This is a genomic window from Microbacterium sp. K36 (genome assembly GCF_004794355.1).
Lineage (GTDB): Bacteria > Actinomycetota > Actinomycetes > Actinomycetales > Microbacteriaceae > Microbacterium > Microbacterium paraoxydans_D.
Window position 1 is genome coordinate 1 of the sequence record NZ_SSDN01000098.1, and the last position, 56,161, is coordinate 56,161.

At 71.0% G+C, this 56,161-nt stretch carries 56 protein-coding genes (1 of these 56 cut by a window edge); 33 read left to right on the top strand and 23 right to left on the bottom strand.

Features of this window, described 5'->3' with window-relative positions; all coding sequences use genetic code 11:
- Window positions 1–145: 145 nt before the first annotated feature.
- From DW296_RS13820 to DW296_RS13880, 13 genes are all read right to left on the bottom strand, one after another.
- Complete coding sequence (locus tag DW296_RS13820; protein ID WP_136052683.1) at window positions 146–568, bottom strand: hypothetical protein; 423 nt, start codon at window positions 566–568, stop codon at window positions 146–148.
- Window positions 565–1,857, bottom strand: a complete 1,293-nt coding sequence (locus DW296_RS13825) for a FliI/YscN family ATPase (RefSeq protein WP_136052684.1) — start codon at window positions 1,855–1,857, stop codon at window positions 565–567. Before DW296_RS13825 ends, DW296_RS13820 begins: the two co-directional genes overlap by 4 nt.
- Entirely contained in the window at window positions 1,854–2,462 is a 609-nt protein-coding gene (locus DW296_RS13830; RefSeq protein ID WP_136052685.1) for a FliH/SctL family protein, read from the bottom strand. Before DW296_RS13830 ends, DW296_RS13825 begins: the two co-directional genes overlap by 4 nt.
- Complete coding sequence (gene fliG / locus DW296_RS13835; RefSeq protein WP_060923209.1) at window positions 2,452–3,456, bottom strand: flagellar motor switch protein FliG; 1,005 nt, start codon at window positions 3,454–3,456, stop codon at window positions 2,452–2,454. Before fliG ends, DW296_RS13830 begins: the two co-directional genes overlap by 11 nt.
- Window positions 3,453–5,075, bottom strand: coding sequence for a flagellar basal-body MS-ring/collar protein FliF (gene fliF / locus DW296_RS13840; protein ID WP_136052686.1), 1,623 nt, complete (start codon window positions 5,073–5,075; stop codon window positions 3,453–3,455). The genes fliG and fliF overlap by 4 nt, the downstream gene beginning before the upstream one ends.
- Entirely contained in the window at window positions 5,075–5,335 is a 261-nt protein-coding gene (gene fliE / locus DW296_RS13845; RefSeq protein ID WP_051582258.1) for a flagellar hook-basal body complex protein FliE, read from the bottom strand. The genes fliF and fliE overlap by 1 nt, the downstream gene beginning before the upstream one ends.
- 41 nt (window positions 5,336–5,376) lie before the next feature.
- Window positions 5,377–5,772 (bottom strand): flagellar basal body rod protein FlgC, encoded by a 396-nt coding sequence (locus DW296_RS13850; RefSeq protein ID WP_025104348.1) that lies wholly within the window; start codon window positions 5,770–5,772, stop codon window positions 5,377–5,379.
- The gene (gene flgB, locus DW296_RS13855) at window positions 5,769–6,110 is read right to left on the bottom strand and encodes a flagellar basal body rod protein FlgB (protein WP_025104347.1); all 342 of its coding nucleotides are present in this window, start codon (window positions 6,108–6,110) and stop codon (window positions 5,769–5,771) included. The genes DW296_RS13850 and flgB overlap by 4 nt, the downstream gene beginning before the upstream one ends.
- A 112-nt stretch (window positions 6,111–6,222) precedes the next feature.
- A complete protein-coding gene (locus tag DW296_RS13860) occupies window positions 6,223–6,519 on the bottom strand; it encodes a hypothetical protein (RefSeq protein WP_062635827.1) in 297 nt (98 codons plus the stop codon).
- The gene (gene fliS, locus DW296_RS13865; RefSeq protein ID WP_136052687.1) at window positions 6,516–6,902 is read right to left on the bottom strand and encodes a flagellar export chaperone FliS; all 387 of its coding nucleotides are present in this window, start codon (window positions 6,900–6,902) and stop codon (window positions 6,516–6,518) included. Before fliS ends, DW296_RS13860 begins: the two co-directional genes overlap by 4 nt.
- A gap of 2 nt (window positions 6,903–6,904) precedes the next feature.
- A complete protein-coding gene (gene fliD / locus DW296_RS13870) occupies window positions 6,905–8,293 on the bottom strand; it encodes a flagellar filament capping protein FliD (protein WP_136052688.1) in 1,389 nt (462 codons plus the stop codon).
- 88 nt (window positions 8,294–8,381) lie between these two features.
- Window positions 8,382–9,212: a flagellin N-terminal helical domain-containing protein gene (locus DW296_RS13875; RefSeq protein ID WP_025104343.1), complete on the bottom strand. Its 831-nt coding sequence runs from the start codon at window positions 9,210–9,212 to the stop codon at window positions 8,382–8,384.
- Between the two features lie 81 nt (window positions 9,213–9,293).
- Window positions 9,294–10,097: a sigma-70 family RNA polymerase sigma factor gene (locus DW296_RS13880; RefSeq protein ID WP_136052689.1), complete on the bottom strand. Its 804-nt coding sequence runs from the start codon at window positions 10,095–10,097 to the stop codon at window positions 9,294–9,296.
- A 216-nt stretch (window positions 10,098–10,313) separates the two neighbouring features.
- On the opposite strand from DW296_RS13880, the gene flgN reads away from it, so the two are divergent.
- The 10 genes from flgN to DW296_RS13930 are packed head-to-tail and all read left to right on the top strand — an operon-like array spanning window position 10,314 to window position 18,510.
- Window positions 10,314–10,796 carry a flagellar export chaperone FlgN gene (gene flgN / locus DW296_RS13885; RefSeq protein WP_025104341.1) on the top strand — a complete coding sequence of 161 codons (483 nt, stop codon included), beginning with the start codon at window positions 10,314–10,316 and terminating at the stop codon, window positions 10,794–10,796.
- Window positions 10,797–10,809: 13 nt separating this feature from the next.
- On the top strand, window positions 10,810–12,219 hold the full coding sequence (gene flgK / locus DW296_RS13890; protein WP_136052690.1) for a flagellar hook-associated protein FlgK: 1,410 nt from the start codon (window positions 10,810–10,812) through the stop codon (window positions 12,217–12,219).
- Between the two features lie 25 nt (window positions 12,220–12,244).
- The gene (flgL, locus tag DW296_RS13895) at window positions 12,245–13,114 is read left to right on the top strand and encodes a flagellar hook-associated protein FlgL (protein ID WP_306304914.1); all 870 of its coding nucleotides are present in this window, start codon (window positions 12,245–12,247) and stop codon (window positions 13,112–13,114) included.
- Entirely contained in the window at window positions 13,111–13,482 is a 372-nt protein-coding gene (locus tag DW296_RS13900) for a flagellar assembly protein FliW (protein WP_136052691.1), read from the top strand. The genes flgL and DW296_RS13900 overlap by 4 nt, the downstream gene beginning before the upstream one ends.
- 57 nt (window positions 13,483–13,539) lie before the next feature.
- Window positions 13,540–14,157: a tRNA (adenosine(37)-N6)-threonylcarbamoyltransferase complex dimerization subunit type 1 TsaB gene (gene tsaB / locus DW296_RS13905; RefSeq protein WP_136052692.1), complete on the top strand. Its 618-nt coding sequence runs from the start codon at window positions 13,540–13,542 to the stop codon at window positions 14,155–14,157.
- The gene (rimI, locus tag DW296_RS13910; RefSeq protein ID WP_136052693.1) at window positions 14,154–14,642 is read left to right on the top strand and encodes a ribosomal protein S18-alanine N-acetyltransferase; all 489 of its coding nucleotides are present in this window, start codon (window positions 14,154–14,156) and stop codon (window positions 14,640–14,642) included. Before tsaB ends, rimI begins: the two co-directional genes overlap by 4 nt.
- A complete protein-coding gene (gene tsaD, locus DW296_RS13915) occupies window positions 14,639–15,727 on the top strand; it encodes a tRNA (adenosine(37)-N6)-threonylcarbamoyltransferase complex transferase subunit TsaD (protein WP_136052694.1) in 1,089 nt (362 codons plus the stop codon). The genes rimI and tsaD overlap by 4 nt, the downstream gene beginning before the upstream one ends.
- Window positions 15,724–16,206, top strand: coding sequence for a hypothetical protein (locus DW296_RS13920; protein WP_136052695.1), 483 nt, complete (start codon window positions 15,724–15,726; stop codon window positions 16,204–16,206). The genes tsaD and DW296_RS13920 overlap by 4 nt, the downstream gene beginning before the upstream one ends.
- A gap of 5 nt (window positions 16,207–16,211) precedes the next feature.
- A complete protein-coding gene (locus DW296_RS13925) occupies window positions 16,212–17,342 on the top strand; it encodes a hypothetical protein (protein ID WP_136052696.1) in 1,131 nt (376 codons plus the stop codon).
- The gene (locus DW296_RS13930) at window positions 17,326–18,510 is read left to right on the top strand and encodes a hypothetical protein (RefSeq protein ID WP_136052697.1); all 1,185 of its coding nucleotides are present in this window, start codon (window positions 17,326–17,328) and stop codon (window positions 18,508–18,510) included. The genes DW296_RS13925 and DW296_RS13930 overlap by 17 nt, the downstream gene beginning before the upstream one ends.
- Window positions 18,511–18,517: 7 nt before the next feature.
- On the opposite strand, the gene DW296_RS13935 is transcribed toward DW296_RS13930, so the two are convergent.
- Window positions 18,518–19,723 (bottom strand): class I SAM-dependent methyltransferase, encoded by a 1,206-nt coding sequence (locus DW296_RS13935; protein WP_136052698.1) that lies wholly within the window; start codon window positions 19,721–19,723, stop codon window positions 18,518–18,520.
- Window positions 19,724–19,874: 151 nt separating this feature from the next.
- On the opposite strand from DW296_RS13935, the gene groES reads away from it, so the two are divergent.
- From groES to DW296_RS13950, 3 genes are all read left to right on the top strand, one after another.
- Window positions 19,875–20,171, top strand: coding sequence for a co-chaperone GroES (gene groES / locus DW296_RS13940; RefSeq protein WP_017203655.1), 297 nt, complete (start codon window positions 19,875–19,877; stop codon window positions 20,169–20,171).
- A 131-nt stretch (window positions 20,172–20,302) separates the two neighbouring features.
- Window positions 20,303–21,235, top strand: a complete 933-nt coding sequence (gene rarD, locus DW296_RS13945) for an EamA family transporter RarD (protein ID WP_136052699.1) — start codon at window positions 20,303–20,305, stop codon at window positions 21,233–21,235.
- A gap of 144 nt (window positions 21,236–21,379) precedes the next feature.
- Window positions 21,380–22,636 (top strand): ABC transporter substrate-binding protein, encoded by a 1,257-nt coding sequence (locus DW296_RS13950; protein ID WP_136052700.1) that lies wholly within the window; start codon window positions 21,380–21,382, stop codon window positions 22,634–22,636.
- 64 nt (window positions 22,637–22,700) lie between these two features.
- On the opposite strand, the gene DW296_RS13955 is transcribed toward DW296_RS13950, so the two are convergent.
- From DW296_RS13955 to DW296_RS13970, 4 genes are read right to left on the bottom strand one after another with little or no spacing between them, the layout of a single operon-like run.
- Window positions 22,701–23,468, bottom strand: coding sequence for an ABC transporter ATP-binding protein (locus tag DW296_RS13955; RefSeq protein ID WP_136052701.1), 768 nt, complete (start codon window positions 23,466–23,468; stop codon window positions 22,701–22,703).
- On the bottom strand, window positions 23,465–24,463 hold the full coding sequence (locus DW296_RS13960) for an ABC transporter ATP-binding protein (protein ID WP_060923109.1): 999 nt from the start codon (window positions 24,461–24,463) through the stop codon (window positions 23,465–23,467). Before DW296_RS13960 ends, DW296_RS13955 begins: the two co-directional genes overlap by 4 nt.
- Window positions 24,453–25,430 carry a branched-chain amino acid ABC transporter permease gene (locus DW296_RS13965; protein WP_025103732.1) on the bottom strand — a complete coding sequence of 326 codons (978 nt, stop codon included), beginning with the start codon at window positions 25,428–25,430 and terminating at the stop codon, window positions 24,453–24,455. The genes DW296_RS13960 and DW296_RS13965 overlap by 11 nt, the downstream gene beginning before the upstream one ends.
- 3 nt (window positions 25,431–25,433) lie before the next feature.
- Window positions 25,434–26,720: a branched-chain amino acid ABC transporter permease gene (locus DW296_RS13970; RefSeq protein WP_136052744.1), complete on the bottom strand. Its 1,287-nt coding sequence runs from the start codon at window positions 26,718–26,720 to the stop codon at window positions 25,434–25,436.
- A 316-nt stretch (window positions 26,721–27,036) separates the two neighbouring features.
- On the opposite strand from DW296_RS13970, the gene guaB reads away from it, so the two are divergent.
- On the top strand, window positions 27,037–28,539 hold the full coding sequence (gene guaB / locus DW296_RS13975; RefSeq protein ID WP_025103734.1) for an IMP dehydrogenase: 1,503 nt from the start codon (window positions 27,037–27,039) through the stop codon (window positions 28,537–28,539).
- A gap of 73 nt (window positions 28,540–28,612) precedes the next feature.
- Here the strand turns inward: guaB and DW296_RS13980 are convergent, their stop codons facing one another.
- Complete coding sequence (locus tag DW296_RS13980; protein WP_136052702.1) at window positions 28,613–29,023, bottom strand: hypothetical protein; 411 nt, start codon at window positions 29,021–29,023, stop codon at window positions 28,613–28,615.
- Between the two features lie 101 nt (window positions 29,024–29,124).
- Between DW296_RS13980 and DW296_RS13985 the strand changes: the two genes are divergently transcribed.
- The 15 genes from DW296_RS13985 (at window position 29,125) to DW296_RS14050 (ending at window position 48,289) form a co-directional block, all read left to right on the top strand.
- Window positions 29,125–29,436, top strand: coding sequence for a DUF2277 domain-containing protein (locus tag DW296_RS13985; protein WP_025103736.1), 312 nt, complete (start codon window positions 29,125–29,127; stop codon window positions 29,434–29,436).
- Window positions 29,437–29,574: 138 nt separating this feature from the next.
- Window positions 29,575–30,621, top strand: coding sequence for a response regulator (locus DW296_RS13990; protein WP_136052703.1), 1,047 nt, complete (start codon window positions 29,575–29,577; stop codon window positions 30,619–30,621).
- Window positions 30,621–31,610, top strand: a complete 990-nt coding sequence (locus tag DW296_RS13995; RefSeq protein WP_136052704.1) for an ATP-grasp domain-containing protein — start codon at window positions 30,621–30,623, stop codon at window positions 31,608–31,610. Before DW296_RS13990 ends, DW296_RS13995 begins: the two co-directional genes overlap by 1 nt.
- Window positions 31,607–32,320, top strand: coding sequence for a PHP domain-containing protein (locus tag DW296_RS14000; protein ID WP_136052705.1), 714 nt, complete (start codon window positions 31,607–31,609; stop codon window positions 32,318–32,320). The genes DW296_RS13995 and DW296_RS14000 overlap by 4 nt, the downstream gene beginning before the upstream one ends.
- Complete coding sequence (locus DW296_RS14005; protein WP_136052706.1) at window positions 32,320–33,807, top strand: glycosyltransferase family 2 protein; 1,488 nt, start codon at window positions 32,320–32,322, stop codon at window positions 33,805–33,807. The genes DW296_RS14000 and DW296_RS14005 overlap by 1 nt, the downstream gene beginning before the upstream one ends.
- Window positions 33,804–33,947 (top strand): hypothetical protein, encoded by a 144-nt coding sequence (locus tag DW296_RS16530; protein WP_157524008.1) that lies wholly within the window; start codon window positions 33,804–33,806, stop codon window positions 33,945–33,947. The genes DW296_RS14005 and DW296_RS16530 overlap by 4 nt, the downstream gene beginning before the upstream one ends.
- Window positions 33,944–34,291: a response regulator gene (locus DW296_RS14010; protein WP_136052707.1), complete on the top strand. Its 348-nt coding sequence runs from the start codon at window positions 33,944–33,946 to the stop codon at window positions 34,289–34,291. Before DW296_RS16530 ends, DW296_RS14010 begins: the two co-directional genes overlap by 4 nt.
- Window positions 34,288–36,099 carry a PAS domain-containing sensor histidine kinase gene (locus tag DW296_RS14015; RefSeq protein WP_136052708.1) on the top strand — a complete coding sequence of 604 codons (1,812 nt, stop codon included), beginning with the start codon at window positions 34,288–34,290 and terminating at the stop codon, window positions 36,097–36,099. The genes DW296_RS14010 and DW296_RS14015 overlap by 4 nt, the downstream gene beginning before the upstream one ends.
- A 46-nt stretch (window positions 36,100–36,145) precedes the next feature.
- Window positions 36,146–37,834, top strand: a complete 1,689-nt coding sequence (locus DW296_RS14020) for an ABC-F family ATP-binding cassette domain-containing protein (protein WP_136052709.1) — start codon at window positions 36,146–36,148, stop codon at window positions 37,832–37,834.
- 45 nt (window positions 37,835–37,879) lie between these two features.
- A complete protein-coding gene (locus DW296_RS14025; RefSeq protein WP_025103746.1) occupies window positions 37,880–38,995 on the top strand; it encodes a GuaB3 family IMP dehydrogenase-related protein in 1,116 nt (371 codons plus the stop codon).
- Window positions 38,996–39,052: 57 nt separating this feature from the next.
- Entirely contained in the window at window positions 39,053–39,811 is a 759-nt protein-coding gene (locus tag DW296_RS14030) for an SURF1 family protein (protein WP_136052745.1), read from the top strand.
- Window positions 39,812–40,118: 307 nt separating this feature from the next.
- A complete protein-coding gene (locus tag DW296_RS14035) occupies window positions 40,119–44,693 on the top strand; it encodes an ExeM/NucH family extracellular endonuclease (protein WP_240743096.1) in 4,575 nt (1,524 codons plus the stop codon).
- 103 nt (window positions 44,694–44,796) lie between these two features.
- A complete protein-coding gene (locus DW296_RS14040) occupies window positions 44,797–45,309 on the top strand; it encodes a DUF3817 domain-containing protein (RefSeq protein WP_060922041.1) in 513 nt (170 codons plus the stop codon).
- Entirely contained in the window at window positions 45,306–46,892 is a 1,587-nt protein-coding gene (gene guaA, locus DW296_RS14045; RefSeq protein ID WP_136052711.1) for a glutamine-hydrolyzing GMP synthase, read from the top strand. The genes DW296_RS14040 and guaA overlap by 4 nt, the downstream gene beginning before the upstream one ends.
- An 8-nt stretch (window positions 46,893–46,900) precedes the next feature.
- Window positions 46,901–48,289: a glycosyltransferase gene (locus DW296_RS14050; protein ID WP_136052712.1), complete on the top strand. Its 1,389-nt coding sequence runs from the start codon at window positions 46,901–46,903 to the stop codon at window positions 48,287–48,289.
- Window positions 48,290–48,347: 58 nt separating this feature from the next.
- Here the strand turns inward: DW296_RS14050 and DW296_RS14055 are convergent, their stop codons facing one another.
- Window positions 48,348–50,444, bottom strand: a complete 2,097-nt coding sequence (locus DW296_RS14055; RefSeq protein WP_136052713.1) for a family 10 glycosylhydrolase — start codon at window positions 50,442–50,444, stop codon at window positions 48,348–48,350.
- 183 nt (window positions 50,445–50,627) lie between these two features.
- Between DW296_RS14055 and DW296_RS14060 the strand changes: the two genes are divergently transcribed.
- Together DW296_RS14060 and DW296_RS14065 are read left to right on the top strand one after the other, a co-directional pair.
- Window positions 50,628–51,056 (top strand): YciI family protein, encoded by a 429-nt coding sequence (locus tag DW296_RS14060; protein ID WP_025103753.1) that lies wholly within the window; start codon window positions 50,628–50,630, stop codon window positions 51,054–51,056.
- 13 nt (window positions 51,057–51,069) lie between these two features.
- Entirely contained in the window at window positions 51,070–52,365 is a 1,296-nt protein-coding gene (locus tag DW296_RS14065) for an RNA polymerase sigma factor (RefSeq protein ID WP_136052714.1), read from the top strand.
- Window positions 52,366–52,461: 96 nt separating this feature from the next.
- Here DW296_RS14065 and DW296_RS14070 read toward each other — a convergent pair whose 3' ends face one another.
- Together DW296_RS14070 and DW296_RS14075 are read right to left on the bottom strand one after the other, a co-directional pair.
- Window positions 52,462–52,734: a GlsB/YeaQ/YmgE family stress response membrane protein gene (locus tag DW296_RS14070; RefSeq protein WP_025103755.1), complete on the bottom strand. Its 273-nt coding sequence runs from the start codon at window positions 52,732–52,734 to the stop codon at window positions 52,462–52,464.
- 159 nt (window positions 52,735–52,893) lie between these two features.
- Complete coding sequence (locus DW296_RS14075; protein WP_136052715.1) at window positions 52,894–53,805, bottom strand: Bax inhibitor-1/YccA family protein; 912 nt, start codon at window positions 53,803–53,805, stop codon at window positions 52,894–52,896.
- Window positions 53,806–53,897: 92 nt separating this feature from the next.
- Here DW296_RS14075 and DW296_RS14080 point away from each other — a divergent pair, with 92 nt between their 5' ends.
- Window positions 53,898–54,884 (top strand): glycerophosphodiester phosphodiesterase family protein, encoded by a 987-nt coding sequence (locus tag DW296_RS14080; RefSeq protein WP_136052716.1) that lies wholly within the window; start codon window positions 53,898–53,900, stop codon window positions 54,882–54,884.
- 10 nt (window positions 54,885–54,894) lie between these two features.
- Here DW296_RS14080 and DW296_RS14085 read toward each other — a convergent pair whose 3' ends face one another.
- Window positions 54,895–55,293, bottom strand: a complete 399-nt coding sequence (locus DW296_RS14085) for a YccF domain-containing protein (protein ID WP_060922036.1) — start codon at window positions 55,291–55,293, stop codon at window positions 54,895–54,897.
- Window positions 55,294–55,382: 89 nt separating this feature from the next.
- Here DW296_RS14085 and DW296_RS14090 point away from each other — a divergent pair, with 89 nt between their 5' ends.
- Window positions 55,383–56,161, top strand: partial view of an ABC transporter ATP-binding protein gene (locus DW296_RS14090; protein WP_136052717.1) — the 5' portion only. It continues 211 nt past the right edge of the window; 779 of the gene's 990 nt are visible here — the first part of the coding sequence; it begins with the start codon at window positions 55,383–55,385; its stop codon lies off the right edge, out of view.

Consider the following 56,161-nt stretch of genomic DNA (forward strand, 5'->3'; position numbering starts at 1 on the left):
GGCGACTCGGGGTCGGCCGGCTCCGTCTCCCGCGCGGCATCGCGCACGGCATCGGCGAAGGCGGCGGCTCCGGGTGCGCTGCGGGGCACCGGGGCTGCGGGGCGCGCGGGGCGCACGTCCAGAGCAGTGAGGAGGTCGAGGGCGGTCATGCCGGGTTCTCCGTCCGCGATCGGGAGGCGATCTCGTCCAGTTCCGCCTGCTCCGCGCGCAGGTCTGCCGTCCGCACTGCTTCCGCGTGGTTGTCGGCGAGCCGTTCGAGGCCGCGGAGAGTGCGCCGCGCGTCGGCGTGCGCGGACCGCGCCTCGACGACCGTCTCCTGCTGGAGGTCGGCCAGCGCGGTGAGGTCGGCGAGCAGCGCCCGGCCGGAGACCCGGGCCGCGGCGAGCGCCGCGAGGGTGCGCACGTCCACGGCCTCCGTATCGGTACCGGCCAGGTGGGCGCGCAGGGCCCGGTCCCTGGCCTCGGTGTGCTGCGCGTCGATGACCGCGCGCGACAGACGCTGCGCGGCCGCGCGCTCCTGGATCTCCCGCACGCGCAGGAGACCGGCGAGTGAGAACCCTCTGCTCATGACACCCCCTCGAAGGCGGAGACCAGGCCCTCCAGCCGCATCCAGGACTCCTCGATCGGACTCGTCTCGTCGAGCGGCTGGGTGAGGAACGCCGAGATGGCGCGCTCGTGCGCGATCGCCGCGTCGATACGGGCGTCGACACCCGCGTGGTAGGCGCCGATGTCGATGAGGTCGTTCGCCCGGCGTCGCGCCGCGAGCACCGCACGGAGGGTGGCGGCGTGGTCGCGGCGCTCCCGGCTCGTGACCTTGCCGGCCACGCGGGAGACGGATCCGAGGACGTCGATCGCGGGGTGATGACCGGCGAGCGCGAGGGCGCGATCCAGCACGACATGGCCGTCGAGGATCGAGCGGACCGTGTCGGCGATGGGCTCGTTGTGGTCGTCGCCGTCGACGAGCACGGTGTAGATGCCGGTGATGGAGCCGGTGCGGTCGGTGCCGGCGCGCTCCAGCAGCCCGGCGAGGAGGGAGAAGGTGGAGGGCGGGTAGCCGCGGGTGGCCGGTGGCTCGCCCGCGGAGAGCCCGATCTCGCGCTGGGCCATCGCGACCCTGGTCAGCGAGTCCATCATGAGGATCGCGTGTGCGCCCTCGTCACGGAAGGCCTCCGCGATCCGGGTGGCGGTGAAGGCGGCGCGGATGCGGGCCATCGCCGGCTGATCCGAGGTGGAGACGACGACGACGGAGCGCGCGAGTCCCTCCGGACCCAGGTCGTCCTCGATGAACTCGCGCACCTCGCGGCCGCGCTCGCCGACGAGGGCGATGACGGTGACCTCGGCTTCGGTGCCGCGGGCGATCATCGACAGCAGCGACGACTTCCCGACCCCGGACCCCGCGAACAGGCCGACGCGCTGTCCGCGGCCGACGCTGACCAGGGTGTCGAGCGCGCGCACGCCGAGGGGGAGCGGGGTGTCGATGCGGTCGCGCTCCATGATCGAGGGCGTGTCGTGATCCAGGCTCACATGCGGCGCTGCGAGGGGGCCCTTGCCGTCGATGGGGCGTCCGAGGCCGTCCAGGACCCGGCCGAGCAACGCGGATCCGGTGGGAACTCGAACCGGGCCGCCGCGCCCTCGTACCGGCGCGCCGACGGTGAGCCCGGCGACCGGGGCGAGGGGCATGCACCGCAGGCCGTCCTCGCCCGTGGCCACGACCTCGGCGTCGATGCCGTCGAGTGTCAGCACGTCCCCGACGGCGCCATCGAGGCCGCGGACCTGCACGCTGAGACCGCGTACCTGCGAGACCTCGCCGATCCGTTCCGGACGCGCCGCCTCGAGCACCGCGGCCCAGGAGCTCACGGCGCGCCTTCCAGGACAGCGCGGCGCGCGCGGGCGAGGGCCGTCCCGACCCTGGCGTCGATCAGGCCATGCTCCAGCTCGGCCACGGCATCGCCGCGGGCGAGGGTGTCGTCGGCCACCAGCGCGATCTCGGAGATGCCCTCTCCTGCCTCCACGGCGAGGATGCGGAGGTCGTCCGGGTGCACGCGGAGACGCCGGACGGCGGCTGCATCGGTCGCGCTCAGGGCGCGGCGAGCCGCGGCGGCCGCGGACGATCCTGCGTCGCCCAGTTCGGCCGCGAGGATGAGCTCCGCGAGGTCGATCGCGTGCGAGAGCACCTGCCCGGTCGCGGCGGACTCCAGCGCGGCCTCTCGGGCGGTCAGGGACCGGGCCGCGGCGTGCAGCGCGGCGACGGCGGCGGAGACGTCCTCGGCCCGGATGCGCTCCCGCTCCGCCTGCGCGGCCTCGGCCTCTCGTCGAGCAGCTTCGGCGTCGGCCACCCCCGCCCGGAAGCCGGCGGCGTGCCCCTCCGCGTACCCGCGGCGGCGCGCACGCTCCTGCTCGGCCCGGTGGTCGGATCCGCCGAGTCGGGGGAACGCGGCGGGCGCGAACGCCTCAGTAGACATATTCGTCCTCGTCGGCCCGCTGCACCGTGATGTCTCCCGCGGCCTCCAGCGCACGGATCGTCCGGACGATCTCGGCCCGCGCCTCCTCGACCTGGGAGACGCGCACCGGGCCCAGCGTCCTGGCCTCCTCGTCGAGGTTCTCGCGGTTGCGCTCGGACACGTTGCGGCGGATGAGGTCGACGATGGGCTGCTGTGCGCCCTTGAGGGCGAGGGCCAGCGAGCGGATGTCCATGCCTCGCAGCACGCGCTGGGTGTCGCGGTCGTCGAGCTTGACGATGTCGGCGAAGGTGAACATGCGCGACCGGATGTCCTCCGCGAGGGCACTGTCGCGGTCCTCGATGCTGGCGAGCAGCGCCTTCTCGATCGTCGCGCCGGAGCGCCCGATGATCTCCACGAGCGGCTCGACTCCGCCGAGCACCTCGGGACTGTCCCGCGAGGCGAGGCTGCCGGTGCGGGCCTTGAGGGCATCGGCGACGATCGTGATGGCCTCCTGCGAGGCGGTGCCCATGGTGGCGATGGCCTGGGCCACGTCGGTCCTGGCCGGATCGGGCAGCGCGGCGAGGACCGCGGCGGCCTGATCGGCGGGGAGATGGGCGAGCACGAGGGCGACGGTCTGCGGCAGTTCGCCGTCGAGGAGCGTGGCGAGGTGCGCGGCGTCGGCGGAGGCGAGGAAGTCGAAGGACGCGCTCATCGACGTCGAGCCGACCCGGCCGAGCACCGCCGCCGCACGCTCGGAGCCGAACGACGCCTCCAACAGGCCCGCGGCGATGTCGCGTCCGCCGCGCGCCGGCGGGAGGTGCCCGGCGGCGATGCGATGGAACTGCCCGAGCGCCTGCACCGTGGTCTCCGCATCGAGATCCTGCAGTCCGATGATCTCGGCGGCGACGGCCTCGGCCTCCGCTTCGGAGAGGTGCTTCATGACCTCGACGGCCTGTGCGCGGTCGAGGTTCATCAGGACGATCGCGGCCGTCTGCCGATCGGTCAGTCCGCTCATACCCGCGACCTGTCGTCGATGAGGGTGCGCAGCAGCTCCGCGGTGCGCTGCGGATCCTGACGCGTGAGCGCGGCGATCTCGGCGCGGCGGCGCTCCAGGCTGATCTGCGCGGGTTCGGGCTCGGGGTCGGGGTCGAGGTCGGGGACCGGCTCGAGGAAGGCGAGTGGCGTGGTCGGCGCCTCCAGCACGGCCGTCGGCGCGTCGGCCGAGAGCGCGGACAGCTCGGCGGGGCGGTCGCCGAAGAGCTGGTCGAACTCCTCCACACCGCGTGCCTTCCGCCGCGAACGGACGATGAGAGCGGCGATCGCGGCGATGAGGGGGATGGCGATGGCGGCCGCGATGATCACGGTGTTCAGGAGGGCGGCCTGACGGGCACCCTCTTCGGCGTCCTTCGCGGCCTGCAGCGCGGCCTGAGCGGCCTCGGCGTCCGTCTGGCTGAAGGCGACGAGTTCGACGGCGAGCTCGTCGCCGCGGGTGCGGTCGATGCCGGCTGCGGTGGCGACGAGGTCGCTGAGCTGCGCGGAGCTGAGGTCTCCGCCCGCACCGGCGTCCACGGCGACCGACACCGACTGCCGCAGCAGGTTTCCGGCGGGGGTGGACGTGCTCTCCGTGGCCTTGTTGACGGCGTTGGTGCGCGTCTCCTCCGTGTTCGTGTAGGTGCCGTCGCCGTTTCCATTCGGAACCGCGATGTTGTCCGGACCGAGCACGCCTGCCTCCGAGGTGGAGCCGTTGCTGTTCTGCTCGCGGACCTCTTCGGTGAGCGGGGGCGTGCCCTCGGCCGGGGTGTAGGTCTCCTCGACGCGTTCGTTCACGGAGCGGTCGATCTCGGCGACCACCGTCACGGTCGCGTTCCCCGGGCCGACCACGGTGTCCAGCATCTGCTGCACGCTCGCGGCCACGCGGGCCTCATAGTCGCTCGCCTGCTGGTCGAGGCCGCCGGTGGCTCCGCCGCCCACGGTCGACAGCGTGCGTCCGGTCTGGTCGACGACGGCCACGTTCTCCGGCTTCATGCCGCTGACGGCAGCCGAGGTGAGGTGCACGATGGCCTCGACCTGCTTCTGGTCGAGCGTCGTGCGCCCGGCGGTCTCCACGAACACGGAGGCCGTCGCGTCAACGGTCTCCGACACGAAGACGCTCTCCTCGGGGATCGCGAGCTGCACGGAGGCCGCGGAGACGCCGTCGATCGCGGAGATCGTGGCGGCGAGCTCGCCCTCGATCGCGCGCTTGTAGGTGACCGACTGCTGGAACTCGCTCGTGGTGACGCCCATGTCGTCGAGCAGCGAGTACCCGGCCGATCCGGCGCTCGGGAGCCCGGCGGAGGCGGCCGCGAGCCGCTGGTCGTAGACGTCCTTCTCGGGGACGAGCACCGTGGCGCCGCCGTCGGCGAGCTCGTAGGGGACGGAGGCGGAGCGCAGCTGCTCCACCACGGCGTTCGCGTCCGAGGCGTTCAGCCCCGAGAACAACGGCGTGTACGTGGGGCGCGTGAGCCAGCTCGACAGGGCGATGATGCCGAGTGCGAGCACGGCGATGCCGATGATGGCGATGGTCCGCTGCGCGAGCGAGAATCCGGCGATCACCCGCCGCATCCGCTGGAACGCCCCTGTCACTGCCGGGGGCATCAGGCCTGCATCCGCATGATCTCGTTGAACGCGTCGACGCCCTTGTTGCGGACGGCGGCGACGAGTTCGAGGGTGACCGCGGCGCGTGACGAGGCGATCATCGCGGCGTGGATGTCGTCGAGGTCGCCGGTCACGGCGGCGACCTTCAGGGTGTCGGACTCGGACTGCAGCGAGCGCAGCTCGTCGATCGCCCCGGTGACGCTGTTCGCGAAGGCCGTGTCGTCGCCGGTCTTCGCACCCGTCACGGGCGAGGTGGTCATGCCGAGGGACGAGGCCACGGCCTCGATGCCGGCGACGGCGCTCACGCGTTCCGCCCGATCTGCAGCGCCGCCTCGTAGGAGGTGCGGGCGCGGTCCACGATCGCCGCGCTCGCCTGGTATCCGCGCTGCGCGAGGATCAGCTGGCTCATCTGGTCTCCCAGGTCGATGTCGGGGTAGCGCACGTAGCCGTCGGCGTCGGCGAGCGGGTGGTCGGGCTGGTGCACGAGCCGGCCCTCGGCGTCGCCCTGGACGGTCCCGGCGACGTAGACCCCGGGGGACTGGTCGCTGGTCTGCGCCAGGATGTAGCGCGCCCGGAACGCCGCGCCGTCGGTCGACGTCGCGGTGTTGATGTTCGCGATGTTGTCGCTGATGGCGTCGAGCCACTTCCGGTGCACGGTCAGTCCCGTGCCGGCGATCCCGATGGCGTCGAAGGTCATGACGTCCTCATCGCGGTGCGCATCGAGGAGAACGATCCGTTCACGGCCTGCGTCGCGAACTGGTAGCGCAGCATCGTGTCGATGCTGGACAGGGTCTCGGTGTCGAGGTTCACGTTGTTGCCGTTCAGGCGCGTCGGCTCGAGCGACGTCCCGACCGTGGCGGACACGTCCCCGTCGCCGGCGGCGATCGAGTCGGCGAGCGCGGCCTCGAACTGCACGCGCTTGGCGTGGTAGTCGGGGGTGTTGATGTTGGCGATGTTGTCGGCGATGGCTCGCTGGCGCAGCGAGAGGCCGTTCAGCGCACTGGTCAGTGCGGTGATGGTCACAGAGTCGAACACGAACCGGCTCCCCGTGTGTGGGCGAAGTGGCCGTTCCCTGGCCGAGTCTTGCGAGCCATCCGTGCTCTCGGGAGACTGTCGGCCGTCCGTGCGGTTTCGTTAGGAGGGTTCCTCACCCGTCCACGTCGAGGTAGGCGGGGGCATCAGGAGAGCGCGGCGCCGGCACCCGCCGCACGGCACCGAGGTGCTGCCGCAGTCCCTCGAGCTCGGAGCGGGCGCGCTCCATGGCGGCGTGCTGCCGGTCGATCACCGCGCGGGCGCGATCGGCCAGGTGCGGGGGGAGCGGGGAGGACGGCGGCGCCCAGGGGATGATGTCGTGCACCTCGACGGCTCCCGCCGGTGCGGCGAGGATCCGGTCGGCGTCCGCTTCGAGCCGGTCGAGCAGCGCGGCCCAGTCCTCGTCCGTCATGCGCGGCCCTCGGCGACGGCCAGGGCGGCCGTGTGCCAGGCGTCGCGCAGCGGCACGACGAGTTCGCGACAGGCGTGCGTGCGCTCCGGATCGCGGCCGATGTTGGCGCCGATCAGCGTCTGCGAGAGGAAGACGTACAGCGAGCGCAGGCCGGCGCTGCCGCTCCAGTCGTCGGTGAGGGACGACGACAGCTCGGCCACGATCGCCTGCGCGTGCTGGAGCTGGGCGTTGGCCTCGGTCCAGTCGGCCGCCCGCTGTGCGGTCTCGGCACGTTCGATGTCGAGCAGGAGCCGGTCGTAGAGCATCGTGACCAGGCGCTCCGGCGGGGCGGACAGGATAGCATCCTCGCGGTACCGCTGCTGGGCACGCAGGGCGGCGTTCATGCTCACGAGTCCGACCCGGAGCGGCTGCTCGGCAGCGCGTTGATCTGGGAGGCGAGGTACGACGACTGCGACTGCATCTGCGACAGCATCACCTCGAGGCGGGCGTACGTGCGCTCCAGCGACGCCTTGCGCTGCGCGAGGCGCACGTCCCAGCGCTCCATCTGCTCGCCGAGGCTCTTGACCTCGCTCTCCTGACCCGTGATCCGCGAGGTGAGCAGCCCATCGTACTTGTCCGAGTAGGACGTCGCCGTCTGCTCCACGCGCGCCGCGACCGCGGAGAAGAGGGCACCGACGGCAGCCGGGTCCTTCGCCAGCGCCTCGGAGAACTTCTCCTCGTCGAACGTGAGCTTGCCGTACATGTCGGTCGAGATGCCGATCGTGGAGGGCGAGACGCCGTCCACGGGGTGCTGCACGGCGTCGGCGAGGGCCGTCCGCAGACCGCGGATGGTGCTGTCGCCGGTGAAGACGCCGAGCGTGGTCTTCTCGCCCTGTCCCGCGGCGACCGTCGCCTTCGAGCCGTTGTCGATGCGGGTGAAGATGTCGGTGAGGAGGGCGATGAACTCGCCGGAGGCCTTGGTCCTGGCCTCGCCGTCGACGGCGACGGTCACCGTGACAGGGGTGGTCGAGACGGTGGAGACCGTGACGTCGACGCCCTCGAAGAGATCGGTGAACGTGTTGCCGGACGAGGTGATGACCTGTTCGGCCGCGGTGCCGGCCCAGAGGCGCAGCTGGGCATCCGTGCCCGTGGCGATGACGGCGGCGCCCGGCTCCGTGGACACGTCCGTGGCGGTGCCGGCGGCCACCGCGGCGAGGTCGCCCGCGTAGACGCGGAAGCGTCCGGCCTCTCCGGACTCCTCGGCCCGGAGCTGCAGGCGGTAGACGGGGGTGCCGTCGGCATCCTTGCCGGCGGGGACGGCCGTGGCGAGGACGCCGGTGTCGGCGTCGTTGATGGCCTGGGCGATGTCCTGCATCGACGTCGAGTCGGCCTGCACCTGGACGCGCTTCCCCGTGGCGTCCTCGAGCGTCAGGACGGGCGGGTCGGCGGGCCAGCGGCTCGCGGACGCGGAGACCACCGTGTGCGCCTGGGCGAGACGGTCGACGACGATGTCGGTCGACACGGGCGCCGCGCCGGTGCGCAGGGCGACCTTCACCGACTCGGACGACGCGCTGCCGGTGAAGCGGTCGAGACCGCCGGGCGCCGCGGCCTTCTCGGCGGCGGCGGCGAGGTTCTGCACGGCCGTGTTGAGGGTGCGCAGCTGCGTCATGATGACGTTCTTGTCGTCGATCTTGGCCTTGAGCAGCGTGCGGGGGATGGCGTGCACGTCCATCAGCGCCTTGATGACCTCGGTGGTCTTGAGCCCCGACACGAGGCCGTCGAGCGAGAGCGACATGCGGCTTCCCTTCTGTGTGCGGCGGGGCCCGGGCGACGGCCGAAGCCGTCACCCGGACCCCCGGAGTGATTCCGTGCGGCGGCGCGGATCAGCGCAGCAGCTGGAGCACGCCCTGGTTGGCCTGGTTGGCCTGGGCCAGCATGGCCGTTCCCGCCTGCGACAGGATGTTCGCCGACGTGAACTTGACCATCTCGGACGCCATGTCGGTGTCGCGGATACGGCTCTCGGCGGCGGCGAGGTTCTCGGCCGACACGTTGAGGCTGTTGATGGTCGACTCGAAGCGGTTCTGCAGCGCACCGTAGCCGGCACGTGCGGTCGAGACCGCCTGGATCTGCGTGTCGATGCCCGCCAGAGCCGCACCGTACGATGCCGCGTCGGTCATGGTGCCGGCGAGCGTCTCGATGGTGGTGCCGAGGTTGGCGAAGTTGGTCAGGCCGACCGAGATCTGGTCCTCGGCGGCGACCGCGCCCGCACCCACCTGGAACGTCAGCGTCGTGCCGCCCGAGAGCAGCTTGATGCCGTTGAAGTTGGTGCTGTCGGCGATCCGGGTGAGCTCGTCGGCGAGGGCGCCGATCTCAGTCTGGATCGCTTCGCGCGACTTCGCGTTGTTCGAGTCGTTCGCACCCTGAGCGGTCAGGTCGCGCACGCGCTGCAGGATGGAGTGCACCTCGGTCAGGGCGCCTTCCGCGGTCTGGATGACCGAGATGCCGTCCTGGGCGTTGCGGGCCGCGACGTTCAGGCCGTTGACCTGCGAACGCAGGCCCTCGGAGATCGCGAGGCCGGCGGCGTCGTCCGCTGCGCGGTTGATGCGCAGACCGCTCGAGAGCTTCTCGAGCGACTTCGACAGGTCGTTCTGCGTGTTGGACAGGTTGCGGTAGGCGTTGAGCGCGCCCACGTTGGTGTTGATCTGCATACCCATGAGGGTTTCCTCCGTGATGTGTTGAACGGGAGACCATCCGTGGTCTCCTGCCCTCACCTATCGGCGGAGGATCCGGTCGCGTTAGGCGGGGGCGGCGGCGCGGAAGACGTCGCCGATCCGGACGCCGGCGGCCTCGGCGATGCGGCCGAAGTACGCATCCCGCGCGGCGGGCGACACCCGGGTGGTGGTCGTGGTCTCCGTGCCGCCCTCGGCGAAGTAGCGGTCCAGGGCGTCGCGGAGCAGCCGCACCGCCTCCGCCCGCTGCTGCGAGACGGCCGAGTGGGTGACGCCGAGCTCCTCGGCAATCTCCTTGACGGGGCGCTCCTCGACGTAGACGGCCACGACGATGCGCCGCATGCGCTCGGGGAGAGCGGTGATGGCGTGCTCGAGCACCTCTCGTCGCTCGCCGACCAGCGCGGACTCCTCGGGGAGAGGGATGTCGGCGACGAGGTCCCTCGTGGCGGGGTCGTCGAGCGGCGCGACGGTGCGCGCGGCGTCGGCGAGGGCCTCCACGACCGTCTCCTTGGGGGAGCCCATGGCGGTGGCGATCTCGGTGGCGGTCGCCGTGCGACCGAGGGCGGCGGTGAGGGTGTCGCGGACGGCGACGGTCTCCTTGATGCGCTTGCGGATGCCGCGGGACGCCCAGTCCATGGCGCGCATCTCGTCGGCGAACGCGCCGAGGATGCGGCGGCGGGCGTACGCGCCGAACGGGACGCCGAGCGCGGGGTCGTAGGCGTCGGCGGCGGTCACGAGGGCGAGCGCGCCGACGGCGGCGAGCTCTTCGCGGGGGATATGGGTAGCCCGAGCATGGGTGTCTGCAGCGAGGTAGCCGACCAGGGGGAGGTTGGCCTCGACGAGGCGGTTGCGCTCAGCGCGCGACGACATGGGGGATGATCCACCTCTCTGGATGCACTCCGGAAGCTCATGGCGAGGGGTAGATGTCCATATCACAAGGTCCGAGATATGTCCATGGGGAGAACTAACCGCCGCCAATCCACATAGTAACCTTAGGGGCGCGATGGCCGATAGAGATTTATGAACCGTTAACAGGCGGGCCGGTCGCACCTGCGTGGGGCGGGGATCGCTGGGGACAAGGGGATCATGGGAGCCAACGAACTATCGATGCAGCTCTGGCGCGAGCGCGAGCTGCTCGAGATGCTGCTTTTCAAGCTGGACGAGCAACAGCTGCTGCTCGCCGCCGGCCGATCGCACTGGATCCAGTTCGCGGCCAGGGAGATCGATCAGGTGCTGGACCGCCTGCGCGCCGCGAGCCTGGCCAGGGCCGTCGAGGTCGCCGGTGTCGCCGAGGAGTGGGGGGCTCCTCAGGACGCGACGATCGGCCAGCTCATCGAGCACGCTCCGGACGGAGCCTGGGGCGACGTCTTCACCGACCACATGCGCGCGCTGGTGAAGCTGACCGCGGAGGTCGAGCAGATGCGCGACGCCGCCGCGGAGCAGCTCAGTGGAGTGCTCCGCGCCACCCAGGAGACCATCGCCGCTCTCGGCCAGGAGAGCGGCGAGTACACCACCCGCGGCGACCGCGCCCGCGAGGACGCCGCCCGCATCATCGACACCGAGATGTGACCGAGAGGGATTCATGTCGACCTTCAGTGGACTGACCACCGCCGCCAGCGGCCTCGCCGCCGCGCGGCGGGGCATGGATGTGGTCGGGCAGAACATCGCCAACCAGAAGACCGAGGGGTACACGCGGCAGCGCGTCGAGACCTCCTCCATCGCCGCCGTCGCGCAGACGGGGCGCTTCAGCATGGGTGCGCTGCCCGGACACGGCGTCTCCATCGACGGGGTGTCCCGCCTTGGCGACGCGCTGCTCGACGCCCGGGTCCGCGACACCCTCGGCGCCTCCGGCTACTGGGCCACCCGTGCGCTCGCGGCGACGACGGCCGAGTCGGCGCTCGCGGAGCCGACCGACAAGGGCCTCGCCAACCGGCTGACGAACTTCTGGGCCGGCTGGCAGGATCTCGCCAACACCCCCGACTCCGGGGCCGCCGCCGCGAGCATCCTGGAGTCGGCGAAGGAGCTCGCCGCCCACATCTCCGGCGGCTATCGCACGGTCGCAGCGCAGTGGACCGCCGCCCGGGGGACCGCCGAGCGCACGGTCAGCCAGGTCAACGCCGCGGCCGACCAGATCGCGGTGCTGAACAGCGAGATCCGCGAGGCTCTGGCCTCGGGGCGTTCGGCCAACGAGCTCACCGACCGCCGCAACGTGCTCGCGGAGGACGTGGCCCGGCTCGCCGGCGGCACCGCCACCGTGGAGGCGGACGGCACGCTCACGGTGCGCCTCGGCGGCAACGCCCTGGTCTCCGGCGGGGACGCCCGTCACCTCGCACTGACCGGCTCGGCGACGATCGACGGCGCTCCGCGCGTCGGAGTCGTCTGGGAGTCGGTGCCGGATCTGCCCCTCGTCGTCGACGGCGGAGAGCTCGGCGGCTCGCTCGCGGTGCTCGCCCCGGCCGCCGACGGCGGGATGCTGGCGCAGCTCGCCGCTACCTACGACCGGGTGGCCACGGCGCTCGCAGACTCGCTCAACGCGCAGCACCGCGCCGGTGTGACGGCATCCGGACAGCCGGGGGGCGACTTCTTCACCCTCCCGGCGACCGGCTCCGCCGCGCTCGGGCTGCAGGTGGCCGTCACCACGGCGGCCGAGCTCGCTCTCGCCGCGCCCGGAGCCGGCTCCAAGGATGCGACCAACGCTGACCTCATCTCCCAGATCGGGCAGCGCGCGACCTCTCCGGATGCGCTGTGGACCGACCAGGTGACCCGCTTCGGCGTGGCCACCGCGGCCGACGTGCAGCGCGCGAAGGTGTCGGATGCGGCGGCGGTCGGCGCCGTCGGTGCGCAGCAGTCCGTCGCGGCGGTGGACGGCGACGAGGAGACGATCAGCCTCCTCACCTACCAGACCGCCTATCAGGCGGCGGCCCGCGTGCTCACCGCCGTCGACGAGGCCCTCGACGTCCTCATCAACCGCACGGGCGTCGTCGGACGCTGATCGGAGAAGCTCCATGATCTCTCGCGTGACCCAGACCACCATGACGCAGACGGCGATGCGCCAGCTGCAGTCCAACCTCTCCGAGCTCGCCCGGCTGCAGGAGCAGGCCACGTCGCAGAAGGCGTTCGCCGCCCCCTCGGACGATCCGGCGGCGGCCGCTGCCGCCCTCGCCCTGCACGCCGAGCAGCGGCGCACCGAGCAGTACGCGCGGAACATCGACGACGGCCTGGCGTGGGTGACCGCCGCCGACACGGCGATCACCTCCAGCACCTCCCTGCTCTCACGGGTACGGGACCTCACCGCGCAGGGAGCGAACGACGGGGCGCTGGACGCCGCGGCGAAGGAGGCCCTCGCGGTGGAGCTGGAGGGCATCCGCGATGAGCTGCTCTCGCAGGCGAACACCCGGCTGCTCGGGCGGTCCGTGTTCGCGGGCACCTCGGATACGGCGGCCTTCGCCGCCGACTACTCGTACAGCGGCGTCGCCGGCTCCGAGGTCACGCGACGTGTCTCCGATGCGGCGGCCGTCCGCGTCGACACCGACGGGGCGGCGGTGTTCGGCACGGGCGACGACTCGGTGTTCGCCCTCGTCGACCGCATCGTCGCCGACCTCCGCTCCGGCACCAACGTGGGACCACGGCTCGCGGAGATCGACGACCGCCGCACGGCGATGCTGGGCGTGCAGGGCGCGGTCGGCACCAGACAGGCCCAGATCGAACGCGCCAAGGAGGCGGCAGTGCAGAATTCCGTGTCCCTCGAGTCCCGCCGCGCCGCGGTCGAGGACGTCGACTCGGTCGAGGTGCTCATCCGCCTGCAGGCGCAGGAGCTCGTGTACCGTTCGGCGCTCGCGGTGAACGCGCGCGTGCTGCAGCCGTCGCTGATGGACTTCCTGCGATGACCGCCGCGCTCACCTTCACGGCCCCGCCGCCCGGACTGGCACCCCATGTGGACTTCGCTCTCGCACCGGTCGAGGGCGCGGACGGGCTCTTCGCGATGCGGGCGGTCGAGGACGAGGCCCTGCGGCTCTACCTGGTCGACCCGAACACCGTCCTCACGGAGTACGCGCCGACCCTCACGGACGCGCAGGTCGCCGACCTCGCGCTCTCCTCGGCGGACGACGCCTTCGTGCTCGTGGTCGCCCACCCCGCCGCCGACGGGGTCAGCGTCAACCTGCTGGCACCGGTCGTCGTGAACCGGGCGACGGGAGCGGCGACCCAGGTCATCCTCGAAGGCCAGGACTACCCGGTGCGGGCGCCGCTGGGCTGACCCGCGCGGGTGCCCGGGACCGGGCGTGGCGGGCGGGGTGACGACTACCCTGGAGAGGTGATCCTCGCCGTCGACACGTCCCTTGGCACCGCCGTCGCCCTCATCGACCCGGACGGGACGCGTCGTGCCGAGGCCGGCACCGCCGATCCGCTGGGCCACGCCGAGGTGATCGGCGACCTGGTGCGCGACGTGCTCCGGGAGGGCGGGTCCGACGGCATCACGCACGTCGTGGCCGGCATGGGGCCAGGCCCGTTCACCGGTTTGCGCATCGGCATCGCGACTGCCCGCGCGTTCGCCCTCGGCCGCGGTGTCCCGGTCGTCGCGGTCCCGAGCCACACCGCGGCAGCGCTCACGATCCAGGCCACCGTGACCGGCCCGTTCGCCGTCGTCACCGACGCCCGCCGCCGCGAGGTCGCTGTCACCGCGTTCGACGGGCTGGACGAGGACGGGATCCCGCGCACGATCGCCGACACCGTGCTCGTGCGCGCCGCGGATGCCGACGAGCATCTCGCGGGCCTCCGCCGGGTGGACGTGGCGACCCTGTCCGCGGTCGACCTCGCCCGGGTGGGGGCGCGGGCGCTCGCCGCCGGCCGGGTCCTCGCCGGCGAGGAGCCGCTCTACTTGCGGCACCCGGACGTCACCCTGCCCGGTGCCCCGAAGAGGGTGGGCGCATGACGCTCCGGGACGCGCGGCCGGACGACCTCGACGCGATCATGGCCATCGAGGAGCGCTCGTTCCCGACCGACGCGTGGAGCCGGGAGACCATGGCGAGCGAGCTGGCGAGCCCGCACGGCCGCTACCTCGTCGACGAGCTTGGCGGGGCCATCGTCGGCTACGGCGGGGTCAGGGCCCTGCAGGGCGGCGCGGACGCCGACATCCAGACCATCGCCCTCCTCGCCGAGGTCAGGGGACAGGGACGCGGACGTGCGCTCCTGCGTGCCCTGCTGCGGACGGCCGCGGCCCGGGGCGCGCACGAGGTGTTCCTCGAGGTGCGCGCCGACAACCCGCCGGCCGAGGGGCTGTACCGCGCGGAGGGCTTCGAGGAGATCGGCAGGCGCCCCCGCTACTATCAGCCGGACGACGTCGACGCGATCGTGATGCGTCTGGACCTGCGCCGCCACCCGGCGCCCGCCGACACGCCGGAGGAGGCGACCGCATGAGTGAGCCCCTGGTGCTCGGCATCGAGACGAGCTGCGACGAGACCGGCATCGGCATCGTTCGAGGCCGCACGCTGCTGTCCAACACGATCGCCTCCAGCATGGACGAGCACGCCCGGTACGGCGGCGTCGTGCCGGAGGTCGCCGCCCGCGCCCACCTCGAAGCGCTGCAGCCGGCCATCGACGCCGCCCTCGCCGAGGCCGACGTCCGCCTCGCCGACCTCGATGCGGTGGCGGTGACGAGCGGCCCTGGCCTCGCGGGAGCGCTCATGGTCGGCGTGGGGGCGGCGAAGGGACTCGCGGTCGCCCTCGACAAGCCGCTGTACGCGGTCAATCACCTCGTCGGCCACATCGCCGCCGACATCCTCACCCCGGATGCGGCGCCGCTGGAGTACCCGACGATCGCGCTGCTGGTCTCCGGCGGCCACACCTCCCTGCTCCACGTGCGCGACCTCACGACCGATGTCGAGCTGCTCGGCGAGACGGTGGACGACGCCGCGGGCGAGGCCTTCGACAAGGTCGCCCGGCTGCTGTCGCTGCCCTACCCCGGCGGCCCCGAGATCGACCGGGCCGCCGTCGGCGGAGACCCGGACGCGATCCGCTTCCCGCGCGGGCTCTCCCGTGCCTCCGACCTCGCGAAGCATCGCTACGACTTCTCCTTCTCCGGCCTGAAGACCGCTGTCGCCCGCTGGATCGAACGCTTCGAGGCGGAGAACGCCGCCGCAGGCGCCGACGCCCGGGACCTCCCGATCGCCGACGTCGCCGCCAGCTTCCGGGAGGCCGTCGTCGACGTGCTCGTCACCAAGGCGCTCAACGCGTGCGCCGACCTCGGCGTGCCGCGGCTGCTCCTGGGCGGCGGTGTGATCGCGAACCGTCGGCTCCGCGAGGTGGCGCTGGCCAGGGCCGCCGAGGCTGGTGTCACCGTGCGCATCCCGCCGCTGTCCCTCTGCACGGACAACGGCGCCATGATCGCCGCGCTGGCCGCGGAGCTCATCGCGTCGGGGCGTCCCGCCTCGACGCTCGGCTTCGGCGCCGACTCGACGCTGCCGGTCACCGAGATCCAGGTCGCGGAGGCGGTGCCGGCGTGAGTGGGCTCGCGCGCGGACCGGAGCCGGACGGGGCCACGCCCCGTGCGCGGGTCGAGCGCGCGAGCGGGCAGGTCGAACGCCCTGCGGGGACGGCGCGCATTCCCGGAGCCCCGCGGGAGGGGTACACGAAGCTCCCGACGGGTCCGGTGGGCATCGAGCCGGTGGTCGTCAGCGGGCCCGACCTCGACCACGGGGAGGAGGACGCCTGGGAACCGGCGTCCGAGCCGGTGCCCGTGGACGACACTCGGCTGGCGCCGTGGGCGCTGCTCGCGGCGATCGTCGCTCTCGGCGCATCGTTCTTCGTGGGGTGGGGGATCCCGGTCGCGGTCGTCGCCGTGATCGCCGCGATCATGTCGCTGCGCCGCCCCGTCGAGAACCGCGCGATCGCGCGCTGGGCGCTCGTGCTGGGTCTGTGCGCGACCGTGTACAGCCTGGGATGGCTGGTCTGGGCGGGCATGCAGTTCGAGAGGCTGGGCTAGGCGCGATGGCCGGAGCGGACGACGACGACGTCGAGGAGCGCAGGGCCCTGCAGCGCAAGGCGTACGGGCCCGGCGGGGTGCTGACCGCCGCGGAGGCCGCCCGTCTGCGCGCGCTCGAGGATTCCTTTCGGACACGCTCGGCGGGGCCGCCCGCGTCCGCGTCGATGACCGATCCCGTCCAGGAGGCCCGGCCACCCGGTGCTCCGCCGTCCTCCGGGTCCTCGTCCGCTCCGCGCGACGACGAACCTCCGGCCCCCGGCGGCGAACCCGCGATGCCGGAGGAGGAATCCGAGGAGGTCGCGACCGCCCGGACCGACTCTCCGACGCTCCCGGCAGGGCGGGGCCGTCTTCTCGGGACGCGCGTGCTCGCCGCGGTGGTGGTGCTGCTGCTCGGCATCGGCATCGGCTGGTTGGCCTTCGGCCGGACCGGCGGAGCAGCCGTCGCCCTGAGCTCCACGCAGCAGCAGTGGCAGTCCGAGCTCGTCGCGTCCGGACGCTACGACGCCGGCTCGGTGCGTGCGCTCGCCACGGAGGACGACGCGGTCGTCTGGACGGCGACGCAGAACGGTGGCGCGAGCATCTGCCTGGTCCTCCGGTCGGCGGAGAGCACGACGCCGAGCTGCAACCGGCGCGAGACCGTGCAGGAGGAAGGCCTGTGGGGCGAGGTGACGACGCAGCGCGACGACGACTACACGCGCCAGATCATGGCTCAGCTGATCCTCACGCCCGACGGCGAACCGGCGGTGAGCGTCGACGTCTCGGAGTACGGTACCGGTGACGGCGGCGGCATCACCTACGCGAACGAGGCGGAGACCCGCGCGGCCGCGCGTCTGGTCGAGGAGGGGTTCGACCCGAACGCCATCTGGGTCGTCGGGTACGACGATGATGTCCCCATCTGGACGGCCTCCGCGCAGGATTCGGGGCGGCATTGTCTCGTCTACGACGGATCGACGGCCGACGCTCCGATGGCCTGCGAGGAGACCGAGACGCTGGCGGAGCACGACGGGCGGCTGCGGTTGCAGGTGACGGACACGACGACAGGGCAGGTGACGACGTACGAGCTGCCGACCAGCGCGGGAGTGCCGTCCTTCACGATCATCCGCGAGGGGAGCGACGCCGGTGCGGGCGGAGACTGACGGAGGGGACGCCGCGGCAGCGGAGCGCCGGGCGCTGGAGCGCGCGGCGTACGGCCGCGACGGCGGGCTCGACGCCGCAGCGGCCCGTCGGCTTCAGGAGCTTCAGGAGGAGCATCGTCGTCGGACTCCTTTCGCGCAGGACGAGCCGGCGGAGTCGCCATCCGTCGGCGATGACGCGCCGGAGTCCGCGACCGGTCGCCGGGCGCCGGAGGACGTGTCGGACGCGGAGGACACCCCTCCGGCCACCTCGGACGACGTCTCCCTGACCGAGGCGCCGGCCGCGAACCGCCGCGGTCTCGTGCCGGTGCTCGTCGCGGCGGCGGCACTCCTCGCCATCGGCGTGGGGGCGGGCTGGGCGTGGTTCACCCCGCGGTCCGATACGTTCGCCTTGACGGAGGCGCAGGAGGACCGGCGGATCGAACTCGCCGGTGAGGGCTACGACCCCGGCTCCGTGCGTCCGGTGGCGGAGGCGGAGGGCGCGCTCGCCTGGTTCGCCACGCAGGACGACGGGGCCAGCCGGTGTCTGATCCTCGACGTCGACGCGGACTCCCAGTCGACCTGTCTGAAGGGGGAGGAGGCCGGGCCGGGCCTGTACGCCTCGCTCCCCGTCCCGACCTCCGCAGCGGACGACGAGGAGGGCTCCTTCTCCTTCGAGAGCGTGACGGCGGTCATGCTCTTCTCCACCGCGGACGAGCCGATGGTGAGCATCCAGCGCAGGGGAGGCGGCTCGACACTCGTCGCCCAGTTCGGTGAGGCGGAGCGGACGAGGGCGGAGGAGCTCGTCGGCGACGGCTACGACCTGGGCCTCTCCGTCCTCGGATCCTTCCGCGGGCAGCCGGTCTGGCTCGGCGACCGCAGTGCGGAGAACGGGCCCGCCCAGCGCTGCCTGATCGTCGACGCCGACGGCTCGCGCCAGTGCGCCACGATCGACGAAGCGGTGCAGTCCGGGCTCCGCGTGCAGCTGCTCGATGTCGACCAGGAGACCGGGGAGCTGCTGTCGGCGTCCGTGATCGAGGTGGACTTCACGCGATGGCAGACGCCCTATCTCACCGTGACCTCGGGCCCCGCCGTCGTCGACGAGACGACGGGCGAGTCCTACCTGGTGACCACCGGCCCGCCCGGGGATCCGATCCGCGTCGACATCCCGGGCCGCGACCCGGAGGGCTGACGCGCTCTCACTCCGCGGCGGGCACCCGGTCGGCGAGGATCGCGCGGCGCTGATCGCCGAAGCGGGCGAGGATCAGGGTCGCCTCGGCATCGCCTCGGAGGGTCAGCTTGCGCCGGAAGGCCGCCGGATCGACGTCCACCCCGCGCTTCTTGATCTCGATGCGGCCGATGCCGTGGGTCTTCAGGGCCGCGTTGATCGTCTTCGGGGTGATCGGCAGCGTCTCCCGGACGCGGAAGGACTGCACGAACGGGCTCGTCAGGGCGGCGTCCGAGGTCAGGTACGCGATGCGCGGATCGAGCATCCCCGCATCGAGGCTGCGGGCGACGTCGCCGATGAGCCGGGCCCGGATGACGGCCCCGTCCGGCTCGTGGAGGAAGGCCCCGAGCGCACGGACCGGAGCATCCTCGGCGTCTGCGGCGCCGGTGAGCTCGTGCGAGCGCTCGCCGCGGATGACGAGTGCGGAGCGCCGCACCCCTTCCCTCGCGAGCTCGCGCGACCACACCAGGAGTTCGACCACGCTCCCGTCGGCGCTGACCCACTGCGTCTCCGCGTCCGTGGGCAGGGCATCGCGGTCGTGGGCGGGCCCGAGCTTGATCCCGGTGGGGCGTTGCGCAGCGACGGCGAACGCCCAATCGAGGGACGGCGAGTAGTCGTGGGCGGAGATGCGCCGGGTCTCGCTGTGCCCGGAGGTGCGGCGGGCGGGGTCCATCCAGATCGCCTGGCCGGGGACCGGTTCTCCGAGGGCCTCCTCCGCGGTCGCGTGGCGCACCGTGGCGTCGTCGCCGAACGGGGCGAGGTTGTAGGCGGCGAGGGCCGCGGTCACCTCGTCGGCGTCCACCGCGTGCACCGCCAGCCCGGCGCCGGCGAAAGCGAGGGCGTCGCCGCCGATCCCGCAGCCGAGGTCGGCGACGCGCGTGAGGCCGGCCCTGCGGATCCGCTGGGCGTGGCGAGCGGCGACGCTCAGACGGGTGGCCTGCTCGAGGCCGGCGCGGGTGAAGAGCATGCGGGCGGCGAACGGGCCGAACTTCGCCGCGGCCTTCGCGCGCAGGTGCGCTTGTCCGACCACGGCGGAGACGAGGTCGGGGGAGTGGCCGGCGGCGCGCAGCCGGGAGACGGCGGCTGCGGCCTCCGCGGTGGAGGTGACCGGCCCGAGCGCATCGAGCAGCTCGAGGCCGGCGGGGGTCAGCAGGGCGCGCAGCTCGGACATCTCCACCCTCCCAGCCTACGGCGCGCTCGCCGCCCCGACCCGGGTTGGCACTCGCATTGCATGAGTGCCAGCCGACCGCCTACACTGGCATTAGCACTCTCGGGTTGAGAGTGCGAACGAGTCTTTCGTGTCAGCGTCAAGAAAGAAGAGGTAGACCGTGTCGGTTTCCATCAAGCCGCTCGAGGACCGCATCGTCATCAAGCAGGTCGAGGCCGAGCAGACCACCGCGAGTGGCCTGGTCATCCCCGACACCGCCAAGGAGAAGCCCCAGGAGGGCGAGGTCGTGGCGGTCGGCCCCGGCCGTATCGACGACAACGGCAACCGCGTCCCGCTCGACGTCGCCGTCGGCGACCGCGTGCTCTACAGCAAGTACGGCGGCACCGAGGTGAAGTTCGGTGCAGACGAGTTCCTCGTCCTGTCGGCTCGCGACGTCCTGGCGGTCGTCGTCCGCTGATCGCACACCCGGTTCCCTCCGCCCGCCGGACGGGAGCCCGGTTCGAAGAGGGCCCGGATGCTTCGGCATCCGGGCCCTCTTCGGCATCCTGAGCGGCGCGACCCTGGTCCTCGCGGGCATAGGGTTGTGCGGTGACCCCCGAGACGACCCGCGCCACCCGGACGGCGGGTATCGCCTACGCCGGGAGCGCCTATCTGCTGTGGGGCGTCCTGCCGCTCTACTTCCTCCTGCTGCAGCCGACCGGTCCGTGGGAGGTCGTCGCCTGGCGGGTGCTGCTCTCCTTCGTCTTCTGTCTCCTGCTGCTCACGGTCACGAGGGGATGGCCCGCCTTCCTCGCGATCGTCCGGAGCCCGCGACTGCTGGGCTGGACGGCCCTGGCCGGCCTCCTCATCTACGTCAACTGGCAGGTGTTCGTCCTCGGCACGCTGAGCGGGAACGTGGTGGAGACGGCGCTCGGCTACTTCATCAACCCCATCACGACCGTGCTGCTCGGCGTCTTCGTGCTCAAGGAGCGCATCCGCCGGCTGCAATGGGTGGCCGTCGGCATCGCGGCCGCCGCGGTGGTCGTCATCGTCCTGGCGTACGGCCACATCCCCTGGATCGCCCTGACCCTCACGGCGTCCTTCGGTCTGTACGGACTCATCAAGAAGAAGATCGGTCGCGCCGTCGACGCGGTGAGCGGGCTGACGCTCGAGTCGTTCTGGCTGATCCCCATCGCGGTGGTGCAGCTCGTGATCGTGGCGACGACGCCCGTCGGTCTGACCATGGGGACGGCGGGCTGGTCGCACGCCGTGCTGCTGGCGTTCGCGGGTGTGGCCACCGCCGTCCCTCTGCTGCTGTTCGCGGCCGGCACGCGTCGGGTCGACCTCGCCGTGATCGGCATGCTGCAGTTCCTCACCCCCGTCCTGCAGTTCCTGATCGGGGTCGTCGTGCTGCACGAGCCGATGCCGGCGGAGCGCTGGATCGGGTTCGTCCTGGTGTGGATCGCGATCGCGGTCTTCGTCGTCGATCTGCTCCTCGCCGCACGGCGCGGCCGGCGGGACGCCCCCGCCGCGGGGCTCTGATCCCGCCCGCCCACAGGCGGAAACAGCGGTCCTGGATCGTTAACGCACCGAGATACTTGCCCCTCCTGCGCGCGGGGCGCACGCCCTAGTGTTAGAGCACCCGACTGTGGTCACCATCCACGTTCGTTTACGCAAGGGAGCATCATGAACGCACTGAAGGGCTCGCGCAGCGCGAGGATCTTCGCCGGGATCGCGCTGGTCAGCGCCTCCGCCCTCATCATCGCGGGCTGCAGCAGCACGCCGAACGCGGAGCCGTCGGACGGGGGTGGCGACAAGCCCGCCGCCGACCTGACGCTCAAGCTCGGTTCGCTGCTGCCCGCCACCGGTACGCTCGCGTTCCTGGGCGCGCCGATGGAGGCCGGCGTCCAGCTCGCCGTGGACCAGATCAACGAGGCCGACGCCGGCATCACGATCGACCTCAGCACGGCAGACGAGGGCGACCTCGACAACAAGGCCTACGAGACCTCCATCACCAACCTGCGCAACGACGGCATCACCGCCATGATCGGCGCGGCGTCCTCGAGCGTCACCAAGCTCATCCTCGACGGCAACGCGGGCGCGGACATCCTGACGGTGTCCCCGTCCAACACCTCGCCGGACTTCACGGGCATCAACCCGCTGTACTTCCGCACCGCCCCGAGCGACAACCTGCAGGGCGAGGTGCTCGGCAACGAGATCGCCGAGGACGGCCACAAGACGCTGGGCATCATCTACCAGAACGACCCGTACGGCACGGGTCTGTTCGAGGCGATCAAGGCCACGTTCGAGAGCACCGGTGGCGAGGTCGTCGCCGACGCGTCGTACAACCAGGGCGACGGTCAGTTCAACGCCCAGGTCTCGGAGATCGCCGCGGCGAAGCCGGATGCGGTCGCGGTCGTCTCCTACGACCAGTTCGCCACCATCGCGCCGCTGCTCGGCAACGCCGGGGTCGACACGGGGTCGCTGTACCTCGTCGACGGCAACCTCAAGGACTGGGGCGCGGACGTGTCCGTCAGCCTCGAGGGCTCGAAGGGCACCCGCGCCGGCGCCGAGCTGCCGCAGGACTTCCTCGACCAGCTCAACGCGGTCTGGACGGCCGAGGGCAACGACCCGATCGACGCCGTGACGTACTCGGCCGAGGCGTACGACGCCGTGGTGCTGATCGCTCTGGCCGCGCTGAAGGCCGGCTCGGTGGAGGGCCCGGACATCGCGGCGGAGATGATCACCGTCTCCGGTGGCGACGGCGACGGCGAGAAGTGCGACAACTTCGCCGACTGCGCCGCGATCATCAACGACGGCGGCACGCCGGACTACGACGGCCTCTCCGGTGAGATCACGTTCGACGAGAACAACGACCCGAAGGGCGCCGCGATCGGCGTCTACGAGTTCGACTCCGAGAACGTCACCTCGCGCATCAAGTAACGCAGCGACGACGAAGGCCCCGGATGCTTCGGCATCCGGGGCCTTCGTCGTCCGAGCGCCGGCCTCAGGCGGCGTCGGTCCCGAGGGTGCCGAGGTACAGGCCGATGACCTTCGGGTCGTTCAGCAGCTCCCGCCCGGTGCCCTCGTAGGCGTCCTTGCCCTGGTCGAGCACGTAGCCGCGGTCGCAGATCTGCAGGCACCGGCGGGCGTTCTGCTCGACCATGATCGTCGTGACGCCCGCCTTGTTGATGTCGGAGACGCGGATGAAGGCGTCGTCCTGCCGCACGGGGGAGAGGCCGGCGGACGGCTCGTCCAGCAGCAGGACCGACGGGTCCATCATGAGCGCGCGCGACATGGCCACCATCTGCCGCTCGCCGCCGGAGAGCGAGCCGGCACGCTGCTTCAGACGCTTGCCGATCTCGGCGAAGATGCTGCTGACGAACTCGAGCCGCTCCGCGAAGATCTTCGGGTTCTGGTAGAGGCCCATCTCCAGGTTCTCCTGGATGGTGAGCGACGGGAACACGTTGTTCGTCTGCGGTACGAAGGCCACACCGCGGCGCACGAGCTTGTCGGCCTTGAGGCCCACGATGCTCTCGCCCTTGACGGTGATGTCGCCCTCGCGGATGTTCACCATGCCGAAGATCGCCTTGAGGAGCGTCGACTTCCCGGCGCCGTTCGGGCCGATGATGCCGATGAGCTCACCCTGGCGGGCGACGAGGTTCGCGCCGTTGAGGATGTTCACTCCCGGCAGGTAGCCGGCGTGCACGTCCTTGAGCTCGACGACGACATCGTCGGGCCGGGCGGCGCTTTCGGCGGGGGTTGCGGTGCTCATGCCTTGTCCTCCTCGGCGGCGTCCTCGGCCTCGACCTCGGCCTCGACCTCCGTCTCGATCTGCTCGCGGATGCGCTCCGCATCGGCGTCGGAGATCACCGGGAGACGGCCGGTGACAGCACCGAGATCCACGTCCTGATGGGCACCGAGGTAGGCGTCCACGACCGCGGGGTCCTCCATGACGGTCTCCGGCGGTCCCTCGGCCACCACGCGCCCCTCGGCCATCACGACCACCCAGTCGGCGATGTGACGCACCATGTGCATGTCGTGCTCCACGAAGAGCACCGTCATGCCGAGGTCCTTGAGGTCGAGGATGTGATCGAGGAGCGACTGGGTGAGGGCGGGGTTCACCCCGGCCATCGGCTCGTCGAGCATGACGAGGCTCGGGTCGCTCATGAGGGCCCTGGCCATCTCCAGCAGCTTGCGCTGACCACCGGAGAGCGACGCCGCGAAGTCCTGCTCCTTGGCGTCGAGCTTGAAGCGCACGAGGAGCTCGTGGGCGCGCTGCTCGATCTCCTGCTCCTGCTTGCGCCAGAGGAAGGGGAACAGGCCTGCCCAGAAGCCCTCGCCGCGCTGGTCCTTCGCGCCGAGCTTCATGTTCTCCAGCACGGTCAGCAGCGACAGCGACTTGGTGAGCTGGAAGGTGCGCACCTGTCCCATGCGGGCGACCTTGAACGACGGGATGCCGGACAGGTTCTTGCCGTCGTAGGACCACGTGCCGCTGTTGGGCTTGTCGAAGCCGCACAGGAGGTTGAACAGCGTGGTCTTGCCGGCGCCGTTGGGGCCGATGAGCGCCGTGATGGCGCCGCGCGGGATCTCGAGGTGGTCGACATCGACCGCGGTGAGGCCGCCGAAGCGCCGCTGCACGGCGTCCACGACGAGGATCGGGTCGACCTTCTTGACTCCGGGGGCGGCGGGACCCGCGGCGAGGCCGGTGGTCTTCGCGCGGGGAGCGCTCTTCGCGGGCGTGACGGCCGCGTCGTTCTCACTTGACAAAGGTCATCTCCCTCTTGTTCCCCAGGATGCCCTGCGGGCGGAACACGACGATGAGCATCAGCACGATGCCGATGAGGATGTAGCGCACGACGTCGGCCTGAGCGCTCGTCATGGGCAGGTAGCCGGCCGTGGCCATCGCGGGGAGGAGCGCGCCGAGGAAGGCGAACACCACCCAGAACAGGACGGCGCCGAGCGTCGGGCCGAACACCGTGGCCGCGCCGCCGAGGAGCAGGATCGTCCACAGGAAGAACGTCAGCGATGTCGAGTAGCTGCCGGGGATGACCGCCGAGGGCAGGACGAAGACGATTCCGCCCAGGGCGCCGATCACGCCACCCACCACGAGCGCTTGCATCTTGTAGGCGAAGACGTTCTTGCCGAGTGAGCGCACGGCGTCCTCGTCCTCGCGGATGCCCTTGAGCACGCGGCCCCACGGGCTGCGCATGAGCGCCCAGACCACGAGGATCGTCAGAGCGAGGGTGAGCAGACCGAACACCCGCACCCAGAGGTCGTTGGCGTTGTAGGTCCACGGGCCGAAGCCGTACGTCCCCGGCGGGAACGGGTTCGCGTCGCGGAAGCTCTGGTGGTAGCCGGAGAGACCGCCGGCGGAGTTCGTCCAGTCCTTGAAGAGCTCGGTGACGAACATCAGGCGCACGACCTCCGCGGCCGCGATGGTCGCGATCGCGAGGTAGTCGGCGCGGAGCCGCAGGGTCGGGATGCCCAGCAGCAGGGCGAAGAGCGCGCCGCCGGTGATGCCGACGAGCACGCCCAGCCACCACGGGAAGCCGAAGGTGAGGATCGAGATCGCGTAGCCGTAGCCGCCGATCGCCATGAACGCCGCCATGCCGAAGTTGAGCAGACCCGTGTAGCCGAAGTGCACCGCGAGGCCCGTGGCCGCGAGGGCGTAGGCGATCGTCGTCGGGCTGAACAGATAGGAGGCGGTGTTGCCGAAGATGCTTCCGAAGTCCATGCGTCAGCCCAACCTTTCCTTGCGTCCGAGGATGCCCTGCGGTCGCACGAGCAGGATGATGATCAGCGCGACGAGGGCGCTGGCGTACTTGAGGTCGGTCGGCACCCCGAGCAGCGTCGAGACCTCGACGGCGAGGCCGACGATGATCGAGCCGATCAGCGCCCCGATCGCGGAGCCGAGCCCGCCGAGCGTGATGGCGCAGAACATCAGCAGCAGCATCTGCATGCCCATGTCCCACTTCACACCGGGTCGGAAGTACGCCCAGAGGATGCCGGAGATCGCCGCCAGCGTGCCGGCCAGGATCCAGACGATGCGGATGACCTTGTCCACGTCGATGCCGGAGGCGGCGGCGAGCTGCGGATTGTCGGAGATCGCCCTCGTCGCCTTGCCCGTGCGGGTGCGGGTGAGGAAGAACGCGACGCCGAGGATCACGATGATGCTCGTCGCCATGCCGATCATGTCGATGTACGACAGGGAGATCGGACCCAGGCGGATCGGCTCCGGACTCGCGCCGGGCAGCTGGTAGGTGTTGCCGCCGATGATGTACTGCAGGCCGTAGCGCAGGGCCAGCGAGAGGCCGATGCTGACGATCATGAGCTGGACGACGCCCAGACCGCGGCGCCGCAGCGGCTTCCAGATGCCGGCGTCCAGCGCCCAGCCGAGTGCGGCGCCGCCGGTGACCGCGGCGATGATCCCGGCCCACAGCGGGAGCTGCCAGAAGGAGGTGACGACGAGGGTGATCACCGCGCCCCACGTCACCATCTCGCCGTGCGCGAAGTTAGACAGCCGGGTGGTGCCGTAGATGAGCGCGGCGCCCATCGAGGCGAGCCCGAGCAGGAGCCCGAAGTTCAGGCCGCCCACCATGCGCGACAGGAGCTGATCGAGGAAGGAGACGGTCACCCGCTCGCCCTCGCCGAGGAAGAGGTTCACGATCTTCGTCCCGGTGAGCCCGAACTCCAGCTCGAACGAGGCGGTCGTGCCCGAGACGGGCTGGATCCCCTCGGGGAGCTGCGTCGCGTCGACGATCACGCCGTCCGGCAGCGTGGACTCGTCCACCGTGAGGGTGTACGTCTCCTTCTCCGGCACGTAGAGGCGCCACTTGCCCTCGGCATCGGTCTCGGTCTCGGCGTCGAAGCCGTTGCCCTCGATCGTCATCACGACGCCCTCGACGGGCTCGTCGCCGTTGGTGACGACCCCGGCGAAGTAGAAGTCGGTGACCTCCTGCCCGTCGTCCGTGGTCTCGGCGGAGGCCGCTGAGGGAGGGAGCAGGAGCGATGCCGCGAGCGCCATCAGGATTCCGAAGAAGGCGAAGGCCCAAGGGCGCTTTCGCGGTCCGGCGAGTGCTGTGGGTCCCACGCAACCTCCACTGTGAGTGCTGTCTCCGCGGGCTCGGGTCGAACCGCGGGGATGGACGACGCACTTGAGCGTAATGGGCGATCGGCGAATCACCTATCGTCTGGGCCAACGGTCCGGTAACGACAGGGCCCTGGGAATGTTCTCGGGCGTGTCTCGCTTAGAATCTCCATACGGGTCACGCCCGCGCACCGGCCGACGTCGACCACCCACTCGCACCCGGATCCGCGCCACTCGCGCAGGAGGAGATTCCATGGACCAGCACGATCCCTTCGGCTTCGTCGGACTGACCTACGATGACGTGCTGCTGCTCCCCGGGCACACCGACGTCATCCCCAGTGAGGCCGACACGTCGTCCCGGATCACCCGACGGATCTCCGTCGCGACGCCGCTGCTCTCCAGCGCGATGGACACGGTGACCGAATCCCGCATGGCGATCGCCATGGCCCGGGAGGGCGGCATCGGCATCCTGCACCGCAACCTCTCGATCGCCGACCAGGCCGCGCACGTCGACCGCGTGAAGCGCAGCGAGTCCGGCATGATCACCGACCCGATCACCACCACGCAGGACGCGACGGTGGAGGAGGTGGACGCGCTGTGCGCCAAGTACCGGATCTCCGGTCTCCCGGTCGTGGACGACGAGGGCCGCCTGGTGGGCATCATCACGAACCGGGACATGCGCTTCGTCTCCGGCTTCGAGCGTCAGAGCACGTTTGTCAAGGACGTCATGACGAGGGAGAACCTCGTCACCGCCCCGGTGGGAGTCGCGGCGGGCGAGGTCATCGCGCTGTTCGCGAAGCACCGCGTCGAGAAGCTTCCCCTCATCGATGAGGACGGCAAGCTCGCCGGACTCATCACCATCAAGGACTTCGACAAGAGCGAGAAGTACCCGCTCGCCACGAAGGACGACCAGGGCCGCCTGCGGGTGGGCGCGGCGATCGGCTTCTTCGGCGACGCGTGGGAGCGCGCCGAGGCCCTCCGCGACGCCGGCGTGGACGTGCTCGTCGTCGACACCGCCAACGGGCAGTCGCAGGGCGTGATCGACCTCGTCAAGCGCCTCAAGGCCGACGAGTCGTTCGCGCACATCGACGTGATCGGCGGCAACGTCGCCACCCGCGAGGGCGCGCAGGCGCTGGTGGACGCGGGCGTGGACGCGGTCAAGGTGGGCGTGGGCCCCGGCTCGATCTGCACCACCCGCGTGGTCGCCGGTGTCGGTGTGCCGCAGGTCACGGCCGTCTACGAGGCCTCGCTCGCGGCGCGTCCGGCGGGCGTCCCCGTGATCGCCGACGGCGGCCTGCAGTACTCGGGCGACATCGCCAAGGCGCTCGTCGCCGGTGCCGACGCCGTGATGCTCGGCTCGCTGCTCGCCGGCACGGACGAGTCGCCGGGCGAGATCGTCTTCCAGTCGGGCAAGCAGTTCAAGCAGTACCGCGGGATGGGCTCGCTCGGCGCCATGCAGACGCGTGGCAAGCAGACGTCCTACTCGAAGGACCGCTACTTCCAGGCCGACGTGCCGAGCGACGACAAGCTGATCCCGGAGGGCATCGAGGGCCAGGTCCCCTACCGCGGCCCGCTTTCCGCCGTCGCCTACCAGCTCGTCGGCGGCCTGCGGCAGTCGATGTTCTACGTCGGCGCCCGCACCATCGAGGAGCTCAAGCAGCGCGGCAAGTTCGTGCGCATCACCTCGGCCGGGCTCAAGGAGTCCCACCCGCACGACGTGCAGATCGTCGTCGAGGCGCCGAACTACAAGAAGTGATGGCGACCCCCGGTCGGGGGACGCACGAGGGGCCGGATGCGCTGCATCCGGCCCCTCGTCATCAGCGGTGCGGTCAGCCGCAGCGGTAGGTGACGCCGCCGACGTCCCAGACCCCGGGGCCGAGCTCGGCGCACGTCCCGATCACGCCGGCCAGCACGGTCGCCAGCAGGATGATGCCGATGATCGCGAAGATCGTCAGGACGGCGCCGACGATGATGCCGGCGATCGCGAGGCCCTTGGGAGCCTTCGCCTTGCCGAGCTGCACGGCGGCGATGATGCTGAGGATGAGGCCGACCGGCGGCAGCAGGAACGCCAGCACGAGGCCGATGATCGACAGCACCCGCCCCGGGGGCGACGTCGGCACGTCCTGCGCGTAGGGGGTGCCGGGCGGGGGAGCAGAGGCGGCGGGATACGGCGAGGGCGTGCTGCCGGGCGGCGGCGGGTTGTACGGCGGCGGGGCGTCGGGCGGCGGTGTATCGGTCATGATCTCTCCTCGGTTCCGGTCCGTAGCCCAGAGCGTAGCGACGGCGGAGCGGGCATGCCATCCCCCTTCCGAGACCTCGGCGCCGCGCGTACGGTGCCGGTATGTGCCGAAACATCGTGCCTCTGAACAACCTCGAGCCCGCGGCCACGGACGAGGAGTGCCGCGAAGCCGCGCTCCAGTTCGTCCGCAAGATCTCCGGGACGACGGCGCCGTCGCGGGCGAACCGCGAGGTCTTCGATCGCGCGGTGGCCGAGATCGCCGTGGCTACACGGCGGCTGCTCGACGATCTCGTGACCTCGGCACCGCCCAAGAACCGCGAGGAGCAGGCGGCGAAGAGGCGGGCGCGATCGGCGGAGCGGTACGAGGCGATCCGGCTCTACCAGGAGGAGAAGCGGGCGGCACGCGCGGGCTGAAGCGCTGCGGGCCGGGGGTGGAGCCCTGTGCCAGAATCGACGTACCCCGCTCGACTTTCCCTGCGGCCCGGTGATGAAGGCACCGCGGCCGCACCGCCGAATCCCCTCGGCAGGGAATCTCCCCAAGGAGAGCTGTACATGGCTGAGGTCCCCCCTCGCATCCTCGTCGTCGACGACGACCACGACGTCGCCCTGCTCGTGAAGACCGTCCTGGAACGGCGCGCCGGCTGCGTCGTCGATCTCGCCGACGACGGCCGATCGGCCCTCGAGAAGGCCGCGGCGGTGAAACCCGACGTCGTCGTCACCGACATCGAGATGCCGGGGCTCAGCGGTCTGGAGCTGCTCGCGGAGCTGCGGCGCCTCATGCCGACCGTGCCGGTCATCGTGATGACGGCGCACGTCTCGGTCGAGTACGCGGTGTCCGCGCTCCGGGCGCAGGCCGACGAGTTCCTCACCAAGCCGCTCGACAACGCCCGGCTCGTGGAGTCGGTCACCCGGCTCGTCGAGGAGTCCCGGCGCCGGAAGGCGGAGGCCAGGACCGGCGAGGTCGTCCTCGCGATCGGGGCGCACCCGGACGACGTCGAGATCGGCGTCGGCGGCATCCTCGCCGCGCATGCGGCCGCTGGCGACCGGATCACGATCCTCACGCTGTCCCGGGGCGCTCGCGGCGGCGACGCGGACAGCCGTCAGCACGAGTCGCTCGCCGCGGCCGAGCAGGTGGGCGCCCGGCTGTTCGTGAAAGACCTCGTCGACACCGAGATCTCGGGCGGCGGGTCGACCGTCCGCCTCATCGAGGAGGTCGTGCAGGAGATCCAGCCGACCATCGTCTACACACACTCGCACCACGACCGCCACCAGGATCACCGCGCGGTGAACGAGGCGACGATCGTCGCGACCCGCCGCGTCGGGACGGTCGCGTGCTACCAGAGCCCGTCCGCGACCATCGACTACCGCCCCACGCGCTTCGTCCGCATCGACCGCTTCCTGGACGACAAGCTGCGGCTGCTGGAGTGCTTCCAGTCCCAGGCCGCCGCGAACCGGGACTACCTCGCTCCGGAGTTCGTCACGGCCACCGCCCGCTACTGGTCGCGGTTCGGCGGCGGCGTGGCGGTCGAGCCGCTGGAGGTCGTGCGCGAGACCGCCGAGTTCATCGGCGCCCATGAACTGACCCGACGGGAGAGCTGATGACGAAGCGCGTACTGGTCACCGGAGCCGGGGGTCCCGCCGGGGTCGCGGTGATCCGCTCCCTGCTGCGACGGTCCGATCTGACGGTCTTCGCGGCCGACATGGACGGCTGGGCGAGCGGTATCTACCTCGTCCCGCCGGCGCAGCGTCGTCTGGTCCCTCCCGGGCGGGACGCGGACTTCGTGCCGGCGATCGCGCGGATGGTCGCGGAGGACGGTCTCGACCTCGTGATCTCGACGGTCGACGTGGAGCTGATCGCGCTCGCGGACCGCCGGGACGAGCTGGCCCCCGCGGTCCTCGCCGCGCCGCCCGCCGACACGCTGCACACCGCCCTCGACAAGCTCGACCTCGCGGAGCGCTGCGCGCCGACCGGTCGCGTGCCGCGCACCGTGCTCGCCGGCCCGGATGCCGCGGAGGTCGCGTGGGAGTTCCCCGTGTTCGCCAAGCCCCGGCAGGGGGCGGGCAGCCGCGGTGTGCGCCTCGTCCCCGATGCGGAGGCGCTCGCCGCCCTGCCCACGGATGAGGGCCTGATCGTGCAGGACTTCCTCCCGGGCGAGGAGTACTCGGTAGATGTGATCGCCGACGCCTCCGGTGGCGTGGTCGCCGCGGTGCCGCGCACCCGTGCCCGCGTGGACTCCGGCGTCGCGATCGCCGGCCGCACCCTCCGCGACCCCGAGCTCGAGGAGACCGCCGCCGCCATCGCGCGGGCGATCGGCCTCGTCGGCGTCGCCAACGTGCAGCTCCGCCGCGATCGGGACGGGCGGGCCGTGCTGCTCGAGGTCAACCCGCGCTTCCCCGGGGCGCTCCCGCTGACGATCGCCGCCGGGGTCGACATCCCGTCGCTCGTCGCCGACCTCTTCCTCGGCCGGGAGATCCCGGTGCAGGTCCCCTTCCGTGAGGTCGCCTCCGTGCGCTTCCTGGAGGACGTGATCGTCGAGGTCGACGACGTGCTCGTGTCGGCGCACGCCGGTCACCAGGAGGAGCTGTGAGTCATCCGGCCCTGCGCGGAGACCACCACGTCCACTCCACGTTCTCCGACGACGCGGTCTCCACCCTGGAGGAGAACGTCGCCGCGGCTGCGGCCGTCGGTCTCGACACCGTCCGTCTCGTCGACCATGTGCGGCAGACCACGACCTGGGTGCCGGAGTACCTCGCCGCCGTCCGCGGCCTGCTCGTCCCGGACGGATTGACGGTGCTCACCGGCGTCGAGGCGAAGATCCTCGACGCCTCGGGCGCGCTCGACATCCCGGCGCTTCCGGCGGGCATCGACCGGATCCTCATCGCCGATCATCAGTTCCCCGGCGTGGACGGGCCGCTCGGACCCACCGCAGTCCGCGAGCGCATCGCCGCGAGCTGGTCGCAGGCCGACGTCCTCGACCAGTTCGTGGACGCCGTCATCGCCACCATGCGCCGCCATCCGGGCAACCAGCTCGCGCACTGCTTCTCGATCCTGCCGAAGATCGGTCTCGCGGAGGAGGACCTCGGGGACGAGCGCCTCGGCGCGTGGGCGCGAGCCGCCGCGGAGACGGACACGCTCGTCGAGGTCAACGAGAAGTGGGTGTGCCCCGGCGCGGAGGCGCTGAACGCCCTGGAGCGCGCGGGTGCCGACATCGTGGCCTCCACCGACAGCCACGTGGCCGCAGACGTCGGCCGGTACTCCCGCATCGTCCCGCTGCTCACCGGGACGGAAGGACGCTGATGCCCGAACTGACCTGGATCGAGACGGTCGTCGTCGTCATCCTCCTGCTCTGCGTGCTGATCGGCACGCTCCCGGTCGTCAACACCGGTCTGCAGTTCCTCATGCTGCCGCTGCACGCCTTCCGCAATCACTACGGCAAGGCCGCTCCGTACCACCCGAACGTGGCCGTGGTCATCCCGGCATGGAACGAAGGGCTCGTCATCGGCCCCGCGATCGAGCGGCTGCTCCAGCTCGAGTACCCCGCCGAGCGCCTCCGGGTGTTCGTCGTCGACGATGCGTCCACGGACGACACCCCGGCGATCGTGCAGCAGAAGGCGGCGACCTATCCGGGGCGGGTCGTGCACCTGCGGCGCGAGAAGGGCGGCGAAGGCAAGGCGCACACGCTGAACCATGGCCTCGACGTCGTGCTCGCCGACCCGTGGACCGAAGCGGTGCTCATCATGGACGCCGACGTGATCTTCGCGCGGGACTCCCTGCGCAAGCTCACCCGGCACCTCGCGGACGAGGAGGTCGGGGCCGTCACGGCCTACATCGCGGAGGGCAGCAGGGACCGCAACTACCTCACCCGGTTCATCGCGATCGAGTACGTCATCGGCCAGCTCTCGGCACGGCGCACGCAGAACGTCGGGGGCGCGATCGCCTGCCTCGCCGGGGGCGCCCAGCTGCATTCCCGCGCGAACCTCGAGGCGATCGGCGGACGCATCCCGACGGGCACGCTCGCCGAGGACACCATGACGACTTTCGAGAGTCAGCTCCACGGCCGCCGGATGGTGTTCGAGCCGCACGCCGTGGTGCTCGCCGAGGAGCCGCGGACGATCGACAGTCTGTGGAAGCAGCGGCTGCGCTGGGCGCGCGGCAACGTGCAGCTCACCTCGATCTACAAGAAGCTCTGGTTCCGTCCGAGCCGCGACCACAACCTGGGCAGCATCCCCTTCGGGTTGGCCTGGTTCACGATCCTGCTGATGCCGGCGCTCCTGCTCCTCGCCGCCACCGCGATGATCGTCCTCCTGCTCCTGCACAGCGACGTCGCGGAGTTCGTCTTCCGGTTCATGTGGATCGCCGCGGCGGCCATCTACATCTTCTCGATGCTCTACTCCGTGCAGCTCGATCCGCGCATCGGGCGGCAGTCCTGGCGCGAGGCGATCATGTTCCCGGGCCTCGGGGCGCTCATCCTCATGGCTCTGGCGCTGTTCCCGTGGGCGCTGGACGGCCTGATCGGCGCTGCCGGGCAGGAACCGACCGAGCAGACGCACGTGCTGTGGCTGCTGGCCTTCGCCCTGTGGGGGCCGGTGTCGATGCTCGGCATCTGGCTCGCGCGGGCCGTCGAGCCCTTGCCGGGCGGCCGCTTCTTCGCAGGGCTGCTGCTCTACATCTGCGGCTACGGATCGCTGCTGTGCGCGATCACCGCCGACTCGTACCTCAAGGAGTGGCGTCGCGCGGACGCCTCCTGGATCAAGACCGAGAAGATCGGACGGGTCGACTCATGACCGACGCACCATCGCACGACGCCGAGGTGGAGGAGATCGCGGCCGACGCCCGGAAGGAGCGCCGCCTCATCCCGCAGGCGCTCATCTCCCTCGCCGTCGTGGTCGTGATCGTGGTCGTCCGAGAGCTGCTCCTGCGATGACCGGACGGCCGCTCGCCCTGATCGTCGAGGATGCTCCGGATCAGGCGACCCTCCTGGGGCGGTACCTCGACAGGGAGGGCTTCGACGTGTTCGTCGCGCCCGATGCGGAGTCTGCCATCGCCGCCTTCCCGGACATCGATCCCCAGGTCGCCGTCCTGGACCTGCTGCTCCCCGGCATCTCCGGGCAGACCTGCTGCCGCCTGATCCACGAACGCTATCCGGAGTGCTTCCTCATCGTCAGCTCGGTGCTGGACGTCGCGGAGTACCCGCCGGCGGACGCGGCCCTGCCGAAGCCAATCACCGGGGCCGACCTGCATCGCGCTGTGGAACGGGTCCCACGATGAGGGCGACACCGCTGGAGCGCGCCGAGAACCGCTGGTACCGGGTCGTCGACAACCCGAACCCGATCGTCAAGCAGATCCCGACGCTCGTTGCCGCCGCGATCGCAGGCGTGATGACCTGGGCCATCCCCAGCCTGCCGTTCACCGATATCACCCTCGCCCTGGCCGGCCTGGCGATCGTCCTCGTCGCGACGCTCCACGCCGGAGTGCTCAGCGCGTTGCACATCCGGGAGGGCTGGATCGTGCTCCTGGTCCCGATGGTCGACATCCTGGGACTGGGGCTCTTCCGCGCGGGGACGGGAGGCGCGGCCTCGCTCTTCAGCTCGCTCGTGCTGCTCCCCGTGATCTGGATCGCGGCGGCGCCCGGCATCCGCTGGGTCTTCGTCGTCGGCGCGTTCACGTCGCTCGCGCTGCTGATCCCCTACGTCATCGAACCGCCGACGAACGCGGTCGTGTGGCTCCGCGGCGTCGTCGGCCCTCTCGTCTTCGCGGCTGTCGCGGCCGTGGTGAACGAGCTCTCGCGGCAGCAGCGCCTGCGGGTGCAGCAGGCGGAGGAGCTGGTCACGGAGCGGACCAAGGCGCTGTCCGAGAACGTCTCGATGATCGTGCAGCTGCGACAGAAGGAGCACGAGTACCGCGTGCTGCTCGACTCGTTCGAGGGCCTGTGGGCGTCGATCACCGCGCAGGCCGTGATCGGCACCGATCGCGAGGGGCGCGTCACGGCGTGGAACCCCGGGGCCGTCCGCCTGCTCGGGCTCTCTCATGACGAGGCTCTCGACGACGTGCGCGTCGACCGCTTCTTCTCGTCGTCGGCATTGGTCATGCTGGCCGAGGACACCGCCGCGCGCGAAGGGGACGCGGGGGCGGCGAGCGATCCGACCGCGCGCACCGGCGTCTCGGACGGCCTCTGCGAGCTCTTCGCCCAGGCGGACGCCGGGCATACCGTCGACGGAGACATCGAGGTCAGGACCGCGGGCGGTACGACGGTACCCGCCCGGGTGACCGTGACGCCGCACAAGGATCCGTCCGGCGCGCAGCAGGGCTACCTGTTCGTGCTCACCGATGAGACGAGAGCCGTCGAGGTCGCGCGCATGAAGGACGAGTTCGTGGGGATGATCTCCCATGAGCTGCGGACGCCGCTGAGCGCGATCATCGGCTTCCTCGACCTGCTGCAGAACGATCCGGGTCAGCCGCTGACGGAGGATCAGCAGGAGTTCGTCGGCATCATCGAGCGCAACGCGAAGCGCCTGCTGAACCTCGTCGGCGACCTGCTCTTCACGGCGCAGGTGGAGTCGGGGCGCTTCCCCCTGGAACGAGACGAGGCGGACGTCGCGGCGCTCGTGCGTTCGGCCGTGGCCTCGGCGGGACCGCACGCGCAGCGCGAGGGGATCGAGCTGGACCTGCAGGTCGGCGACGAGCCGATCCCGCTGCTCGTCGATCCCGGACGCCTCGGGCAGGCGGTGGACAACCTCCTCTCGAACGCCATCAAGTTCACCCCGCGCGGGGGTCGCGTGACGGCCGCCGTGCGTCGCCTCGACGGCGGAGTGCAGGTCGCCGTCGCCGACACCGGGGTCGGGATCCCGCAGGACGAGCAGCGCATGCTCTTCACCCGGTTCTTCCGGGCCTCGACGGCCACGCGCAACGCCGTGCCGGGGGTGGGGCTGGGGCTCACGATCACGCGCGCGATCGTGCTGGCCCACGGCGGATCGATGGACGTGACCAGCGCGGAGGGGGTGGGCACCGAGTTCCGGTTCTTCCTCCCGGCGGCTCCCAAGACCGAGGTGCTGCAGACGCTCAGCCGCGCGGACTGATAGCCTGGTCGGCTCGCTGTCCGCGGGCGGAAGGACGGCCACGCCTGTGGGGTACATCGACGCATCCGGGATATCGCTGACGCTTCCCGATGGCAGACCGCTTCTCGACGAGGTGTCGTTCCGTGTCGGGGCGGGCTCGACGAGTGCTCTCATCGGACCGAACGGTGCCGGGAAGACGACGCTGCTGCGGATCATCCGCGGTGAGCAGCCGGCCGACGACGGGGTGGTGACCATCGACGGCGGCCTCGGCGTCATGGACCAGTTCGTCGGTCACGGCGAGCCGGGCCAGACCGTGCACGAGCTGCTCGTGCGGGTGGCTCCGACGCGCCTCCGTGGCGCCGCGGAAGCGCTGGAGACCGCGGAGAACGCCCTCATCGATCGCGACGAGCACGACACCCAGATGGCCTACGCCTCCGCGATCGCCGAGTACGCGGACGCCGGCGGCTACGAGCACGAGACGGTGTGGGATCAGTGCACCGTGGCCGCACTCGGCGTGCCGTTCGAGCGGGCGCGCCACCGCGAGCTCACCTCCCTCTCCGGCGGCGAGCAGAAACGGCTCGCCCTGGAGGCGCTGCTCCGCGGCCCGGACGAGGTGCTCCTGCTCGACGAGCCGGACAACTACCTCGACGTGCCGACCAAGCGGTGGCTCGAGGAGCGCCTGCGCGCCACCGACAAGACGGTGCTGCTGGTCTCGCACGACCGCGAGCTCCTCGCCAGGGCCGCCGATCGGCTGATCACGCTGGAGCCCGGCGCGGCGGGATCGACGGCGTGGGTGCACGGCGGGAGCTTCGCCACCTATCACCAGGCGCGCAGCGATCGGATGGACCGGCTCGACGAGCTGCGCCGGCGATGGGACGAGCAGCACGAGAAGCTCCGCGTCCTCGTCGCGAACCTGAAGGTCAAGGCATCCGCCAACGACGGCTTCGCGTCCCGCTACCAGGCGGCGCAGACGCGGCTGCGGAAGTTCGAGGAGGCGGGCCCGCCGGAGGAGCGGCCCCCGGCGCAGGAGTTCGACATGCGCCTCCGCGGCGCGAGGACCGGCAAGCGGGCCGTCGTCGCGGACCGGCTGGAGCTGACCGGCCTCATGCGTCCGTTCGACACCGAGATCTGGTACGGCGACCGGGTCGGCGTCCTGGGCTCGAACGGCTCGGGCAAGTCGCACTTCCTGCGGCTGCTGGCCCGCGGCGGCACCGACCCGGATCCGTCTCTGGGGCACGTGACCGCGGTCGCGGAGGAGCTCAGCCCCGTCGCGCACACCGGTCGTGCGGTGCTCGGCGCCCGCGTGGTACCGGGACTCTTCGCGCAGACCCATGCGCATCCGGAGTTCGTCGGCCGCACGCTGCTGGAGATCCTGCACCGGGGAGACGACCTCCGCGACGGCATGCCCCGCGACGCGGCGAGCTCGGCTCTGGACAGGTACGGCCTCGTCCGCCAGGCCCAGCAGCCGTTCGAATCGCTCTCCGGGGGACAGCAGGCGCGGTTCCAGGTGCTCCTGCTCGAGCTGTCCGGCGCGACCCTGCTCCTCCTCGACGAGCCCACCGACAACCTCGACCTGGAGTCGGCCGAGGCGCTGGAGGAGGCGCTCGGACGCTTCGAGGGCACCGTGGTGGCGGTCACGCACGACCGGTGGTTCGCGCGCTCCTTCGACCGGTTCCTCGTGTTCGGCACGGACGGCGAGGTCTACGAGTCCGATGAGCCGGTGTGGGACGAGCGGCGGGTGGCGCGTGCGCGCTGACGGCCGCGGCGGCCGCCGGGCGCCGGGTAGGCTGGACGGGTGACCATGGAGATCGAGCTCGGCCGAGGAAAGCGCGCGCGTCGCGCGTACACGTTCGACGACATCGCGGTGGTGCCCTCGCGGCGCACGCGCAACCCGGAGGACGTGTCCACCGCGTGGACGATCGACGCCTTCGGCTTCGAGATCCCGGTGCTCGGTGCGCCGATGGACTCGGTCGTCAGCCCGCGCACCGCGATCATGCTCGGGCAGCTCGGCGGTCTGGGGGTGCTCGACCTGGAGGGGCTTTGGACCCGCTACGAGGACCCGGAGCCGCTGCTCGCCGAGATCGCGGGCCTCGCGGAGGACCGCGCGACCGTGCGCATGCAGGAGCTCTACTCCGAGCCCATCAAGCCCGAGCTCATCACCCGCCGCCTCGCCGAGATCCGGGAGGCGGGCGTCACCGTCGCCGGATCCCTCACCCCGCAGCGCACGCAGGAGTTCTACGACACGGTCGCCGCGGCCGGGGTCGACCTGTTCGTCATCCGGGGGACGACCGTCTCCGCGGAGCACGTGTCGAGCGTGGCGGAGCCGCTGAACCTCAAGAAGTTCATCTACGACCTCGATGTGCCGGTGATCGTCGGCGGAGCGGCGACCTACACGGCGGCCCTGCACCTCATGCGCACCGGCGCCGCCGGCGTGCTCGTGGGCTTCGGCGGCGGAGCCGCATCGACCACCCGCGCCACCCTCGGCATCCACGCGCCCATGGCGACGGCGGTGTCCGATGTGGCCGCGGCGCGGCGCGACTACCTCGACGAATCGGGTGGACGCTACGTGCACGTGATCGCCGACGGCGGCGTCGGCACCTCGGGTGACATCGTGAAGGCGCTCGCCATGGGCGCCGACGCGGTCATGCTCGGTGTCGCCCTGGCCCGTGCCACGGACGCCCCCGGCCAGGGGTTCCACTGGGGTCCCGAGGCGCACCACCCCAAGCTCCCGCGCGGACGACGCGTCGAGGTGGGCGGCATCGGCACGCTGGAGGAGATCCTCTACGGCCCCGCGCCCGTCGCCGACGGCACCGCGAACCTCATCGGCGCGCTGCGCAAGTCGATGGCCACCACCGGATACTCCGACCTCAAGGAGTTCCAGCGGGTGGAGGTCGTGCTGGCCCCGTACGAGGCCTGAGGTCTCCGCATCACCGTGACCGCTCCTGCTCTGTTCCCGCCGACCCTCCGTGAGGTCATGCTGCGGGGACGCTGGATCGCGATGCTGCTGCTGTGTCTCGTCGTCGCCGGGGTGTTCGCCTGGCTCGGTCAGTGGCAGCTGGAGCGGGCGATCGAGACCGATCCTCCGGCGCCGGGGGCTACCGAGCAGGTCCGACCGCTCGATGACGTCGTCGCGCCGGGGGAGTACCTCCCCGAGCCTCTCGTCGGGCAGCGCGTGGAGACCGAGGGCGCCTGGGTCCCCGGTGACTTCCTCGTCGTGGGCAGCCGCTTCAACGACGGCGCCGAGGGGTACTGGGTCACCGGTCAGCTCCGCGTCGACGAGCGTGTGTCGTTGGCGGTGGCGATCGGCTGGGCACCGGATCGCGAGGCCGCCGATGCCGCGGTGGAGCGCCTCGAAGCCGAGGCGGACGGCGGCGTGGTCCCCGTCGCCGGTCGCATCATCTCGGATGAGGGGCCGGCGGTGCCTCCACGCTCGGATCCGGAGCAGATGGACCGGATGTCGCCGGCCGCTCTCCTGAGCCGCTGGCACGACACCGAGCAGCTCGACGTCTACCGTCCCTACCTGGCCGCCACGACCGCGACCGCGGGACTCGTCGACATCGCCTCCCCCGCGCCTGACGAGCAGTCGCCGGTCAACTGGCTCAACGTGTTCTACGCCGCCGAGTGGGTCATCTTCGCCGGCTTCGCGTTCTACCTCTGGTACCGCCTGGCGAAGGATGCCTGGGAGCGCGAGGTGGAGGAGTTCGAGGACGCCGAGGGGGCAGCGGCCCTCTGAGCGCTGTTGCGCATCCGCGCGGCGGACGCTGCGCTTCTGCGCGCCGAGAGGGCTCCGTGTGAACCTTCGTCAGGGGGTGTCGCGGCCATTCGGTGAGCGCTCGATGACCAATGGGAAAACTCCGTTGAGGATGTCCGAACCGCTCCGTAAGCTCGCTCCATGTGCGCACGCTGGGAGTTCCCGATGTGTGCGATGACAGCGTCCTGAACAGCGCCGGAACACGATCGAGGAGACAGCACCGATGATGTCCGCTCCTGAGCACGGGGAGACCCTGACCCCCGTCTCGCACCGCAGAATCCGAGGGCGCGTGGGCGCTCTCGCCGCGACGTGCGTCGCCGCCCTGAGCCTCGGCTCGCTGGTGGCCGCGCCCGCGTCGGCGAACACCGAGGGCACCGGGGTGGTGATCAACGAGGCCTACCTGTCCGGAGGCAGCGCGGGGGCGGCGTTCACGAACAAGTTCGTGGAGCTGTACAACCCGACGACGGCGCCCGTCACCCTCGACGGCCTGTCCCTGCAGTACCGCTCCGCGGCGGGGACCGGCGCCTTCAACGGCGTCGCGCCGCTGAAGGGCACGATCCCCGCGGGGGGTTACTTCCTTGTGCAGGGGAACAGCAACGGCACCAACGGTGCTGCGCTGCCCACGCCCGATGCCACCACCACCCTGAGCCCGAGCGGCACCAACGGCACCCTGGCGCTCGTCGAGGGCACCGCAGCGGTGACGCTCACCCCCGGGTCGACGGTGGGCGTGGACGGCGTGATCGATCTCCTGGGCTACGGCAGCTCGAACACCTTCGAGACGGCTGCCGCCGCCGCCCCCTCGAGCAACACCGACGTCCGCTCGCTGAACCGCACCGCGGGTGCCGACAAGGACGACAACAAGGCGGACTTCGCGCTGTCGGCGACCATCACCCCGCAGAACTCCGGCGGCACCGACCCCGGCACCGACCCGGGCGAGGAGCCGGGGACGGAGCCCACGACCGCCACGATCGCTGAGGTCCAGGGCACCGGCGACGTCTCGCCGCTCGCCGGACAGCGCGTCCGCGTCGAGGGCGTCGTCACCGCCGACCATCGCACCGGCGGCTACAAGGGCATCGTGATCCAGACGCAGGGCTCGGGTGGCGACGACGACGCGACCCCCGGCGCCTCGGACGGGGTGTTCGTCTTCCTGAACGCGCTCGCGCCCACGCTCGAGATCGGCGACCTCGTCTCGGTGACCGGCACCGTGAGCGAGTACTTCGGACAGACCCAGATCGCTCCCGCCGCGGTCGCCGACGTCTCGGTCGTCACGGCCGGTGTGGGCGTGCCCGCCCTCACACCGCTCCCCGACACCGTGCGCGGTGCCGACCGCGAGCAGTACGAGAACATGTACGTCGCCCCGACCGGCACGTACCGGCTCGCGTCGAGCCACCAGCTCTACAACTACGGGGCGCTGTGGCTGAACGCCGGCGACGACCTCAACGTCAAGAGCACCGAGACCACGCGTCCCGGGGCCGACGCCGCCGCCATCGCGGCCGAGAACCGCGCCAACCGCATCCTGCTCGACGACGCCTGGTCCATCCAGGTGACCAACAACGGCCACCCGGGCCAGCAGCCGTACTTCACGGAGGACACGGTGGTCCGCAACGGCGACACCGTCGACTTCGGGTCCAACGGCTACGTGCTCCAGTGGGGCTTCGACGACTGGCGGCTGCAGCCGGTCGTCCCGATCGACGACGCCTCCCCGGCGGAGCGCAAGGTCACCTTCGAGGCGACCAACCCGCGTCCCGAGAAGGCCCCGGAGGTGGGCGGTGACGCGCAGGTGGCGTCGTTCAACGTCTACAACTACTTCACGACGCTGAAGAGCGAGAACGCCGACGCCCGCGGCGCGGCGAACGCCGCCCAGTTCGCGATCCAGAAGTCCAAGATCGTCTCGGCCATCAACGGCCTCGACGCCGAGATCGTGGCGCTCATGGAGATCGAGAACTCGGTCAAGCTGGGCAAGCCCGTCGACACCGCCCTGAAGGACCTCGTCGGCGGTCTCAACGCCGACGCGGGCTCCGACGTGTGGGACTACGTCCGCACGCCGAAGGCCCTGCAGGACCCGGCGACGACGGACTACATCACCAACGCGATCATCTTCAAGAAGGACGCCGTGAGCACGGTGGGCGACAGCGCCACCGTCACCGACGAGTCCGTGTGGGGCAACGCCCGCGAGCCGATCGCGCAGGCGTTCGACATCGACGGCCGCGTCGTCACCGTCGTCGCCAACCACCTGAAGTCGAAGTCCCCGCCGCAGGGCGCCGGCGCGGAACCCGCCGACGGCCAGGGCTTCTTCAACGCCGACCGGGTGAAGCAGGCGCAGGCCATCCTCGCCTTCACGGACGAGCTGGCCGAGAGCAGCGGCAGCAGCGACATGCTGCTGATCGGCGACTTCAACGCCTACGGACAGGAAGACCCGATCGACGTGTTCACGTCGCAGGGGTGGAGCGACCTGGCCGCCGACAAGGCCGCAGGGCAGTACACGTACACGTTCGACGGGGAGCTCGGCTCGCTCGACCACGTGATCGCGTCGCCGTCGCTCGTCCCCTCGATCACGGGCGCCGGTGTGTGGGGCATCAACTCGCCGGAGTGGAGCGACCGCGGATACGCGTTCGGCGCCACCGAGGAGGGCACCCCGTACCGGTCCAGCGACCACGACCCGATCATCGTCGGCGTCTCCTCGGAGATCCCGCCGGTGAACATCGACGTCGTGACGGTGAACGACTTCCACGGCCGTATCGAGGCGGACGGGGCCGCGGCGGGTGCCGCGGTGCTCGCGGGCGCGGTGCAGCAGTTCCGCGCGGCGAACCCGAACACGATCTTCGCCGGAGCCGGCGACCTGATCGGGGCGTCGACGTTCACCTCGTTCATCAACGATGACAACCCCACGATCGACGCGCTCAACGCCGCCGGTCTGGACGTGAGCGCTGCGGGCAACCACGAGTTCGACCAGGGCTGGGAAGACCTGCGCGACCGGGTGCAGGAGCGTGCGGACTGGGAGTACATCTCCTCGAACGTGTTCCTCACCGAGACCGGTGAGCCCGCGCTCGCCCCGGCCTGGGTCAAGGAGCTCGACGGGGTGCGCGTGGGCTTCGTGGGCGCCGTCACGGAAGACCTCGACTCGCTCGTCTCGCCTGAAGGCATCGCGGATCTCGAGGTGCGCAGCATCGTCGACTCCGTGAATGCCGTGGCCGACGACCTGCGCGACGGTGACCCCGCGAACGGCGAGGCGGACGTCGTCATCCTGCTCGTGCACGAGGGCGCGGAGAGCACCGCGCTGTCCGCGATCACCGAGGACTCGCCGCTGGGCGAGATCGTCTACGGTGTCGACGACGACGTGGATGCGATCGTCTCGGCGCACACGCACCTCGCCTACAACCACGTCATCGACGGCCGGCCGGTCGTCTCGGCGGGGCAGTACGGCGAGAACCTCGGCCTCATGAACATCCAGGTCGACCCGAAGACGAAGGAGCTGCTCTCGATCACCAACGAGATCAAGCCCCTCACGTCCGCAGGCAAGCCGCTGTACCCGGCGGTGCCGGAGGTGCAGGCCATCGTCGACAAGGCGAAGGCGGAGGCCGACGTGCTGGGTGCCGTGAAGGTGGGCGACATCACCGCCGACTTCAACCGCGCGCGGCAGTCCAACGGCTCGGAGAACCGCGGTGGCGAGTCCACCATCGGCAACTTCGTCGCCGACGTGCAGAAGTGGTCCACGGGTGCGGACATCGCGCTCATGAACCCGGGTGGCATCCGTGCCAACCTGACCTACGCGTCGAGCAACGCCGAGGATCCCGACGGCAACGTCACCTACCGGGAGGCGGCGACCGTCCAGCCGTTCGCCAACACCCTGGTCACGCTGACCCTCACCGGGACGCAGCTGAAGGGCGTGCTGGAGGAGCAGTGGCAGCCGGCCGGATCGGCGCGACCGTTCCTCAAGCTCGGCGTCTCGGAGGGTCTGGTCTACACCTACGATCCGACGGCGGCCGCGGGTTCGCGGATCACCTCGATCACGCTGAACGGCACCGCGATCGACCCGAATGGGGAGTACACGGTGGCGGCGAACTCCTTCCTCGCGGCGGGCGGCGACAACTTCGCCACCTTCAAGGAGGGGGCGGGCAAGCGGGACACCGGCAAGATCGACCTCCAGTCCATGGTCGACTGGTTCGACGCGAACAAGACGGCCTCGCCGGACCTCGCCCAGCGCGCGGTCGGTGTGACCGTGAGCCCGGCGGACGCCGACGGCTACCGCGCGGGCGACCAGGTGACGGTGTCGCTCTCCTCGCTGGCGTTCAGCGGTGGCGAGGCGGCCCCGGGAGCGGTCACGCTGTCGCTCGGCGACACCCAGCTCGCGGCCGGCACGGTCGACCCGACCATCGTGGACACCTTCGACGAGGGTGGCCGCGCCACCCTCACCTTCACGGTGCCGTCCGGGGTGTTCGGCGAGCAGCAGCTCACGGTCGAGGTCCCGGCGACGGGCACGACGGTGCAGGTGCCGTTCACGATCGCCGGCGAGGAGGAGTTCGCGGGGACCATCGCGCTCGGCTCCTCGAAGGTGGCCGCAGGCAAGAAGCTCGACGTCACGGGCAAGGGATACCAGCCCGGGGAGACGGTCACGGTCGAGCTCCGGCCGAAGAAGGGCCAGGGCGTCCAGGTGGGCACGGTGCAGGTCCGGCAGGACGGCACGTTCAGCACCTCGGTGACGGTGCCGAAGAACGCCCAGCCCGGGAAGTACACCGTCGCGGTGGCGCAGGCGGACGGGGACGAGGCCACGGCCTCCGTCACCGTCAACCGCGCCGGCGGCATCGGCGGGATCATCAAGGACATCGTCGACTGGCTGTGGGACCTCCTGACCGGATGGTTCTGATGCCGATCGGTGGATGACGAGGCGGAGGCCGTCGGGGCGACCCGGCGGCCTCCGTCGTTCCCGCGGGGTCGGGGTGTCGCCCGCCGACGACTAGACTGGGGGAATGCCCGAACCGAAAGTCGCCAGCTTTCCGGCGATCCGCGGTGCGCTGAAGTTCTACCAGATCGCGTCGATCATCACGGGAGTCATGCTGCTCCTGCTGCTCGCCGAGATGGTGCTGAAGTACACGCCGATCCACCTCGAGCTCTTCGCCGGAGGATCGGGCGGGCCGCTCTGGTTCGCCGGCGTCATCGCGGGGCCGGACTGCCAGTGGTGGTCGCTGTTCGCGCCGTGGACGAACTCGTGCGAGATGACCTCCCTCGGGGACGGCTTCAACATCTCGCTGTTCATCCTCGTCGCCCACGGCTGGTTCTACGTCGTCTATCTCTTCGCGTGCTTCCGCATGTGGAGCCTGATGCGCTGGCGCTTCCCGCGGTTCATCCTGCTCGCGCTCGGCGGCGTCGTGCCGCTGCTGTCGTTCTTCATGGAGGCGGTCGTCGCCCGTGAAGTCAAGACCTATCTCGCCACCCGAGAGGCCGCCGAGGCCTCCGCGATCGCCCCGGAAGGTGTCCGTTGACCGAACAGTCCGAGACCCAGCAGCGCCCCGCGCTCGTCGTCGACTTCGGCGCGCAGTACGCGCAGCTCATCGCCCGCCGCGTGCGCGAGGCCGGGGTCTACAGCGAGATCGTGCCGCACACCGCCACGGCGGAGGAGATCGCCGCGAAGAACCCCGTCGCGATCATCCTCTCCGGCGGCCCCTCGTCGGTGTACGAGGAGGGCGCGCCGAAGCTCGACCCGTCGGTCTTCGACCTCGGCGTCCCCACGCTCGGCATCTGCTACGGCTTCCAGTACATGGCCCAGACCCTCGGCGGCGAGGTCGCGCACACCGGCCTCCGTGAGTACGGCGCCACGGATGCGGTCATCTCGGGTGACGGCGGCACCCTGCTCAGCGGGCAGCCGACCGAGCAGAACGTGTGGATGAGCCATGGCGACCAGGTGGCGAAGGCGCCCGAAGGCTTCGAGGTGCTCGCGACGACGGAGGCGACGAAGGTCGCCGCCTTCGCGAATGAGGAGCGCGGGTTCTACGGCGTGCAGTGGCACCCGGAGGTCAAGCACTCCGACCACGGCCAGCGCGTGCTGGAGAACTTCCTCCACAAGGGCGCGGGCCTCGCGTCCGACTGGAACCCCGACAACGTGATCGCCGAGCAGGTCGAGCGCATCCGCGAGCAGGTCGGCGACGCCCGGGTCATCTCGGCGCTGTCCGGCGGCGTGGACTCCGCCGTGTCGACCGCTCTCGTGCACAAGGCCATCGGCGACCAGCTCACGGCCGTCTTCGTCGACCACGGGCTCCTCCGCAAGGGCGAGCGCGAGCAGGTCGAGAAGGACTACGTCGAGTCCACCGGCGTTCGACTCATCACGGTCGACGCCGCGGAGACGTTCCTCGGTCACCTCCAGGGGGTGACCGACCCGGAGGAGAAGCGCAAGATCATCGGCCGCGAGTTCATCCGCGCGTTCGAGAAGGTGCAGCTCGACCTCGTCGAGGAGGCGAAGGCCGACGGCGGTGCCCCGGTGAAGTTCCTCGTGCAGGGCACGCTCTACCCGGACGTGGTGGAGTCGGGTGGCGGTGCGGGCACGGCCAACATCAAGTCGCACCACAACGTGGGCGGTCTTCCGGACGACCTCGACTTCGAGCTCATCGAGCCGCTGCGGGCCCTCTTCAAGGACGAGGTCCGCGCGATCGGCCGCGAGCTCGGCATCCCCGAGGCGATCGTCGGACGGCAGCCGTTTCCGGGGCCCGGCCTCGGCATCCGGATCATCGGTGAGGTCACCGCTGACCGTCTCGAGATCCTGCGTGAGGCCGACGCCATCGCCCGCGAGGAGCTGACCAAGGCCGGCCTCGACCAGGAGATCTGGCAGTGCCCGGTCGTGCTCCTCGCCGACGTGCGCTCGGTGGGCGTGCAGGGCGACGGCCGCACCTACGGCCACCCGATCGTGCTGCGTCCGGTCTCCAGTGAGGACGCGATGACGGCCGACTGGACCCGCCTGCCCTACGACGTGCTCTCGAAGATCTCGAACCGGATCACCAACGGCGTCCGCGACGTCAACCGGGTCGTGCTCGACGTCACGTCGAAGCCGCCGGGGACGATCGAGTGGGAGTAGGGGGCACGATGCCCCCGGTCTCGGCGCCGGATCTCCCGGACGCCGAGTACCTGGTGCTGTCCAGCCGCCTGATCCCGGGTCTGGACGGCGGCTACACGATCGCCACGCTCGCGCGCGCCCGGATGCTCGCTGCTGCGGGCGCGGGGGACGGCGCCGGTCCGCAGCTGCTGACCTTCGATCCGGGGACGATCGCCGACCACGCCGAGCACCGCCGCGTCTTCGCGGAGCGCGGTGCGCTCACCGATCCCGGCCGACTGCGCAACCTCTTCGACGAGGCCGTGGCACCGCAGGGCGGAGCCGCCGCCTGGCTGCGAGACGCCGCCGATGCCGCAGTGACGGCGGACCCTGACGGGGAATACCGCGTGCTCGCGGATCCCGTGGGACGGCCTTTCGCAGCCCTCCCCGTCATTCCCGGCAACCCGGATTGGCACCTCACGGACGAGCCTGTCCTCGTCTACGACGAGAGCGGAGCGGTCGTCGGCGCCCTGCATGGCTTCCGCGGACTCTACGGCGCCTGGCTGGCCCACATCACGGCGGCACTGGGGGAGCGCCCGATCGTCGTGATCTGCGAGTCCCGCCAGCTCGGAGAACTGATCGCCGACTGGCGCGACCCGCGCGTGCGCATCCTGCACCCCATCCACACCATGCACGTGGAGGCGCCCTACACTCCCGACGCCGGCCTGAACACGCTTTGGACGCGCTGGTTCCGCCTGGCCGACCGCTTCGATGCGGTCATCTGGCCGACGGCTACGCAGCGGGACGACGTCGTGGCGCGGTTCGGTGAGGCCGCCAACCACGTCGTGGTGCCGAACCCCATCGCGCCGGTCGAGCGCCGTGACGACCTGCGCGAGGAGGGCCTCGTGGTCGTGCTGGGTCGGCTCGCGGCCGGCAAGCGCATCGACCATTCCATCCGCGCTTTCGTCGAGGCGGACGTGCCGGGCTCCCGGATGGAGATCTGGGGCACGGGAGCAGAGCAGGAGCGGCTGGCGGCACTGATCGCCGAGCTCGACGCCGCAGACCGCGTGCATCTCTGCGGCTACACCGACGATCCCGCCACCGTGCTCGACCGGGCGTCCGTGCTGGTCACCTCCACCGCGTTCGAAGGGCAGCCGCTCGGCATCGTGGAGGCGCTCCTGCACGGCACCCCGGTGGTGTCCTACGACGTGCGGTACGGCATCCGCGATGTTCTCGGCGCGGGCGGCGGCGTTCTCGTCCCCGCGGGAGACATCGGTGCGCTGGGCGCTGCACTGCGGGAACTGCTGACCGACCCGGGCCGTCTGGCGGCGCTGCGTGTCGAGGCGCCGGCCGTCGCTGCCGCGTGGAGTCCCGAGCGCTCCGTGGATGCACTGGTCGCGACCATCGCCGCCGCGGTGCAGGCTCCGTCGCGGCGCCGCTGAACCCGACCGTCGCGACCGCCGGGAGGTCGCGACGACCCCCCCCCGGCGGTCGATGGCGTCATCGCGTGCGGCGCCTGTGTGCGGCCACGACCGTGGTGACGGCGCCGGCGGCCAGCAGCAGGCCGCCCAGCAGCAGAGCGACGATGGGGGCATCGCCACCCGTCGCCGCGAGATCACCGCGCTCACCACGCGTGGCCCCGCTCCCGGGTGCCGTGACGCCGTCCTCACCCGCAGCGCCTGGGTTCGGCGGGGTGCCGGGATCCGTCGGCCCGGTGGGATCCGTCGGAGTCCCCGGATCGGTGGGATCCACCGGCTCGTCTACCGCGACAGCCACCGGCGCACTCTCGACGGCGGCGGCATCCAGCGCGGTCACCACCCAGGTCTCCGTGGCAGCACGCGCGGCGGCGGGGGCTTCATCGGCGGGGAGGGGGAAGCGGAACGACGCCGCGCCGCCTGCCCAGACCGTGTCCACCAACGCGCCCGGCGTTGCGACGAGCTGCGCCGGATCGCCGGTTCCGCGATAGATCGCATACTGGCGTGCCTCCTGCGCGTCGCCGGCTTGCCAGCGGAGCTCGCCGTCGACGATCTCGGGGGCCGCCGGGGCGGCCACCTGTCCGTCTGAGAGCCACGGCTTCGCCGGAACGAGCGTGGGGTGGGCGAAGGCCTCGCCCTCGAGGAGCTCGATCGCGGTGTTCTTCGCCTGGTGCTTGGGCTGCTGATCCGCGGGCAGAGCGGCCAGGTCATTCGGCTTCATGTCGTTGTAGCTGAACAGGACGCTGCCCTCGATGCCGTCGAGCTTCTGGTTGAACCGGATCTGATTCGGCACCTCTTCCGGATTCATCCACGCTTGCTCCCAGCCGCCGTTGTTGACGTGCTTGTAGAGCGCATGCCCCACGTAGACCTGGGTGCGGCTGCCGGCGGCCACGTCGCTCCACCACTGCGCGAGCTCCCCATACGGGGCGGCGGCCTGATCGAAGCTCCAGTAGATCTGCGGCACGATGTAGTCGATCAGCTCGTCCTGCACCCACCCGCGGGTATCGGCGAAGACCGCCTGGCTGTACGTCTGCGACGAGCTCGTCGGCGTGTGGGATCCGGCCGGGTCGAGCGCCTCGTGCTCCCAGATCCCGAACGGGCTGATGCCGAGCTGCACGGCGGTGCCGCGGGCCGCGTTGCCGGCGTCGACCGCGTCGCCGACGAGGGTGATCAGACCCGTGATGTTGTCGCGCCGCCACGCCTCGATGCCGGCGACGGTGTCGGGATAGCCCGCCGTGAGGCCGAACTCCTCGAAGGTCGCACGGTCCTCACCCTGTGCGCCGAAGAACACGTTCTGGCCGTCGACGGTGATCCGGTACGGGTAGAAGTAGTCGTCGAAATGGATGGCGTCGACGTCGTAGTTCTCCGTGATCTCGGCGACGGTGGCCGCGACGTACGCGGGGACCTCGGGCTGGCCGGGGTCGAGGAACAGCTTCTCCTCGAACGACAGCACCCAGTCGGGATGCTGCACGGCGAAGTTGTCGTCGGCGAGGATGCCGGCGTCGTTCAGTGCCGCGATGTACTGCGGGATCGAGAGTGCCTTTACCTGGTCCGCGGTGAGGCCGAGGGCGGTGAGGATCCCCGGGGAGGTCATCTTCGCGTTGGTCACGCGATAGGGGTTCAGCCAGGCGTGGAACTCCATGCCGCGCGCGTGGGTGGCCTCGACCATGCGCTGCAGCGGGTCGTATCCGGGATCGGCGCCCTGGGTGCCGGTGAGGAACTCGGACCAGGGGTTCAGCGCCGAGGGGTAGTAGGCGTCCAGCAGCGGACGCACCTGGAAGATCACGGCGTTCATGTTCCAGGAGGCGAAGTCGTCGAGCACCGTCGCGTAGCGGGCGTCGAAGTCCGCCGCATCCGTGGGTTTGCCGAAGTTCAGGTTGCCGATCGTCCCGACCCAGGCACTGGAGAAGCGGCGGTTCTCCGGCGTCAGCGTCGTGGGGATGGCGACCTGCTCGCCGGATCCCGGATAGGTGTACACGGGCTCCGTGCCGTAGCCGTAGGTGCCGGACGCGTCCTTGACGTACCGGGTCAGCGGCTCCTCGTCGGGGGCCGCTCCGGCGGTCGTGGGGAGCGCCAGCAGGAGCAGGGCGGCCGCGGCGGTGGCGGCGATGCGTCTCTTCATCGAGTCCTCGTTCGATCTGGAAAAGAATTTCCACTGAAAGGGGTTGAACTGAAACTCTATGCCGATGTGGCTCTCGGCAGAAGACCGGGAGGAATTTTCGCCCCGATGTCGATCTCCGCCGTTCCCGTTCGACGTCTGTGATGAGAGGGTCGAGGAACGGCCCTTCGGAACAAGGAGAACATCATGAAGTTCATGCTCATCATGCGCGCGACCGACGACGCGGTGGCGGCCTATCAGGAGATGCCCTTCGAGCAGGTCATCGAGGCCATGGGCCGATACAACGAGTCGATGATGAAGGCGGGCGTCCTCGTCGCCGGGGAAGGCCTGACCGACGCGGCGGAGGGCTTCGTCGTCGACTTCAGCGCCGAGAAGCCGCTCATCACGGACGGCCCCTATGGGGAGACGAAGGAGCTCTTCAACGGCTTCTGGATCATCGAGGTCTCCTCGCGCGAGGAGGCCGCGGAATGGGCGAGCCGGGCGCCTCTCGGACCGGGATCGTTCCTCGAGGTGCGCCGGGTGACCGGCCCGGAGGACTTCCCCGCCGACAACGAGTGGATCGAGAAGGAGGCGGGTTGGCGGGAGGAGCAGGCCCGCCGCGCCGAGCAGGCGTGACGCCGCTCCGCAGATGGACGGCTCACCCGACCCCGTGGCGAGCTCGGCCGCCTCCGCGCAGGAGGCGGCCGAGCGGGCCGTCGCGGCCGTGTGGCGCATCGAGTCCGCGCGCATCGTCGGCGCACTGACGCGGATGGTCGGCGACTTCGGCCTGGCGGAGGATCTGGCGCAGGAGGCCCTGGTCGCCGCGCTGCGGCAATGGCCCGCCGAGGGCGTCCCTCGGAACCCCGCCGCGTGGCTCACGGCCGTGGCGAAGCGGAAGGCGGTGGATGGATGGCGACGCCGCGAGCGGCTGGACGACCGTCTCGCGCTGATCGCGCACGACCTCGAACAGGAGCAGGCGCAGGGGCCTGAGCTGCCGTGGGATCCGGATGCCGTGGACGACGATGTGCTGCGCCTCCTCTTCATCGCGTGCCACCCGGTCCTCTCCCGGGAGGCGCAGGTCGCGTTGACGCTGCGGGTCGTGGGCGGTCTGTCGAGTGAGGAGATCGCCCGCGCCTTCCTCGTCCCCACGGCGACCGTGCAACAGCGGATCGTGCGCGCGAAGAAGACGCTGGCGGCCGCGCACGCGCCGTTCGAGGTGCCGCCGCGGGAGGAGCATGCGGCACGCCTCGGCGCGGTCCTCGGGGTGCTCTATCTCACCTTCAACGAAGCGCACGCGGCCAGCAGCGGTCCGGAGTGGATGCGGCCGGAACTGAGCGACGAGGCCATCCGGCTCGCCAGGGTGCTCGCCGCGCTGCAGCCCCGGGAACCGGAGGTGCACGGCCTGCTCGCGCTCCTGGAGCTCACGGCCGCACGCTTCCCGGCGCGAACCGACCGGAACGGCGACCCGGTGCTGCTCGCCGATCAGGACCGTCGGCGCTGGGACCGCAGCCGCATCGTGCGGGGGAGAGCGGCCCTGGCGCGGGCGGACGGGCTCGGCCGTGGACGCGGGCCGTACAGTCTGCAGGCCGCCATCGCCGAATGCCATGCCGTCGCGCCGTCCGTGGAGGAGACCGACTGGGACCGCATCGTCGTCCTCTACGAGGCGCTCAGCCGGCTCACCCCGTCCCCGGTGGTGGAGCTCAATCGCGCGGCCGCCGTGGCCATGGCGACCGGGCCCGCTTCCGCGCTGAGGATACTCGATGAGTTGGCTGCGTCCGGGGCGCTGCGCGGGTACCACCTGCTCCCCGCCACGCGCGGAGAGCTGCTGCGCCGACTCGGCCGGGAGAGCGAGGCGCGCAGCGAGTTCGCCGTGGCCGCAGGGCTGGCCGGCAACGACCGTGAGCGCGGACTCCTGGACCGCAAGGCGCGGGGAACGGCGAGCTGACCGTCTGCGGCACGAAAAAACCCGCCCCTCACGGATGCTCTCGCAGCCGTGAGGGACGGGCGTGGGTGACGCGGGGCGCGTCGAGTGGGGTCTGCGTCAGTCGTTGACCCGCTGGCCGCGGCCGGCGATGAGGCCGTAGATCAGCAGCACGATGATCGAACCGCCGATGGCGAGGAGCCAGGTGCCGAGGTCCCAGAACTCGGTGAGCGGACGGTTGAGGATCAGGCTGCCGAGCCAGCCGCCGAGCAGGGCGCCGACGACGCCGAGCAGCAGGGTGATGAACCATCCGCCGCCCTGCTTGCCGGGCAGGATCAGCTTCGCGATGGCTCCGGCGATGAGGCCGAGAAGAAGAAAGCCGAGAAAACTCATGGTCAGCTCCTTGGGTCAGGAGCCCCGGGGTGCCGGGGCTTCGTGACACCTACTGTGCCCGGCCGCGGAATCGCGTGCCAACCCCTTGCGCGCTCCCTCCCGGATATGGCAAGAGGCCCGCCTCCCAGGGAGACGGGCCTCTCGTCGCGACGGGTCGCGTCAGTTGTTGCCGCGGGCGATCGCGATGATCCGGAGGATCTCGACGTACAGCCAGACGACGGTGACCATGATGCCGAAGCCGCCGAGCCAGCCGTACTTGCGGGGAGCGCCGTTGCGCACGCCCTGCTGGATCTGGTCGAAGTCGAGCACCAGCGAGTACGCCGCCATGATGACGACGAGGACGCCGATGATGAGGCCGAGCGGGATACCCATGATCTCGGCGCTGAACAGTCCGAACGCGTTGGTGTTGACGCCGGTCCACATGAGCACGAGGTTCAGGAGCGAGAAGACCAGGTAGCCGATCATCGCGATCATGAAGATCTTCGTGGCCTTCTTGGACGCGCGGATCTTGCCGCTCGCGAAGAGGGCGAGGGTCACGCCGACGACCGAGACGGTCGCGAGCGTCGCCTGGAAGACGATACCGGGCCAGCGGACCTCGAAGAACGCCGAGATGCCGCCGATGAAGAGGCCCTCGAAGGCCGCGTAGGCGAAGATCAGCGCGGGGCGGACCTTCTTGCGCGAGGTGAAGGTGATGACCATCGCCAGCACGAAGCCGCCGAGCGCCCCGAGGGCCCAGGGCAGCACGTTGACGGCGGCGGGGTTGTACGGGTCGTAGCGCGGCACGTCGAGGCCGCCGAGCGTCAGCACCCAGCCGACGACGGCGGTGACGAGGAGGATGCCGAAGAGGCCGGCGGTCTTCCACACGGTGTCCTCGACGGACATCCGGTCGGTCTCGATCGCGCCTGCGGCGGGAGCGGCGTACATGCCCTCGAGCTGCGCGTTGGCGGCGGCATCCATCGCGCCGTGCTGGAGCGACGCGGCCTGAGCGCCCTGGGGCGCACCCGGGTAGGTCGCGACGTTGCGCGGGTCCTGCTGCTGGAAAGCAGGGTTGTTGAAAGCGAAGTTGCTCATCAGGTGGGCCTCACTCCAAAAGGGGGGTCGTAGGTCGCTTTCCTCCACGATACCCGTGAGGCGACACTCCCGGGGTGCCTTACGCTGTGAGCGTGCCCAGCAAATCCCCGCTCGTCATCGGGCATCGCGGCGCTCCGGGCGTCCGTCCCGAGCACACCCGCTCGTCCTACGAGCTCGCTCTCGCGACGGGGGTCGACGCGGTCGAGCCGGACGTGGTCGCCACCCAGGACGGTGTCCTGGTCGTGCGGCACGAGAACGAGATCTCCGGCACCACGGACGTCGCCGATCACCCGGAGTTCGCGGATCGCCGCACGACGAGGCGCGTGGACGGTGCCGCACTGACCGGCTGGTTCACGGAGGACTTCACCTGGGCGGAGCTGTCCACGCTGCGCTGCCGGGAACGGCTGCCGAAGCTCCGGGCATCCAGCGCTTCCTTCGACGGCACGGAACCCATCCTGCGCCTGCGCGACGTCCTCGACCTCGTACGGGCGGCCGCGCAGGAGCAGGGCCGGCCGATCGGCGTCGTGCTCGAGGTGAAGCACGCCACGCATTTCGCGGGCATCGGACTCGACCTCGCGCCCCTCATCGCGCGGGAGCTGCGCGACGCCGGATGGGCGGCGGGGGAGCTGCCGCTGATCGTGGAGAGCTTCGAGTCGACCGTGCTCGGGCAGCTCCGCGCCGCGGGCGTCGACGCGAGCTTCGTGTACCTGATCGAGGCGGCGGGACAGCCGTACGACCTGCTCGTCGCCGAGGGTTCGAAGGCCCTGAGCTACCCGGAGACGGTGACACCCGGGAATCTGGACCGCCTGGTCGGTCAGGTCGACGGGATCAGCGTCGACAAGAAGATGCTCCTGGTGCCGGGCACGACGCTGGTCGCCGATGCCCATGCCCGCGGCCTGACCGTCTTCACGTGGACCTGTCGTCCGGAGAACGCCTTCCTCGCGGCGCCCTACCGCGGTCCGGGAGGCAAGAGCGCGTTCGGGCACTACGAGGCCGAGTGGGGCGTGATCGCCCGGCAGGGCGTGGACGGCGTCTTCGTCGACCACCCCGATCTCGGCGTGGCGTTCTTCCGCGGCTGACCCGTCGGGGTCAGAGCGTGCGGTCGAACGCGCCCTGACGGGTGGAGACGATCTCCTTGCCGAGGGGCATGAGCGACACGGGGACCATCTTGAAGTCGGCGATGCCCATGGGGATGCCGATGATGGTGATGCACAGCGCCAGTCCCGACACGATGTGGCCGAGCGCGAGCCACCACCCCGCGAGGATGACCCAGAGCACATTCCCGAGGAACGACCCGACGCCGGCCGTCGGCTTGCTGACGACCTCGCGGCCGAACGGCCAGATGGCGTAGGCGGCGATGCGGAACGAGGCGATGGCCCAGGGGATCGTGATGATCGGGATGCACAGCAGCAGGCCGGCCAGCACGTAGCCGAGGAAGAGCGCCCAGCCCGCGAGGATGACCCAGATGATGTTGAGGATCGTGCGCATACAGCGATTGTGTCACCCGCGGCGCGGCACGGCTGGGCATCAGCCCGGAGGTCCCCGGCGCTCGCGCCCGGCGATGCCAGACTGACCGCATGACCGGAATAGTGGTGGACGACGTCAGCAGGGCGTTCGGGGACGTGCAGGCCGTGCGAGGGGCCACGCTGCGCGCGGAGGCGGGAAGGGTGACGGGCCTGGTGGGTCCGAACGGCGCGGGCAAGACGACGCTGCTCCTGATGCTCGCCTCGTTGCTCGCCCCCGACAGCGGCTCGATCCGCATCGGCGGCATCGACCCCGAAGCCGACCCGCTCGCCGCCCGTCGCGTGCTGGGGTGGATGCCGGATGCTCTCGGCGCCTGGCCCTCCCTCACCGCCCGCGAGACGATCGTGACGACGGCCCGGCTCTACGGGATCGACCGCGCGGACGCGGAGCGGCGGGCGCAGCACCTTCTCGGTCTCGTCGGCCTGGGAGAGCTCGCGGATTCCGCCGCGAAGGTGCTCTCCCGTGGGCAGAAGCAGAAGCTCGGCCTCGCCCGCGCTCTCGTCCACGACCCGCAGGTGCTGCTTCTCGACGAGCCGGCGTCGGGCCTCGACCCCGAGGCCCGCGTGCAGCTGCGGGTGCTGCTGCGCCGCTTCGCGGCCGAAGGGCGCACGGTCCTCATCTCCAGCCACGTGCTGTCCGAGCTGGAAGAGGTCGTCGACGACGCCGTCTTCCTCGTCGGCGGGGCCGTCGTGGATGCCGCTCCGGCGCAGAGCACGCTCCGCGCCTGGCGGGTGCGGCTGGCCGGCGCGACCGCGGAGCGCCTGAACGCGGACACCTGGCAGGTCGCCTCGACCCTCAGACTCGCTCCCGAGTCCCTCGCCGTGGACCGCGG

Excerpts from the sequence above, each read along its gene's own strand:
- DW296_RS13820 (WP_136052683.1), bottom strand. The coding sequence starts at position 568 with ATGAGCAGAGGGTTCTCACTCGCCGGTCTCCTGCGCGTGCGGGAGATC.
- DW296_RS13830 (WP_136052685.1), bottom strand. The coding sequence starts at position 2,462 with ATGTCTACTGAGGCGTTCGCGCCCGCCGCGTTCCCCCGACTCGGCGGA.
- fliG (WP_060923209.1), bottom strand. The coding sequence starts at position 3,456 with ATGAGCGGACTGACCGATCGGCAGACGGCCGCGATCGTCCTGATGAAC.
- fliF (WP_136052686.1), bottom strand. The coding sequence starts at position 5,075 with ATGCCCCCGGCAGTGACAGGGGCGTTCCAGCGGATGCGGCGGGTGATC.
- fliE (WP_051582258.1), bottom strand. The coding sequence starts at position 5,335 with ATGACCACCTCGCCCGTGACGGGTGCGAAGACCGGCGACGACACGGCC.
- DW296_RS13850 (WP_025104348.1), bottom strand. The coding sequence starts at position 5,772 with ATGACCTTCGACGCCATCGGGATCGCCGGCACGGGACTGACCGTGCAC.
- DW296_RS13860 (WP_062635827.1), bottom strand. The coding sequence starts at position 6,519 with ATGACGGACGAGGACTGGGCCGCGCTGCTCGACCGGCTCGAAGCGGAC.
- fliS (WP_136052687.1), bottom strand. The coding sequence starts at position 6,902 with ATGAACGCCGCCCTGCGTGCCCAGCAGCGGTACCGCGAGGATGCTATC.
- fliD (WP_136052688.1), bottom strand. The coding sequence starts at position 8,293 with ATGTCGCTCTCGCTCGACGGCCTCGTGTCGGGGCTCAAGACCACCGAG.
- DW296_RS13875 (WP_025104343.1), bottom strand. The coding sequence starts at position 9,212 with ATGGGTATGCAGATCAACACCAACGTGGGCGCGCTCAACGCCTACCGC.
- DW296_RS13880 (WP_136052689.1), bottom strand. The coding sequence starts at position 10,097 with ATGTCGTCGCGCGCTGAGCGCAACCGCCTCGTCGAGGCCAACCTCCCC.
- flgN (WP_025104341.1), top strand. The coding sequence starts at position 10,314 with ATGGGAGCCAACGAACTATCGATGCAGCTCTGGCGCGAGCGCGAGCTG.
- flgK (WP_136052690.1), top strand. The coding sequence starts at position 10,810 with ATGTCGACCTTCAGTGGACTGACCACCGCCGCCAGCGGCCTCGCCGCC.
- DW296_RS13900 (WP_136052691.1), top strand. The coding sequence starts at position 13,111 with ATGACCGCCGCGCTCACCTTCACGGCCCCGCCGCCCGGACTGGCACCC.
- rimI (WP_136052693.1), top strand. The coding sequence starts at position 14,154 with ATGACGCTCCGGGACGCGCGGCCGGACGACCTCGACGCGATCATGGCC.
- tsaD (WP_136052694.1), top strand. The coding sequence starts at position 14,639 with ATGAGTGAGCCCCTGGTGCTCGGCATCGAGACGAGCTGCGACGAGACC.
- DW296_RS13925 (WP_136052696.1), top strand. The coding sequence starts at position 16,212 with ATGGCCGGAGCGGACGACGACGACGTCGAGGAGCGCAGGGCCCTGCAG.
- DW296_RS13950 (WP_136052700.1), top strand. The coding sequence starts at position 21,380 with ATGAACGCACTGAAGGGCTCGCGCAGCGCGAGGATCTTCGCCGGGATC.
- DW296_RS13955 (WP_136052701.1), bottom strand. The coding sequence starts at position 23,468 with ATGAGCACCGCAACCCCCGCCGAAAGCGCCGCCCGGCCCGACGATGTC.
- DW296_RS13965 (WP_025103732.1), bottom strand. The coding sequence starts at position 25,430 with ATGGACTTCGGAAGCATCTTCGGCAACACCGCCTCCTATCTGTTCAGC.
- DW296_RS13970 (WP_136052744.1), bottom strand. The coding sequence starts at position 26,720 with ATGGCGCTCGCGGCATCGCTCCTGCTCCCTCCCTCAGCGGCCTCCGCC.
- guaB (WP_025103734.1), top strand. The coding sequence starts at position 27,037 with ATGGACCAGCACGATCCCTTCGGCTTCGTCGGACTGACCTACGATGAC.
- DW296_RS13980 (WP_136052702.1), bottom strand. The coding sequence starts at position 29,023 with ATGACCGATACACCGCCGCCCGACGCCCCGCCGCCGTACAACCCGCCG.
- DW296_RS13985 (WP_025103736.1), top strand. The coding sequence starts at position 29,125 with ATGTGCCGAAACATCGTGCCTCTGAACAACCTCGAGCCCGCGGCCACG.
- DW296_RS13990 (WP_136052703.1), top strand. The coding sequence starts at position 29,575 with ATGGCTGAGGTCCCCCCTCGCATCCTCGTCGTCGACGACGACCACGAC.
- DW296_RS13995 (WP_136052704.1), top strand. The coding sequence starts at position 30,621 with ATGACGAAGCGCGTACTGGTCACCGGAGCCGGGGGTCCCGCCGGGGTC.
- DW296_RS14005 (WP_136052706.1), top strand. The coding sequence starts at position 32,320 with ATGCCCGAACTGACCTGGATCGAGACGGTCGTCGTCGTCATCCTCCTG.
- DW296_RS16530 (WP_157524008.1), top strand. The coding sequence starts at position 33,804 with ATGACCGACGCACCATCGCACGACGCCGAGGTGGAGGAGATCGCGGCC.
- DW296_RS14010 (WP_136052707.1), top strand. The coding sequence starts at position 33,944 with ATGACCGGACGGCCGCTCGCCCTGATCGTCGAGGATGCTCCGGATCAG.
- DW296_RS14015 (WP_136052708.1), top strand. The coding sequence starts at position 34,288 with ATGAGGGCGACACCGCTGGAGCGCGCCGAGAACCGCTGGTACCGGGTC.
- DW296_RS14025 (WP_025103746.1), top strand. The coding sequence starts at position 37,880 with ATGGAGATCGAGCTCGGCCGAGGAAAGCGCGCGCGTCGCGCGTACACG.
- DW296_RS14030 (WP_136052745.1), top strand. The coding sequence starts at position 39,053 with ATGCTGCGGGGACGCTGGATCGCGATGCTGCTGCTGTGTCTCGTCGTC.
- DW296_RS14040 (WP_060922041.1), top strand. The coding sequence starts at position 44,797 with ATGCCCGAACCGAAAGTCGCCAGCTTTCCGGCGATCCGCGGTGCGCTG.
- DW296_RS14050 (WP_136052712.1), top strand. The coding sequence starts at position 46,901 with ATGCCCCCGGTCTCGGCGCCGGATCTCCCGGACGCCGAGTACCTGGTG.
- DW296_RS14055 (WP_136052713.1), bottom strand. The coding sequence starts at position 50,444 with ATGAAGAGACGCATCGCCGCCACCGCCGCGGCCGCCCTGCTCCTGCTG.
- DW296_RS14060 (WP_025103753.1), top strand. The coding sequence starts at position 50,628 with ATGAAGTTCATGCTCATCATGCGCGCGACCGACGACGCGGTGGCGGCC.
- DW296_RS14065 (WP_136052714.1), top strand. The coding sequence starts at position 51,070 with ATGGACGGCTCACCCGACCCCGTGGCGAGCTCGGCCGCCTCCGCGCAG.
- DW296_RS14070 (WP_025103755.1), bottom strand. The coding sequence starts at position 52,734 with ATGAGTTTTCTCGGCTTTCTTCTTCTCGGCCTCATCGCCGGAGCCATC.
- DW296_RS14075 (WP_136052715.1), bottom strand. The coding sequence starts at position 53,805 with ATGAGCAACTTCGCTTTCAACAACCCTGCTTTCCAGCAGCAGGACCCG.
- DW296_RS14085 (WP_060922036.1), bottom strand. The coding sequence starts at position 55,293 with ATGCGCACGATCCTCAACATCATCTGGGTCATCCTCGCGGGCTGGGCG.